The sequence below is a fragment of the Phytohabitans kaempferiae genome (assembly GCF_042433955.1).
GTDB classification, from domain to species: domain Bacteria; phylum Actinomycetota; class Actinomycetes; order Mycobacteriales; family Micromonosporaceae; genus Phytohabitans; species Phytohabitans kaempferiae.
The window spans coordinates 1-48,846 of sequence record NZ_JBHLUH010000040.1; the positions used below are offsets into that span (position 1 = coordinate 1).

Sequence of the window (48,846 nt, forward strand, 5' to 3'; positions counted from 1 at the left end):
ACCCCGAGACGACGATCACCTCAAACCATGACGCGGATCATGACCAAGCACTACTAGCTGAGAGTTACGGCACTCCCCGGGTTCGCCTCTGGCAGGTACGCTCCGGACCCAGTGGCCCGTCAGCGATCCAGCCGCCGGCTCGCCCGGGACGGACCCAGCTGCTGCCACCGACAGGGGGAGGATTCATGACCGACGTAGCCGCTCAGGTGCCCGCGCAGCGTCAGGAGAGCACCGCCGACGAGACCAGCGCCGAGGCGCCCGAGACCACTCCGGCTACGTCGGCGGTCGTGCTGGCGGCGACGCCCGTGCCGGCTCCGGCCAATGGCACGGTCGAGCAGATCAGCGAGCAGATCAGCGACGCCGTCGAGCGGGCTGGTGACGCGGTCGAGCGGGCCGCGGCGGCCTCTGGCCGGGTCGCCTCCCAGGTGGTCGAGCGGCTGCGCAACAACGCCGAGCTGGCCGCCGAGCGGGGCACCACCTCGATCGCCGACGAGGTGGTCGAGAAGATCGCCGGCATCGCGACCCGCGAGGTGCCTGGCGTCTACGACCTGGGCGGCGACGTGGCCCGCTTCTTCGCCAACGTCAAGGAGCGGATCGGCCTCGGCGACGCCGACGACGACGCCGACCGCGGCATGTCGGTGCGGCTCGAAGGGCGCACCGCGGTCATCAACATCACGCTCGTGATCGAGTACGGCTTCGTGGTGCACTCGGTGACCGAGAAGGTCCGCGCCAAGGTGATCAGCTCGGTGGAAAACCTGCTCGGGCTCGAGGTGACCGAGGTCAACATCCGGGTCGACGACGTGCACGTCGACGACGCCGGCCCGGTCGGTGGCGACGAGGCGCGGGCGGCCGGCTACCAGGCGTGAGTCGTGCGGTAACTTAGCGATCGTTCAGGATCGGTTCTAGACTCGGCGTCATGGACGCCGAGGAGATCGCGGCGGGCCGCGCCCGCTGGCAGGCCAGATACGACGCGGCCCGCAAGCGGGACGCCGACTTCACCACGCTCTCCGGGATGGCGGTCGACCCTGTCTACGGGCCGCCACCCGACGCGGACGTGCCCGGATTCGAGCGGATCGGCTGGCCGGGGGAGTTTCCGTACACGCGCGGGCTCTATCCCACCGGCTACCGGGGTCGCACGTGGACGATCCGCCAGTTCGCCGGCTTCGGCAACGCGCGGCAGACCAACGAGCGCTACAAGATGATCCTGGGCGCGGGCGGGGGCGGGCTCTCCGTGGCGTTCGACATGCCGACGCTGATGGGGCGTGACTCCGACGACCCGCAGTCGCTCGGCGAGGTGGGGCACTGCGGCGTCGCCGTCGACTCGGCCGCCGACATGGACGTGCTCTTCGACGGCATCGACCTGGCCGGCACCACCACGAGCATGACGATCTCCGGCCCGGCGGTGCCGGTCTTCTGCATGTACCTGGTCGCGGCCGAGCGCCAGGGCGCCGATCTGTCCACACTGGACGGCACGCTCCAGACGGACATCTTCAAGGAGTACATCGCGCAGAAGGAGTGGCTCTTCGCTCCCGAGCCGCACCTGCGCCTCATCGGCGACCTGATGGAGTACTGCGCGCACGAGATCCCCCGGTACAAGCCGCTCTCGGTCTCCGGCTACCACATCCGGGAGGCCGGCTCGACGGCCGCACAGGAGCTGGCGTACACGCTCGCCGACGGCTTCGGCTACGTGGAGCTGGGGCTCTCCCGAGGGCTGGACGTCAACGTCTTCGCGCCCGGGCTGAGCTTCTTCTTCGACGCGCACGTCGACTTCTTCGAGGAGATCGCGAAGTTTCGGGCGGCGCGGCGGATCTGGGCCCGGTGGCTGCGCGACGTCTACGGCGCCACCGACGAGCGGGCCCTCTGGCTGCGCTTCCACACGCAGACCGCCGGGGTGTCGCTGACCGCGCAGCAGCCGGTCAACAACGTCGTACGCACGGCGGTCGAGGCGCTGGCGGCGGTGCTCGGCGGCACCAACTCGCTGCACACCAACGCGCTGGACGAGACGCTGGCGCTCCCCACCGACGAGTCGGCCGAGATCGCGCTCCGTACGCAGCAGGTGCTGATGGACGAGACCGGCGTGACCAACGTGGCCGACCCGCTGGGCGGCTCGTGGTACGTGGAGGCGCTCACCGACCGCATCGAAGCCGAGGCCGAGGCGACCTTCGCGAAGATCAGGTCGATGGGCTCGGACGGCACGATCACCTCGGGCATCCTGCGCGGCATCGAGGACGGCTGGTTCACCGGGCAGATCGCCGAGGCGGCCTTCGCCTACCAGCAGGCACTGGAGAAGGGCGACAAGCACGTCGTCGGCGTCACCGGCCACACCGGCACGGTGAGCAGGCCGCTGGAGATCCTGCGCATCTCGCACGAGGTAGAGGTGGAACAGCGCGAGCTGCTGGCCGAACGCCGGGGCGGGCGGGACAGGGCGGCGGTGGACGCGGCGCTCTCCCGCATGGTCGACGTGGCCCGCACCGACGACAACATCGTGCCGGCCATGCTCGACGCCGTGCGGGTCGAGGCCACGCTCGGCGAGATCTGTGACGCGCTCCGCGCCGAGTGGGGCGTCTACCGGGAGCCCGCACGATTCTGAGTTTGCGGCTTTAATAGGGGCCGTGACGGGATTGGCCGTAGCCTGCCGCCGCGTGGTGCACATCTACCGCGCCGAGGGCGGTGACGTGGTGGCGCTCTCCGGCGTCGACCTGTCCATCAACCCGGGCGAGATGCTCGCGCTCGTCGGCCCCTCGGGCTCCGGCAAGTCCACACTTGTCGCGCTGCTCGGCGGCCTGATGCGCCCGTCGGCCGGGCGGGTGAGCGTGGGGACGTACGACCTGGGCAAGCTCACCGACGCGGAGATCTCCCGGCTGCGTGGCACCGAGATCGGCGTGGTGCTCCAGGGCGCGGCGCGCAACCTGTTGCCGTACGCGACGCTCCAGCGCAACGTCTGGCTCGCCCAGCGCCGCGCGGCCCGCGCCGCCGGCATCGAGCTCGACGACCCCGAGCGGATTCTCGACCTGGTGGGGCTGCGGGGCAAGGCGACCGCGAAGATCGGCGACCTCCCGCCCGGCGCCCGCCAGCGGGCCGCGCTCGCGGTGGGCATCGCCGCGTCGCCCGGGCTGCTGCTCGTCGACGAGCCGACCAGCCAGCTCGACACGCACGGCCGCGACGAGGTGCTGGCCGCGCTGGAGACGGTCAACGCCGAGCGGGGCACCACGATCGTGGTCGTCACACACGACGCCGAGGTGGGCGCGCGCCTCGGCCGGGCGGTGACCATCCGCGACGGCCGGGTCGGCGCCGAGGGGCGCGACGGGCAGGACTTCGCGGTGGTGGCCGGCGACGGCACCATCCAGCTGCCGCCCGAGGTGCTGGGCGAGTTCCCGCCCGGCACGCTCTTCACGGTCGACCACGTCGACGGCTCGGTGACACTCGTCGTAGGTGGCAGCCAGACCGATTCGTGACCGGGCCGGGCGGACACGGGATCGAAATTGGTCCCACCCGCAGTCTATGGTCATCGCATGCTTGCGGTGGTGCTGGGCGCGATCCGGGCGCGCCGGGCGCAGGCCGCCACGCTGTTCCTGCTCACCGCGCTCGCCGTGGCCGCCGCGACCGCCGCCCCGTGGTACGTGATTTCCGCGGCCCGGTCGGTCGCGGTCGCCGATGTCACCAGTGCCCCGGCCAACCAGCGGGTCGTGCTCGCGACCGCGCGGGTCGAGGGGAGTCCCGACGCGGCCGAGCGCGTGCGGGCCGAGGGCGCGCGACTCGTCGACATCCACGGCGGTGCCGGCACGGCGTCGGTGCGGGTCTCGGGGCGGCTGCTGCACGAGCGGGCGGAGCAGGCGTCGACGCTCGCGTTCCGCGACGAGATGTGCGAGCGGCTCACGATCGTCGGCGCCTGCCCGACCGCGCCCGGTGAGGCGCTGATCAGCGAGCGCACCGCGAGCCGGCTGGGGCTGTCCACCGGCGACCGGGCCAGCTTCACCGTGGTCGGAAAGGTGCCGCTCGCGCTGACCGTCGTCGGCACCTACCAGTTGCGCGACCCGCTTGGGCCGTACTGGGCGGGCAGCGTCCTGGGGCGGTCCAGCGGCACCGACACGGCCGCGGGCGCGGGCGAGCCGGTGTTCGCGACCGCGGAGACGGTCGGGGCGTCCGACGCGACCGAGCTCTTCGCCGAGTACCACGTGGTGGTGCCGGTCGAGGCATACCTGAGCATCGACGGCTACGACCTGGCCGAGGAGATCGACCGCCAGCAGGACCGGTCCGGCGCGCAGTGGCGCGTGGAGAGCCGGGCGCCGGCGCTGGTCAGCCGGGTCGAGCGGGAGCAGTGGCTGGTCAACCTCGGGGTGAGCGTGGCCGCGGTGCAGTTGCTGCTGCTGTGCTGGTTCGCGCTCTTCTTCGCCGTGCGCCACAGCGCCGAGCAGCGCCGCCCCGACATCGGCTGGCTCAAGCTTCGCGGCGGCGCGCGGTGGCGGGTCTGGGCGCTGGTCTTCCAGCAGAGCGTGTTGCCGATGGTGGCCGGCGCGGTCGCCGGCGCCGCGGCGGGCCTCGGCCTGGCCCGGCTGCTCGGTGACGTCGACGCCGACCGGGTCGGCGCCGCCGCCTCGCTCTCGGTGGCCGCCGGGGGCGCCGCGGTGCTCGGCGCGCTGGTGGCGGCGGTCGCCGCCGACCGGGGCGGGATGGGCGCCGGCGTCATCGACCTGCTCCGCCACGTGCCCGCCCGCCGCCGGGGCTGGCGGGCCGACGTGATCGACCTCGTGGTGGTGGTCGTCGCGGTCGCCGGCGTCTACCAGGCGTATGTCACCGACCGCGAGCCCGGCGAGTCCACCGGCCTCGTGCTGGTCGCGCCCGCGCTCGTCGCGCTCGCCGTGGCGCTGGTGGCCGCGCGCGCGATCGGACCACTGGCGGTGCGGGTCGGGCACCGGGCGCTGCGAGGCGGGCGGCTGCCGCTGGCGCTGGCCGCCACGCACCTGGCCCGGCGTCCCGGCACGCACCGGGTCTTCGCACTGCTCGCGGTCTCCGTCGCGCTGCTCGGGACGGCCGCCAGCGGATGGTCTGCGGCGGCCACCGCGCGCGAGGCGCGGGCGACCCACGACTTGGGCGCCGACCGCGTGCTCAGCGTCCAGGCGCGCAGCCGCGCGCACCTGCTGGCCGCCGTCCGGGCCGCCGACCCCGCCGGCACGCAGGCCGCCGCCGTCGTGCGCAACAGCGCGGGCGAGGCCGGGCAGGTGGTGCTCGCCGTCGACACCGAGCGGTTCGCGCGGGTCGCCCGCTGGCAGGAGGGGTACCGTGCGAGCCTCCCCGATCTGCTCCGGAGTCTGCGGCCCGAGGCGCCCCTGCCGGTGCGCCTCGACGACGGGCGGCTGGCGCTCGACGCCGAGGTGGTCGGCCCCGGTGAGCCGGTGCGCGTGGTGGTGCATCTGGCCACCGCGAGCGGCACCTCGTTGACCGTCCAGTCTGGAGTGTTGGGGGCCGGCCGCAAGTCGTACCAGATGGATCTTTCGGGTTGTGGCGGTGAGTGCCGGCTGGTCGCGATCGAGCTGGCCGCTGCGGAGGAGGCCGCCGAACCTCTCGCGGACCGCACGGTCCGCGTGCACGCCCTGACCGGATCGGCCGGGCCGCTGGAGGTGGCCGGCGCGAGCCGGTGGCGGGGGACGGTGCGGAGCGACGACCAGGGTCCCACTGTCGCGGTGGCCGGCGGCGCGCTCGAGCTGACCATGCCGCCGTCGGCGATGCCGGAGGGGGTCGCCCGCTCCGGGATGGTGTACGTGGTGGACACTCCCGTGCCCCTGCCGGTGGCGCACACGCGCTTCGCCTCGCCGAGCGGCGTGCCCGGCGACCCGCGCCTCGCCCTCTTCGGCGGCGACGAGCTGCCGGTGCGGTTCTCCGGAGCGGTGAGTGCGCTGCCGCGGGCGCCCGGTCGGGGGTTCCTGGTCGACCTGGAGTACGCGGACCGCCTCGCCGCCGAGGCCGGGCTGGGCGACGAGGCGCAGGTGTGGCTGGCGCCGGACGCGCCCGCCGCCATCACCGACCGGCTGCGCGAGCAGGGGCTGGTCGTGCTCGCCGACGACTCGATCGCGGCGGCCCAGGGGCGGTATTCCGAGCAGGGCCCGCCCTTCGCCCTCCGTTTCCAGCTGATCGCCGGCGTGCTGGGCGTGCTGCTCGCCGCACTGGCGCTGGCCGTGGCGGCGGCGGTGGAGCGCCCCGACCGCGCCGCCGAGCTGGCCGCGCTGCGCGCGCAGGGGCTCTCGCGGCGGGCGGTGCGGACGATCGGGCACGGCGGCTACGCGGTGCTCGTGGTCGCCGGCGTGGTGGTCGGGATCGCCGCGGCCGCGCTGGGCGGGTCGCTGGTGGAGGCGGCGGTGCCGGTGTTCGTCGACGACTGGGGCGTGCTGCCGGTCCCCACCGGCCCGCAGGCGCTGCCACTGCTGCTCGCCGGGCTGGGCGGGCTGCTCGTGCTCGGCGCGACCGGCGCGGTGGCCGCGGCGCAGCTGGTGCGGGCGAGCGGCCCGGCGCCGGCCACCGCGGCCCCGCGTGTCGTCCCGGCGCGGCCGGACGGCGGCGGCGCCCCGGGCGAGGAGCGCGCGCCGGCCGCCACGGCCGCGGGAGGTGGCCGCCCGTGATCGCGCTCGTGCTCGCCATGCTCGCCGCCCGCAAGGCGCAGGCCGTCGCGGTGCTGCTGCTCAGCCTCTTCGCCACGGGCGCGGCGGTGGCCGGCCCGGCGTACCTCCGCGCGGTCGACCGGTCGGTGGCGGAGACCGAGGTCGGTGCCTCCGACCGGGCGGAGCAGACGGTCAGCCTCTCCGCCTTCGTGGGCGAGGGGGAGGCGGTCAGCTCCGACGTCTTCGACTCGACCGTGCCGCGGGCGCTCGACGTCGAGGGGTTCGCGCCGGTCTACTCCACCACGTACGTGGTGCTCGGCATCGAGCCCGACCCGGGCGTCTCGTGGCTGACCTTCCGCACCGACGTCTGCCCCCACCTGCGGATGGTCGCCGGGCGGTGCGTGATGGCCACCGGCGAGACGGTGATCGGCGAGGCGACCGCCCGCCGGCTGGGCCTCGGCCCCGGCTCCACGGTCACCGTCCAGGGCGCCAGGTACGACGAGCAGGCGCGCCGCTTCGTACCCGCGGGCGTGCCGGCCCGCCTCGCCGTCGTCGGTGTCTACCAGCCGCTCGACATCACCGATGTCTACTGGGGACGCACGGCGTACTTCGCCTCCGGCCGCCCCGACAGCGACCGCGAGCCGGTCTTCGTCAACCGGCAGACCGCCGACAGCATCGACCATCCCCAGGACCTGCGCTCGGTCGAGGCCGTCCCCATGCCCGGCGCGCTCGACGCCGACCGCCTCGCCGAGGTCCGCGCCGATGTCGCCGAGATGCGCGCCGACCTGGTCGGCGGCACCAGCGCGGGCAGCGCCTTCTTCGCCCAGTTCGACAGCGATCTGGAAGGGCTGCTCGACCGCGTCGACCGGGCGCAGACACTGGCCCGCCGGGTCGTGCCGGTCGCCGCGGTGCCGCTGGTCGGGCTCTGCTGGTTCGTCATCTTCCTCGCGGTGGCGTACGGCACCGCCGGCCGCCGCCACGAGCTCGGCCTGGTCGCGCTCCGCGGTGTCCGCCGGCCGGTGCGCTGGTGGCTGGGCGCGGGGGAGAGCACGCTCGCGGTGCTGGCCGGCGCGCCGATCGGATACGTGGCCGGCACGCTCGCGGTGTGGCTGGTGGCACAGTCCCGGTTCGGCGGCGGCGAGCTGGCGATCACCGGTGACGCGCTGCCGTACGCGGCGCTCGCGGCCGGCGGTGCCCTGCTGGCCGCCCTCGTCGCCCAGCGGCAGCAGCTCGCCCGCCCGGTCGCCGAGCTGCTGCGCCGCGTGCCAGCCCGCACCGGCGCCTGGCGCTCCACCGCGATCGAGGCGATCGTCGTGGCGCTCGCCGTTGTGGCGGTCTTCCAGCTGCGCGGTTTCGAGGGCGAGTTGGTGGGGCTCTCGCTGCTCGTACCCTCCCTGGTCGCGGTCGCCATCGCGCTCGTCGCCGCCCGCCTGCTCATGCCGCTGGCGGGGCGTCTCGGCGCGCGGGCGCTGCGCCGCGGCCGGCTCGGCGTCGCGCTCGGTGCGCTGCACGTGGCCCGCCGCCCCGGCAGTCACCGCCTCTTCGTGCTGCTGGCGGTGGCGGCGTCGCTGCTCGGCTTCGCCGCGATGGCGGTCGACGTGGCGGCCCGTTCCCGCGCCGAGCGTGCCGTGGTGGAGACCGGCGCCGACCGTGTGCTCACGCTCATGCCGGTCGACGCGGGGCGGCTGCTCGCGGCCGTACGCGAGATCGACCCCGAGGGGCGGTACGCGATGGCCGCCACCGAGCTTCCCGGTGCCGGCCCCGCGGGCATACCCATGCTCGCCGTCGACACGACCCGGCTGGAGCGGGTCGGCGTGTGGCGGCCCGAGTTCGGGGCGAGTCCGGGCGAGGTGTCGGGGCTGCTGCGCCCGGTGACCCCCGAGCCGTACGTGCTGCGCGGTACGCGTCTGGACGTCACGCTCGACAACCCGGGCCAGAGCGAGGGGCAGCTGCGTGTGGCGGTGTCGCTGCGGCCACTCGACGGGAGCACCGCGATCCGGAGGACCTTCGGTGTGCTCGACGCGGGCGAGCGCACGTACAGCACGCTGATCGACGAGTGCGCCGCCGGCTGCCGCCTGCTCGGCTTCGACGCGATCTACGCCCGCAGCGGCTCCGAAACCACCTCCGTGGTGATCCGCGAGGTCGGTTCGCTCGTCTCCACCGCCGATCTGGCCGCCGGTGGCTGGAAGGGCCTCGCGCCGGGCGACGTCGAGCCGGTGCCGCGGGGGCTCACGGTCACCGCGGTGGCGACGGGGGCACGGCAGGAGACGTGGGCGCTCGCGCCAGACGTACCCAGCCCGCTGCCCGTGGTGGCCGTCGGCGACCTGCCCGAGCGGTTCACGGTCCCCGGCCTCGACGCCGACCAGCCGCCGTACGAGGTGGTCGGCCAGCTCACCGGGATGCCCCGGCTGGGCTCGCGCGGAGTGCTGACCGACCTCGACTACCTCGAGCGCCAGACGCTGAGCGGCACCAGCTTGCCCGAGCCGCAGGTGTGGCTCCACCCCGACGCGCCGGCCGACATCGCCGACCGCCTCGCCGAGGAGGGGCTGGTGGTCGAGGCCGACGGCACCGTCGACGAGGCGCGGGCGCTGCTCGACCGGCAGGCGCCGGCGCTGGCGATCTGGTTCCACCTCATGGCTGCCGGCTTCGCCGTACTCCTGGGGCTCGGCGGCTTGGCGCTCATGGCCGCGGTCGATCGCCGCCGCAGCACGGAAGACATGCGCGCGCTGCGCGTGCAGGGGCTGCCGGGCCGCGCGGTGGGGCGGGCGGCGCTCTGGAGCTACCTGCCGGTGGTCGTGGCGGCGTTGGTCACCGGTGCGGTGGCGGCCGTGGTGGCGTGGTGGCTGGCTGGCTCGTACCTGCCGGTGTTCGTGGACGACTCGCTCGTGCTGGCGCTCCCGCGCTGGCCCTCCCCAGCGGCGGCGGCACTGCCCGCCGGGCTCGCGGTTGTCGGCTTTGCGACCGCGGCGGTCGCGGTGGCCGTGGCGCTGCGCCGCTCGGCAGGCGTGGCCGCCGCGCCGGCCCGATCCGGTGGGGTGGCCGCCGCGCAGCGTAGGTCCGCAGTGGCGTCGCGCGTGCGAGACTAGGGAACCATGAGCGACCCACGGACCACTCCGTCGATTTTCACCCGCGGCGCGGTCGACCTCAGCGCGCTGCGCGCGCCCGCGCCCACTCCCAGCCGCACCGACGCGCCGCCCGAAGCGGGCGCGCCCGGTGGTCCTCCGGGGGGCAGCGTTGGGGCTGTGATCGACGTCACCGAGGCCACCTTCCAGGCCGAGGTGCTGGAGCGGTCGCTCACCACGCCCGTCGTCATCGACTTCTGGGCCGAGTGGTGCCAGCCCTGCAAGCAGCTCTCGCCGATCCTGGAAAAGCTCGCCGCCGAGGGCGGCGGCTCGTGGATCCTCGCCAAGATCGACGTCGACAGCAACCCGCGGCTCGCGCAGATGTTCCGGGTCCAGGGCATCCCGATGGTCTACGCGGTGGTGGGCGGCCAGCCGGTCGACGCCTTCTCCGGCGTGGTGCCGGAGCCGCAGCTGCGCCAGTGGATCGACGCCGTGCTCAAGGCGGGCGGGGTGCAGCCGCCGGCCGCGCCCGAGGACCCGCGCCTGGTCGAGGCCGACGACGCGCTCATGACCGGCGACCTCGACACGGCCGAGCAGGCATACAAGAAGATCCTCGCCGAGTCGCCGGCCGACAGCGCCGCCGAGGCGGGGCTCGCGCACGTGACCCTGGCCCGCCGCGTGGTGGGCGTCGACCCCAACGCCGCGCTCGCCGCCGCCGAGGCCAAGCCCGACGACGTGGCCGCTCAGTTGCTCGCCGCCGACGTCGAGGTGCTCAGCGGCTTCGCCGACCGGGCCTACAAGCGGCTGGTCGACCTGGTCCGCACCACCGCCGGAGACGAGCGAGAGGAGATCCGCAAGCACCTGCTGTCGCTGTTCACCATCGCCGGCCCCGATGATCCGGCGGTCTCCAGCGCACGGCGGGCCCTCGCGAGCGCGCTCTTCTAGCGGCCGCCCATGCGCCGCATCGCCGTACTCGACGCACCGTCCAATCTCGGTCTGCGCCCGCCGACCGAGACGTCGGTGCCGGGCTGTGCGAAGGCGCCTGGGGCGCTGCGCGACCACGACCTGGTCGCGCGGCTCGCCGCCCGCGACGCGGGCTGCCTGACCCCACCGCGATACGACCCGGGTGGCTGGCGCCCCGGCGACGGTGTGTGCCACGCCGAGCAGATCGCGGCATACTCGATCGCCCTGGCCGACCGGATCGGCAACATCATCGACGCTGGTGAGTTTCCGGTCGTCCTGGGCGGCGACTGTTCGATCCTGCTCGGCTCCGCGCTGGCCATGCACCGCCTGGGCGAGGTGGTGGGCGGGCGGATCGGGCTGGTGTTCGTCGACGGGCACTCCGACTTCCGGCATCCCGGCAACGCCTCGTACGTTGGCGCCGCCGCCGGCGAGGATCTGGCCCTGGCGACCGGCCGGGGCCAGGCCGACCTGGCCGGCATCGAGGGGCGCCGGCCGTACTTCCGGGACATCGACGTGGTGGTGCTCGGCATCCGCGCGCAGGATGAGTACCGTCTCGACCTCCAGGCCGCCGGTATCATCACCCGCCCGGTGCCCGCACTGCGGGTCGAGGGCGCGGCCCGCACGGCGCAGTGGGCCCGCGACCAGCTGAGCGAGTGCGCCGGCTACTGGGTACACGTCGATGTGGACGTACTCGACCCGGCCGTGATGCCGGCGGTCGACGCGCCTGACCCGGGCGGCATCGCCTTCGCCGAGCTGGAGCTGCTGCTCGCCGGCCTGGTCGACACGCCACACTGCCTGGGCGTCGAGATCACCGTCTTCGACCCCGACTACGACCCCGACGGCTCCTACGCCGCCGAGATCGTCGACGCGGTGGTGGCCGGCCTGACGCCGGTGCGCGTGGTCGAGCCGACGGCCGCGGCCGTTTCCGCGGTGACGGCCGCCTCGTCGCGCGCGGATGCACCTGCGGCCGTCTCGCCCGATGATGGGTCGTTGGCTGAGACCGCCTCCGCTACGCCGCAGTCCGCCCCGTCGTTCGATCCCGGATCCTCACCGGAGTCGGCGGTGCCGGCCGCGTCAACTGATGGTGATTCCTGGCCGGAGTCGGACCCGTCGGCGGGCGCTGATTCGTGGTCCGAGCCCGCGTCAGCGGCTGACTCCTGGTCGGCGCCGGTGCCGCCAGCGGCGGATGATTCGTGGTCGGAGCCCGCGTCAGCCTCGTCGCCTGACGGTGGCTCCTGGTCGGGGGCGGAGGCTGGCCCCTCGCCGGACCCGACCGGATCGCCGGATGGTGGATCTCTGGCGCCGTCCGCGAGCTTGCCAGACCCCGGTGCGGGAGAGGCCGCCGCGGAGCCGCTGGCCGGTGGGCCTTCGCGGGAGTCCGGGCCGGCGGCTGACCGGCTTTCGCCGGAGTCGGAGCCGGAGTCGGTGGCGTCCGGTGGTGGGCTTTCGCCGGCCTCGGAGGCCGCTGCGGGGTCGGTGCCGTTCGCTGATGGGCATTTGCCGGCGTCGGAGGCTGCCGCGGGGTCGGTGGCATTTGCCGATGGGCTTTCGCCGGAGTCGGAGCCGGATCCGGTGGCGTTTGCTGATGGACTTTCGTCGGCGCCGGAGGCTGCTGCGGGGTCGCTGGCGTTTGCTGATGGGCTTTCGTCGGCGTCGGAGCCCGCGGCCCCGACAGCCCCGGCTGCCCGCAAGCCGCTGGCCGCGGAGTCCGGCGTCGGCCTGTCGCAGGCCACGACCTCGGTCGGCCGGGTGGCGTCGACATCGGGGGGCGGCACGGCATCAGGCTCCGGCGCTGGCGGTTCCGTTTTGGACAGTGCGGTCTCGGGCGCGGACTCGGTCCCCGGGGCGAGGCCGGCGGAGAGCACGGCAGCAGACACCACGGACGCCGCCGCCAGGTCTTCAGCCGTCCCCAGACCACCGGCGGCCCGCAAGGCCCCGGACGACGAACCGCGAACGCCGGAATCCACTCCACACGCCACAGCCGCCCCCGCACCGAGGGCCGGAGCAGGTGACGACCGGCCGCGATCCGCGTCGCACGACGGGTCGGGCCAGGACAGGCCCGTGCCTGGGCCACGCGATGGAGCGGCTGGCGACAGGCCCGGTTCCGGCCCGCGTGATGGGCTGGGCCGCGACTGGCAAGGGTCTGGGCAACGCGACGGGGCGCGGGACGGAGCGGGATCGGCGCGGCCCGGCAAGGCGGATTCGGTGCTGCGCGACGAGCATGGGCGCTACAAGTCGCGTGATAGCGCGCGCGAGGCTGGTTCCACCGCGCGCGACGATGCGGGGTCGGCGGCACGCAGCGGCGCCGGTTCGGCGGCGAGCGGCAGGGCGGAGTCCGATCCGCGCGGCAACGCAGACTCCGATCCGCGTGGCAGGGCGGAGTCTGATCCGCGCGGGAAGACGGAGCCGACTCCAGCCGCATCGTCGGGCGACAGGACCGAGCCCGCGCAGCGCGACAGGCCGGACCCGGAGCCGAGCCTGCGTCGCAAGGCGGAGTCGGCCTGGATGGACGTCGCAGCCGACCTGGCGGCGCGGCGCGGCACACCGGCCGACCGCGCCTCGCGCGGCGCCGCCACCGGACCGGCCGGCCTTCGCGGAGACACCGACTCGGGCCCGGGGAGGCTGCGCCGGGGCGGCGAGGCGGAATCCTCCTGGAAGGACGACGAGGCCCGGCCATCCGCACGCGAAGGCGGTCTGGCCCGGCGCGCGAGTGACGATGCGGAGCCGCGTCCGCGTGAGGGCGGCTTGGCGCGGCGTCCGGCGGATGACGCGGGGGCTCCTGCGCGTGAGGGCGGCTTGGCGCGGCGGGCGAGTGACGATGCGGAGCCGCCTCTGCGTGAAGGCGGCTTGGCGCGGCGCACGGATGACGACGTGGAGCCGTCCGCGACTGGCGACGAGGCGGACGGGAGCGAGGACGGCGAGGGGGCGGACACGAAGACCGGTCCCGGGGGCGGTGTTATGCCGGTGCCGGCGTTCGAGCCGTTCGGGCCGCCCGCCAAGGCTGGTCCGGGGCGGCTGCGTCGCCCCAAGAGGTCGCCGCCTTCCGCCGAGAGCGCTTAGCTCGGCAGGCACCGACGTTCGCCGGTCGCCCGCGGAGTGCGAGGCGGCAAAGGTCGGCGACGGACCGGTACGCGGGCATCGGGTGAGGTTAGCGGCGGGCTTGCACTCCTTCCCCGTACGCGACGGTTCAGTTCGAAACCGATAGGCGAGCCGCCAGGCGGAGCGGGGGAAGTGCGCCGGAGCGGCGCCCCCAAACCGAGGGCGCCGCCGAAAGGCGCGAGCGCAAACCGAGCAGTGCGTCAGGCCAAGCCGCGCAGGAAGCGTTCGGCGATCGGGACCGAGCCGGTACCGCTGTCGCCGCCCTTCTCGACGAAGACGGCGAACGCGAGGTCGCCCTGCCAGCCGACCCACCAGGCGTGCGTGTTGGCCGGATTGTTGTCGAACTCGGCGGTGCCGGTCTTGCCGTACACCGGCTCGCCCGGAACGTCCTTGAGCGCGGACCCGGTGCCGCTGGTGACCACCTCGCGCATCATCGTGCGTACGGCCTCGGCGGAGCCGGCGTTGAGTTCGGGTCCGGGCGGGGCCTTCTCGCCGGCCGCGGGGTCGGTCAGCACGGTGGGCTGCTGCCACTGACCGCGTGCGACGGCGGCGGTGGCGGCGGCCATGGCGAGCGGGCTGACCACGGTGGTGCCCTGGCCGAACGACGCGGAGGCGCGTTCGGTGGCCGAGCCGCCGGTGGAGACCTTGCCGCTGAACGCCTCGACGCCCAGGTCCCACTTGCCCTCCAGCCCGAGCGAACGGCCGGCCGCGGCGAGGCCGTCGTCGCCGAGTTCGGGGGCGAGGGCGACGAAGGCGGTGTTGCACGAGCGGGCGAAGTCGACCCGGAAGGGGACGTCGGCGAGTGCCATGTCGTGCGAGTTCTTGTACGAGCGGCCGTCGACCGTGGCGGTCTTGGGACAGCCGACCTTGGCGTCCAGCGTCACCGCGCCCTTGTCGAGCAGGCCGAGCGCGGAGACCATCTTGAACGTCGAGCCGGGCGGCACCGAGGCGGTGAAGGCGAGGTTGTCGCCGCCGCCGTTGGGGCCGTTGGCGACCGCGGCCACCGTGCCGTCGTTGATGCGGACCGCGACCAGGGCGGAGACCTTGGGGTTGCCGCGGAGCGCGTTGTCGGCGGCCCGCTGCACCTTGGGGTCGAGCGTGGTCTTCACCGGCGTGCCGGGCGTCGGCTCGGCGCGGAACACCTCGGCGACCTCCTCGGTCGTCCGCGCGGTGCCCTCGCCGCTCTTGCGGACGATTTTTACGACCTGTCCGGTGAGGCCCCGCAGCCGGTCGTCGTACCGCTCCTGGAGACCACCGTGTCCGACCAGATCCGTCATGACGTACTTACCCGGATTGTTGTCCATATCCTCTTTCTGGACCGGGTCGACGGTGCCGAGCAGCGCGCGGGCGAACTCTCGCGTGGGCGCGAGGTAGCGCGTCTCCTCCCGGTACCGCGTGCCCGGCACAGCCTGGAGCCGCTGGCGGATCTTGAGGTATACCTCCTTGCGGAGCGTCACCACGTCGACGAAGTGATCCGGCTTGGCTGCCGCGGCGCGGGCCGGCAGGTCGCTGAGGTCGACCGCCACGTCCACCGACTTCAGCGCGGCGTCCAGGTCTTTGACCAGTTGCCCCATGCCGACCACGGCGTTGGGCTGGATGCCCACGAGCACGACCGGGCGGGCCTCGACCATCGGCTTGCCGGCGGCGTCGAGGATCGGCGCCCGCTCGGCGGTCTTCCGCTCGATGGCGAACTCGTCACCCGCCGTGAGCTTCTCCTGCACGATCTTGGGCTCCCAGATCACCCGCCACTCGTCGTCGCTGCTCTTGCTCAGCCGCACGGTGGTCGGATATGTCCAGTGCGTCCCGCCGGTCAGCGTCCAGTCGACGTTGACCGTGCTGGTCGCGATGTCCTTGGTGACCGATGCCTCCCCCGACCGGGTGAGTGCCGGCGGCGTGGCCGCCAACTCGCCGGAGAGTGCCTTGATCTGGGTCACCACGTCACCGGACGGGACCTTCTGGCCAGCCGGGTCGATGAAGCTCACCGCGTCGAGATTGCCCGAACGCCATCCGGACAGGAACGCGTCGACGCTCTTTTCCGGCCCGTCACCGCTCCCGCAGGCTGTCAGCATGCCCGCGGCCAGTACGATCGCCGCTACCCCGTAACTCACACGCATGTCGTGACGGTAGTACGCACGCGACGACCACTGGTTACCCGCATGGTGGCTATACCGCCTCAGTCCGGGTACTTGGCTAGGGCCTAGTCTGGACGGAGACAGCCCACAGCGTGGTGGGCGAGGGGGGAGTGTGCACCCATGGTCCGGCGTGCGGACATGACATCGGTCGATCGGATCGGGGCCGGCGCGAGTGTCGACACCATCTCGGATGGCACGCTTCCGGACCTGCCGAGCGTCGACGAGGTGGAAGACGCCGAGATCGACGAGCCCGTCCCCAGCACCGAGCGCCTGGTGGCACAGGCGGTGGGCCTGGCAGGCGACGACCACGACGCGGCAGCGCTGGTCGACCGGTTCTGGCGGTTCGCGCCCGACGAGGAGCTGATCGGTTACACGGCGGCCGAGATGCTGGCGGCCGCCCGCAGTCACCGCGAGCTGGCCGAGCAGCGCGTGCCGGGCGAGCTCAAGCTGCGGATCAGCGAGCCGGGCGCGACCGACGACCACACGGTCATCGAGATCGTGACCGACGACATGCCGTTCCTTGTCGACTCGGTGACCTCCCTGCTCACCGCTCACCACCTCGACGTACACCTGCTGGTGCACCCGCTGATCGTGGTGCGCCGCGAGCCGCTCGGGAAGCTCGCCGAGGTCGCCGCCGAGGTGGAGGCGGACGACGCGATCGACGGCGACATCGTCGAGAGCTGGATGCACATCGAGGTCGACCCGGTGCGCGACGCGGTCGCCCGCGACCAGCTCCGCCGCGAGCTGCAGCGGGTCCTCACCGACGTGCGCGAGGCGGTCGAAGACTGGCCGAAGATGCGCCGCCAGGCTGTCGCCATCGCCGAGGAGCTGGCCGGCGCGCGCCACACGCCAGACCGCCCGCCGGTGCCGGAAAAGGACATCACGGACTCAGTCGAGCTGTTGCGCTGGCTGGCCGACGACCATTTCACATTCCTGGGGTACCGGGAGTACCACCTTGTCGAGGGCGAGGGCGGCGAGAAGCTGCTGGAGGCGGTGCTCGGCACCGGCCTCGGCATCCTGCGCCAGGATCAGACCTCGCCCCGGGTGATCTCCTCGATGACGCCGGAGGCGTACGAGAAGGTGCTGGAGAAGCGCCTGCTCATCATCACCAAGGCAAACTCGCGGGCGACCGTGCACCGCTCGGCCTACCTCGACTACATCGGCATCAAGATGTTCGACGCGGCCGGTGAGGTGGTGGGCGAGCGGCGCTTCCTCGGCCTCTTCTCCACGGCGGCTTACCGCACCAGCGTGCGTGACCTGCCGGTGGTACGCCGCAAGGTCGCCGAGGTGCTCGATCGCTCGGGCCTCTCGCCGCGCAGCCACTCCGGCAAGGACCTGCTCCAGATCCTGGAGACCTACCCGCGCGACGAGCTTTTCCAGATCAAGACCGACGACCTCTACCAGGCGGTCATCGGGGTGCTGCGGATGGCGGGCCGCCGCCAGCTCCGCCTCTTCCTGCGCCGCGACGGATACGGCCGGTTCATCTCCTGCCTCATCTACCTGCCCCGTGACCGTTTCACCACGCAAAACCGGCTCAAGATGCAGGAGATCCTGCTGCGCGAGCTAAACGGGGTCGGGGTCGACTACACCACGCGGGTGACCGAGTCGACGCTGGCGCGGATCCACTTCATCGTGCGCACCGAGCCGGGCAACCCGCCCGGCGAGGTCGACCCGGACATACTCGCCGAGCAGCTCGCCGATGCCACGCGCCTGTGGGAGGACGACTTCCGGCTGGTGCTGGAGCGCAAGCTCGGCGACGAGCAGGCCAAACGCCTCTACCACCGGTACGCGGACGCCTTCCCCGAGGGGTACAAGGACGAGCACGCCCCCTTCGAGGCGGTCAAGGATCTCGCCAAGCTGGAGCTGCTCGACGAGCCGGGCCAGTTGGAGATGCACCTGTTCCGCAAGGACCGGGATCGCAACAACGTGCGGTTCAAGATCTACCGGTACGGCGAGCCGATGGTGCTCTCGGCCGTGCTGCCGGTGCTGCACTCGCTCGGCGTGCGCGCGGTCGACGAGCGGCCGTACGAGCTGCGCCGCCCCGACGCCGCCGTCTTCCTGTACGACTTCGGCCTCCAGTTGCCCGAGGTGCACCGCGACCTCGACGAGGTGCGCGCGCACGTGGAGAACGCGTTCGCCGCCGCGTGGCGGGGCGAGGCGGAGGTCGACGGCTTCAACGAGCTGGTGCTGCGTGCCGGCCTCACCTGGCGGCAGGTGGTGGTGCTGCGGGCGTACGCGAAGTACCTGCGCCAGGCCGGCACCGTTTTCTCCCAGCGGTACATGGAGACGACGTTCATCGAAAACCCGGGGATCGCGGCGCTGCTGGTGCGCCTTTTCGAGACCCGCTTCGCGCCCCGCCCGGCACTCGGCGACGAGGAGCGGGCGGAGCGGAGCGGCGAGCTGATCGACGAGATCGGCAAGCAGCTCGACGCGGTGGAGAGCCTCGACCAGGACCGGATCCTCCGCTCGTACCTCACGCTGATCCAGGCCACGCTCCGCACGTCGTTCTTCCAGCGCGGCGGGGATGCGCGGCCCAAGTCGTACATCGCCTTCAAGCTCGACCCCCAGGCGATCCCGGACCTGCCGGCACCGCGCCCCAAGTTCGAGATCTTCGTGTACTCGCCGCGCTTCGAGGGCGTGCACCTGCGCTACGGCCCGGTGGCGCGGGGCGGGCTGCGCTGGTCCGACCGGCGGGAAGACTTCCGCACCGAGGTGCTGGGGCTGGTCAAGGCGCAGACGGTGAAGAACGCGGTGATCGTGCCGGTGGGCGCCAAGGGCGGCTTTGTGCTGAAGACGCAGCCAGGCGGGAGCGCGAGGAGCGAGCTTGTCGGCCCCGCGGTCGCGAGCAGCGCAAACTCGGAGCGCGAGGAGGCGGTGGAGTGCTACAAGCTCTTCATCAACGCGCTGCTCGACGTCACCGACAACATCGTCGGTGGCAAGGTGACCCCGCCGCGTGACGTCGTGCGGCACGACCCCGACGACACCTACCTGGTGGTCGCCGCCGACAAGGGCACCGCCACCTTCTCCGACACCGCCAACGAGATCTCGGTGCGGCGGGGATTCTGGCTCGGCGACGCGTTCGCCTCCGGCGGCTCGGCCGGATACGACCACAAGAAGATGGGCATCACCGCCCGCGGCGCGTGGGAGTCGGTGAAGCGCCACTTCCGCGGTCTCGGCGTGGACACGCAGAGCCAGGCATTCACGGTGGCCGGCGTCGGCGACATGTCCGGCGACGTCTTCGGCAACGGGATGCTGCTGTCCCGCCACATCCGGCTCGTGGCCGCCTTCGACCACCGGCACATCTTCGTCGACCCGACGCCCGACGCCGAACGCTCCTATGTGGAGCGGCAGCGACTCTTCGACCTCCCGCGCTCCTCCTGGTCCGACTACGACACGGGACTGATATCGGAGGGGGGAGGTGTCTTTCCGCGTACCATGAAATCCATCCCGATCTCGCCGCAGATGCGCGACGCGCTCGGCCTCGACGAGGGCGTGGAGGCCCTTTCGCCGCTGGACCTGATGCGTTCGATCCTGCTGGCACCGGTGGATCTACTGTGGAACGGCGGGATCGGCACCTACGTCAAGGCCGCCAGCGAGTCCAATGTGGATGTCGGTGACAAGGCCAACGACGCGATCCGGGTCAACGGCGGCGAGCTGCGCGCCAAGGTGGTCGGCGAGGGCGGCAACCTCGGGATGACCCAGCGCGGGCGGGTCGAGTTCGCGCTCCGGGGCGGGCACATCTACACCGACTTCATCGACAACTCGGCCGGCGTCGACTGCTCCGACCACGAAGTCAACATCAAGATCCTGCTCGGCGGCGCCATCGTCGACGGCGAGATGACCACACCGGAACGGGACGCGCTGCTCGCCGAGATGACCGGCGAGGTCGCCGAGCTGGTGCTCCGCGACAACTACGACCAGGCGCGCGCGCTCGGCAACGCGCGGGCGCAGGCGGAGTCGCTGCTGCCCGTACACCGGCGGATGCTGACCGAGCTGGAGCGCTCCGGCGCGCTCGACCGGCAGATCGAGGCCCTCCCCGCCGACGAGGAGCTGGAGGCGCGCGACGGCGGGCTGACCGCGCCCGAGTTCGCGGTGCTGCTCGCCTACGTGAAGATCGTGCTGGAGAGGGAGCTGCTCGCCGACCCGATCGCCGACGAGGAGTGGGCGGCCGACGTGCTGGCCGAGTACTTCCCGACCCCGCTGCGCGAGCGCTGCTCGGGCCGCATGGGCGGGCATCCGCTGCGCCGCGAGATCGTGGTGACCCAGCTCGTCAACGAGGTGGTCAACCGTGGCGGCACCTCCTTCGTCTACAGGGCGGTCGAGGAGTCCGGGGCCTCGGCGGCCGACGTGATCCGGGCGTACGTGGTGGTCCGCGACGTCTTCGGCCTCCGCGACATCTGGGCCGCCGCGGAGGCGCTGGACAACCAGGTGCCCACCGCCGCGCAGACGATGCTCTACCTGGAGACCCGGCGCCTGCTCGACCGTGCGGTGCGATGGTTGGTCTCATCTCGACGGTCCCCATTGGACGTGACCGGCGAGATCGAGCGGCTCCGCCCCGGCATCGTCCACCTCATGCCCAAGCTGGACAGTCTTTTCCGAGGCACCGAGCGGGAGACGCTGCGCGCCAACGCGGGCGGACTCGCCTCCCAGGGGCTGCCCGAGCCGCTGGCCGAGCAGACGACCCGCCTGGTGTACGGCTTCGGCCTGCTCGACGTGGTGGAGGTGGCCAACGGCACCGGCCACGACCTCGACCAGGTGGCCGAGGTCTACTTCGTGCTGTCCGAGCTGTTCCGGGTCGACGAGCTGCTGTCGAAGATCTCGCTGCTGCCCCGCGAAGACCGGTGGCAGACGCTGGCCCGGATGGCGCTCCGCTACGACCTGTACGCCGCGCTGGCCGCCCTCACCGCGGAGGTGCTCAACTCCACGCCCACCGACCTGCCGGCGGCGCAACGGGTGCGTGCCTGGGAGGAAGCGAACGTGTCGTCGATCGCTCGTACACGCAACGCGATCGGCGAGTTCGGCGACTCGCGGGCCGACCTGGCCGCGCTGTCGGTGCTGCTGCGCCAGATCCGCACCCTCGTCCGCACCGCGTCGGCGGCGTGAGCCGCACCACAAGGCTCCGGGCGCGGGCGGCACTCGGAGAGGTATGGTCGTGGCGATGCTCGACAAGCGCCTATACCACCACCTCGTGACCTGGCTCGGCCAGTGGCCGGCCGGTCAGCCGATGGTTGTCGTCGGTTCCGAGCGACGCACGCAGCCGGGCTGGGATGGCGAGGTCTACCCGATGGTGGGCGTGGGCGCGCCGGCCGGCACGGTCATCTCGGTGGCGCCGCCCCGGGCGGCCGCCGCGCGGGTCCTCACCGACCAGCCCCTCGACGACCTGCTGGCCAAGCTGCCCGCCGCGCTCGGGCTCGACGGCGGGCGCCGGGCCTACCGGGGCGTGTTCCGCTACTCGCTCGCGCCCACCCCGCTGCCCGACGCCGGCGAGTGGCTGCCGCACGACGATCCCGTGGTGCCGCGATGGCTGCGGCCCTTCGGCGGCGAGGTGCTGATCGCCCGCGACCCGGAGACCGGGGCCTACCTCGCCGGCGTGGGCATCAAGCGCCACGACGCGCACGGCAACGAGCTCTCGGTGGGCACCGAGGAGGCGGCCCGCGGGCGGGGCCTGGCCCGGCGGCTCGTGGCCCAGGCCGCCCGGCGCGTGCTCGACGAGGGCGCGGTGCCGACCTACCTGCACGACCTCGACAACATCGGCTCGGCACGGGCGGCCGAGGCGGCCGGCTTTCGCGACCGGGGCTGGTCCGTCTACGGCGTCTGAGCCGGCCACTCCAGGCCGGACAGGCCGGGGAAGAAGTCGGCGTTGTGCGGGTGTGCCCAGGCGGCGGTGATGTGCGCGCCGGTGATCCAGTCGTGCGGCCCGCGCCACCGCCGCTTGCGGTTCGCGCGTCGCGGGCGGCGTCGAGGTGGTCGAGGACCGAGGCCTGCGCGGCACGCCAGGCGGGATCATCCACTTTGGTCGCGTCGAGCTGGGCCTCGATGAGCGCGGCGCGCGCGACGACGATCTCACGCCAGCCAGCCACCTACCTGCTCCGCGCGCCGGGCCCTCCGCACGCGAGTCTGCGATTCGCCCACGCCCTCCGGGATCCGAGAGTCACGGAGCGTTGTCAACCGCAGTGTCGTGAAGACGTCCCGCGGACGTTACACCGACGGAGAGATCAGGCGGTGGCGCATCGTGCCGAGCCCATCGATCGAGGTCTCCAGCAGGTCGCCCGTCGCCAGGTAGCGCGGCGGCTTGCGGCCCATGCCCACGCCCGGCGGCGTGCCGGTGAAGATGAGGTCGCCGGGCAGCAGCGTGCACACGCCGGAGAGGTATCCGATCAGCTCAGGGATCGAGAAGACCATCGAGCTGGTGTTGCCGTCCTGCATCACCTCGCCGTTGATCGAGCAGGTGAGTGCGAGGTTGGCCGGGTCGCCCGCCTCGTCGAGCGTGACGAGGTAGGGGCCCACCGGACCGAAGCCGGGGTAGGACTTGGCGAGGCTGAACTGCGCCGGCTGCCCGCGCCGCTGCACCTCGCGCTCGGAGATGTCCTGCCCGACGGTGAGGCCCGCCACGTGTTCCCAGGCGTCTTCGGGGCGCACCGCCGTGGCCGGCTTGCCGATCACGGCGACGAGCTCGACCTCCCAGTCCACATTGGCGCTCGGGAGCGCGATGTCGCCGTACGGCCCGGTGATCGAGGTCACGAACTTCGTGAAGACCATCGGGTATTCGGGCAGCGGATGGCCGGATTCGGCAGCGTGGTCGGCGTAGTTGAGCCCCACCGCGAAGATCTGTCGAGGGCGGGGCGTGACCGGGCCGAGGATCGCCTCCTCGAGCTTGCCGGTGGGGGCGTGCCCCTGGGCGGCCCACGCCGTGAATGCGGCCCACACGTCGTACGCCGACTGGGGGTCCGGACCGAACTGGCCCTCGCTCGCCGTAGCCACGTCAACAACCTCGTCGCCCGTCACGATGACGAGGCGCCCGCCCTGATTCGCCAGCCGCATGCGACGCACCCTACTCGACCAGGTTTTTTGATCGGATCTTGGTCAGGTGGCCGCGCACACTGTGGGACGTGCACCGCCCGAAGACACGAACCGCGGGCCCGGTCGGGGGGTGCCGGGCCCGCGGTTCGCTTTGTCTCCCCAGGTCAAAGTCTGTGCTGTGCCTGGAAACGCTACGTGTGAGTAAATAACCTTTCAAGAGGAGAAGGGCGGAAATAGTCCGTTCGGCCTAGTACCACGCCATTACGCAGAGTCATGCCAGTCCGAGGGCTTCCGCGGCGGCGCGCCCGTTGGCGTGGCTCGCCCCGTACGTGGTGACGAAGGCCCGCGCGCCCGCCGGCCGCCACCGCGACGGCCAGCCCATCTCCACGACGGTCACGGGGTGGCTGGCGGCGAGCGTCTCGACGAGCGTGCGCGCCTCGGCCGTGCGGTGGGTATGCCGCCCGACCACCACGATCGGCCGGCTGCCGGCACGGGTCAGCAGGTCGGCCGCGGTCGCCTCGGTGGCCGCGACGCGCACCTGCTCGGTGCCGTTGATGTGCGGCCCGAGCCCCCACGGCACCGGCCCCTCGGCGATCGTCGAGGAGGCGACGAGCTGCACGACCAGCGGCGCGCCCAGCCCGTCGAGGCTCCCCTCCACCTGTACGGCCCGCCGCGCGGCCGCGTACCCCAGATCGGCCAGCCGCGGCGCGGGGAACGCGGGGCCCACGCCGTCGTCATCGGAGCGGCGGTCGCCGGCCGCCCACGCGGCGAGTGCGGTGACCCGCTCGGCGGCCTCCTCGACGCGCGTGAGCGGGAGGCGCCCGTCCGAGATCGCGCGCACGATTTCCGCGGCCACCTCCTCGACCAGGTCCGCGTCCACGCGCGCGCCGATGCAGAGCAGGTCGGCGCCGGCGGCGAGGGCGGGCACGGCGGCCCGCGCGGTGCCGCCGGCCGCGAGCGCGGCGCCTTTCATCTCCAGCGCGTCGGTGATGACCACGCCGGTGAAGCCGAGTTCGCCGCGGAGCAGGTCGACCAGCGCGGCGCTGCTGAACGTGGCCGGGCCGTCGCCGGTGAGGTCGGGTACGCGGATGTGCGCGGTCATGATGGTCTTGGCGCCCGCCTCGACGACCGCGGCGAAGGGCGGCAGGTCACGGGCGCGCAGCAGGTCGAGCGGTGCGTCCACAGTGGGGAGTTCGAGGTGCGAGTCGGCGACGGTCGCGCCGTGCCCGGGGAAGTGCTTGGCGCAGGCGGCGACCCCCGCGTCCTGGAGTCCGCAGACCGCCGCGGCCGCGTGCGCGGCGACGTGCGCCGGGTCGGAGCCGAACGAGCGGGTACCGATGATGGGGTTTTCGTCCGCGGTGTTGACGTCGACGGTGGGCGCGAGGTTGAGGTTGAGGCCGAGCGCGGCCAGTTCGCTGCCGATCGCCTCGTACACGCGCTGGGTCAGCGAGGCGTCACCCACCGTGCCGAGCGCCGCGTTTCCCGGGTACGGGCTGCCGGTCGCGTGCGCCAGCCGTGTGACGTCGCCCCCTTCCTCATCGATGGCAATCAGCACGTCGCGGCGGGCGGAACGGAGGGCGGCGGTGACGGCGGCCACCTGCGTAGGCTCGGCGATGTTGTAACCGAACAGTGTGTAACCGGCCAGCCCTTCGCCGACCAGGTCGACCGCCCAACCCGGCGCGGTGGTGCCGGGGAAGGCAGCGAGCAGCGTACGCAGGGCAAGCCGGCGTAGCCCAGGATCGAGCGACATGGTGGGAACCCCTTCTGTCCAGCCGGCTGACCGCTGGAGCGGCCACTGCCGATTACGCTACGCCTACCCGGTTAAGTGAGTAAGGTTTAACTGTTAAGTCTCCTAAATGCTAGAGGACGGTAGATGGGGTCTCCACGCCTACCCGGCACGCCGCGGCTCCTGCGCGCGCTCAACGACCGCGCCGCGCTGGAGCTTCTGCTCTCCCGCGGGCCCCTGACGCGCGCCCAGCTCGGCGAGCTGACCGGGCTCAGCAAGGTGACCGCGTCCCAGCTGGTGGAACGGCTGGAGGAGCGCGGCCTCGTCACCCGCGTGGGGGAGCAGGCCGGCGGCCGGGGTCCAAACGCGCAGCTCTACGCCGTCACTCCGGGCAGTGCCTACGTCATCGGCGTCGTGGTCGACACCGACCGCGTCGTGGCCGCCTGCGCCGACATCACCGGCAACGTCATCGGCCGCGCCGAACTGTCCACCAAGGACACGGACGAACCGGTCAAGGTGGTGCACAGCGCCGTAGTGCAGGCCGCCGACAACGCCAAGGCCGACCTCTCGTCGGTGCGCCGTGTGGTGCTCGGCACGCCCGGTCTGGTCGACCCGAGCACGGGCGACATCACGTTCGCGTGGAACCTGCCCCGCTGGCACCGCGGCCTGCTCGCCGCCCTCCGCGAAGACCTCAACACAACGGTCGTCTTCGGCAACGACGTCAACCTCGCCGCGGTGGCCGAGGCGCACGAGGGCGCGGCGCGTGGCGTTGACGACTTCGTGCTGATCTGGGCCGGCGGCGGCATGGGCCTCGCGGTGATGCTCGGCGGGCGGCTGCACGAGGGGAGCACCGGCGCGGCCGGCGAGATCGGTTACCTCCCGGTGCCCGGCGCGCCCATCCCGCGCGACACGTACCGCCGCTCGAAGGGGGCGTTCCAGCAGGTGGCGGGGGCCGACGCGGTACGCGCGGTGGCGCGCGAGCACGGCTTCCGGGGCAGCAACGCGGCCGAGGCGGTCAAGGCCGCGATCGCCGCCGGCACGCGGGGCGGTCCGCTGCTCGACGAGCTCGCCCGGCGGCTGGCGCTCGGTGTGGCGAGCACCTGCGTGGTGCTCGACCCGCCGCTCGTGGTGCTCGCCGGCGAGGTGGGCCAGGCGGGCGGCACGGCCCTCGCTGAGCGCGTGCAGCACGAGGTCGCCGCGATCACGCTGGTCTCGCCGCGCGTGGTGGCGACCGAGGTGAGCGGTGACCCGGTGCTCACGGGCGCGCTCCGCACCGCGCTCGGCGCCGTACGCGACGAGGTCTTCGGCTCGACGGTGGGCTGACGCGGGCTCGCGGGCCGGGTCGCACGACGGCGGCGTGCCGGAGGCGGCGGCTCAGGCGAGGTCGCGGTGGCGGAAGGTGGCGAACGCGCCGCCGACCATCACCGCGAGCACGATCGCGAAGACGCCGCCGGCGTGCGCCCAGGTCAGCTCGTACCGCCCGTCGCAGACCGACATGATGCGGCTGCCGCACACGTACGGGTCGTAGAAGGAGATCTCGCCGGTCATCCACGCCCCGAGGTAGCTGGTCAGCATGTACCGGTCGGAGCGGCCCGCCTCCAGCACGCTGAAGACGATGCGGGCGCCGACCTCCCACACGATCGCGTACGTCGCGATCAGCCCCAGTGCCGCCGCCGTGTGCCGGCCCAGTGTGGCCGCGCCAAAGCCGACCGCCGCGGCGAAGAGCACCAGGGCAAGGCCGCGTACGACGGTCAGGGCGAGGTCGCCCCAGAACTCCGCGTCGACGTCGCCGGGCACGCCGCCCACCTCGGCGATGGCGTAGAACGCGCCGATGTAGAGGGCGGTGGCGACGACCGACACGGCGAGTACGGCCGCGAGCACCGTGGCCAGCTTGGTGCCGAGCACGACGGTGCGCCGCGGTCGCCACAGCAGCAGGTTGGTCATGCCGCCCGAGGTCAGCTCCGCCCCGATGAACGAGGCCGCGACCAGGAACGCGAAGAGCGCGAGGAACGCGATCATGAAGTAGGTGAGGTCGGTGATCTCGGCGGAGAAGACGAAGACGCCGTACAGGTAGTCTTCGATGCGCGGCTGCTGCTCCGAGTACGCGTCGCAGAAGCCCGGAGTGAGCGCCCGCTGCTCGCACTCCCGCCGGATCTCGTCGATCCGTGCCTCGGCGAACCGCACGTGATCCTCGGCCTGCTGCCACTCCGCCTCGGTGGGGCGGTGCGAGTTGGTGACCGTCGTCGCCACCGTGATGCCGAACGCGCCGATCAGCAGCACGGCCATCAACTGCATGAACCGCCGGGACACCAGCCGGCTCAGCTCCGCGAGGACCAGGTTCACCGCTGCTCTCCCAGGTCGATCTGGCCGGACTGGACCGCCTCGTCCACCTGCCTCGGCACGGCGGCTTCGGGGGCGGTGCCGGTGAGCTTCTCGGGCGCGGCGGCGGTGAGCTTGAGGAAGACACTCTCCAGGTCGGGCGTGAGCGGCGTCAGCTCGGCGACCCACATGCCCCGCTGCCCCAACTGCTCGCTGATCCAGGCGGGGTCGCCCACGTCGGCCACCACCAGGTGGTCTTCGTGCTTCGTCACCGGCAGGCCGGCAGTGGTGAGCACGCCGGCCGCGCGGTCGAGGTCGGCGACCCGTACCCGGAACTCGCCCTTGTCGAAGCCGGAGAGCACCGCCGCGACCGGACCGGTCGCGACCCGCCGCCCGCGCGAGATGATCGTGACGTGGTCGCAGATGAGCTGGATCTCGGCCAGGATGTGGCTGGAGACCAGCACGGTGATCCCGGCCGCGGCGAGCTCGCGCATGAGATCGCGCATCTCGCGGATGCCGGCCGGGTCGAGGCCGTTGGCCGGCTCGTCGAGTATCAGCAGCTCGGGCTGCTTGAGCAGCGCCGACGCGACCGCGAGGCGCTGCCTCATGCCGAGCGAGTAGCCCTTGACCCGCTCGTTGCCCCGGTCGCGGAGCCCCACCTGGGTCAGCACCGTCTCGACCCGCTCCGGCGGGACCCCGCCCGCCTTGGCGAGGAGCCGCAGCGTGCGGCGACCGGTGAAGTTGCCGAAGAACTGCGGGCTCTCCACGATCGCGCCGACCCGCCCGACCACCGCCGGCAGCGACTCCGGCGCGGGCTGCCCCAGGATCGACATGCGACCGTCGTCGGCGCGGACCAGCCCGAGCAACGTGCGCAGCGTGGTTGTCTTTCCGGATCCGTTGGGCCCCAGAAACCCGTGGATCTGGCCGGCCTCGACCGCCATGTCGAAGCCGTCGAGGGCCACGCGCGCGCCGCCCCGCAATCCGCGGAACGTCTTGCGCAGCCCTTCGATCTCGATGACGGCCGCCATGGGCCAGAACCATACGGCCCTTGTCACATCCGTGGGGGACCGCAGGTCGGACGTGGTTGGATGGTTGCGTGGCCTCGTCCGAAGATCTCGTCGTAGACCTCGACAGCGTCGGTGTCGTGCGCTCCGGCGCGCACCTCGTGCACGACCTCACCTGGAAGGTCGAGCTGGACGAGCGGTGGGTCGTCCTGGGGCCGAATGGTGCCGGCAAGACCACGCTGCTCAACATCGCCAGCGCCCGCCTCTACCCCAGCAGCGGCACCGCCCGCGTGCTCGGTGAGCAGCTCGGCCGCACCGACGTCAACGAGCTGCGTACCCGCATCGGCCTCTCCAGCGCCGCGCTCGCCGAGCGGATCCCGGGCGAGGAGCGGGTCGCCGACGTGGTGATCACCGCTTCGTGGGGCGTGGTGGGGCGGTGGCGCGAGCGGTACGAGGCGATGGACGAGGTGCGCGCGCGGGCGCTGCTGGAGCAGTTCGGCGTGGCCGGGCTGGCCGACCGGGCGTACGGCACGCTCTCCGAGGGCGAGCGTAAGCGCGTGCAGATCGCCCGCGCCCTCATGACCGACCCCGAGCTGCTGCTGCTCGACGAGCCGGCCGCCGGCCTCGACCTCGGCGCCCGGGAAGACCTGGTGAGCCGGCTGGCCGAGCTGGCGTACGACCCCGACGCGCCGGCGCTCGTGCTGGTGACCCACCACGTCGAGGAGATCCCGCCCGGCTTCACCCATGCCCTCCTGATCCGCGACGGCGCGGTGGTGGCGCAGGGGTTGATCGGCGAGACAGTGACCAGCGAAAACCTCTCCAAGACGTTCGATGTACCGCTGACGCTGGAGCGGGCCGGCGAGCGCTTCACGGCACGGGCCGCCTGACTCTAGACTCCCGGGCATGGGTGCGCCTCGGGTCGTCGTCGCTGGCAGCGCCAATATGGATCTCGTCGCCACCGCGCCGGTGCTGCCCCGACCGGGCGAGACGGTGCTCGGCCACGACTTCGCGATGGTGCCCGGCGGCAAGGGCGCCAACCAGGCCATCGCCGCCGCCCGCGCGGGCGCCTCGTGCGTGTTCCTCGGCGCGATCGGGTCGGACTCGTTCGGCGTCACGCTCAGGGCCCGCCTCGGCGCGTCCAAAGTAGACAGTACACAGGTGAGGGTGGTGTACGGCACCTCCGGCGTCGCGCTGATCGTCGTCGACGACGAGGGGGAAAACGCCATCGTCGCCACCCCGGGCGCCAACGCCGCGTTCACCACGCTCACCGAGGCCGAGCTTGACGTCGTCCGCACAGCCGACGTGCTGGTCGCCCAGCTCGAGATCCCGGTCGAGACGGTGACCGAGGCGGCGGTGGCGGCCAAGGCGGCGGGCGTGCGAGTCCTGCTCAACGCGGCGCCCGCCCGCGAGCTGCCGGCCGCGCTCCTCGACGCCGTCGACCTGCTCGTGGTCAACGAGGGCGAGGCGTTCGCCATCAGCGGGCGAGGGCGCGACGACCCGGCCGCGCTGCTCGCCGTGGTGCCCCGCGCGGTGGTCACTCTCGGCGGCGAGGGGGCCTGGTACTGCGACCGCAGCGGGGTCTCGGCGCTCGTGCCGGGGTTCAAAGTGGACACGGTCGACTCGACGGCGGCGGGCGACGCGTTCACCGGAGCGCTGGCGGTGGCGTGGGGCGAGGGGCGCGACATGGTGGAGGCCGTGCGCTGGGCCTGTGCCGCCGGAGCCGCCTGCGTCCGCCGGCTGGGCGCCTCGGTGTCACTGCCGCAGCGGGCCGAGATAGACGAGCTGTTCGACTCCGCGCCCTGATCCGTCGAGGCGGCCGGCGCGATTCCGTGGCGCCACTTTGGCCGGCCGGCGCGATTTCTTTGGCGGAGAGTTGATCGGCTGGCGCATCCTTGGTGACATGATCCGCCTCATCCTCAACCTGCTGTGGTTGATCTTCGGGAGCGGGATCGTGCTGGCCATCGGATACGGCTTGGCCGCGCTGATCTGCTTCGCCCTGATCGTGACAATCCCGTTCGGCGTCGCCTCGCTGCGCCTCGCGTACTACTCGCTGTGGCCCTTCGGCCGGACGCTGGTCACCAAGCCGAGCGCCGGCCTCGCCTCGGGCGTCGCCAACGTCGTGTGGGTCATCGTCGCCGGCTGGTGGCTGGCGCTGATGCACATCATGGCCGGCATCGCGCAGTGCGTCACGATCATCGGCATCCCGTTCGGCATCGCCAACTTCAAGCTCGTACCGGCCGCGTTCTGGCCGCTCGGCCGCGAGGTCGTCGAACTCGACTAGTGTCCTGCCCTGAGATTCGTCGACAAAGTCGGCCGAGGGATTCGAGGATCTCTTCCGCGGTCTTTGTCCGGATGAAGGGTTTCGGGTTTGTGTTCCAGTCGGCGATCCAGGCGCGGATGTCGGCTTCGAGGGCCTGCACATTCTTGTGCGTGCCGCGGCGGATCATGTCGTCTGTGAGGAAGCCGAACCATCGTTCGACCTGGTTGGTCCAGCTGGAGTAGGTCGGGGAGGCTCTCGGCTGATCCTTCGTTCACATCAAGACTCCGGCGGTCATGACCCGGGCGGCGCATCCTGCTGCGTTGCGATCTGCAGGGCAAGTCTGATCGCGTCGCGCACCCGATCGTCGTCTCCGCCCTCGTCGAGAACCGTGACCACGACGGAGCCGACGGCGAACGTCGCACCGCCGACGACGGAACCGACCAGAGCGCGTGCCTCCAGGCTGTCCAGGTCGGGGTAAGACCGCCGAAGCGCTTCGGCCAGCTCCTCCTGACCGGCGAGCAGCCGCTGCATGAGGCGGGCGCGAACCTGCTCCGATGCGAAAATGAGCCGCGCGCGTGCACCCAGCCATGAAGGCGCCTCCTCCGACGGTGCCGCGGCGATCATCGCCGAGGCCGCGCGAGCCAACGTCATCCGGGGCGAGTCTGCGGGGCCTCGCGCGTCGATGGCGGCGATCCCGGCGTCCGTGTTGAGGCGGGCGTCACCGAGCAGCACATCCTCCTTCGTGTCGAAGTGCAGAAAGAAGGTGCGGGATGAGACGTCCGCAGCCTCGGCGATCTCTGCCGCCGTCACCTTGTCGAAGCCCCGCTCGGCAAACAGGCGGTTCGCGGCACTGACCAGCGCCTCTCGAGTCTGCTTCTTCTTCCGTTCCCTGCGCCCCAGCTCACCCGTCATCCAGACATAGTATCCTGACTGAATGAGGACAGCTGATGTTATAATGCAGTAACTGCATTGAAGGAGGAGATGATGGGAAGTCTTGACGGGCGCATCGCCCTGGTGACTGGCGCGGGGCGCGGGATCGGTCGGGCCGAAGCGCTTTACCTTGCGCGCGAGGGTGCGAGAGTCGTGGTGAATGATCCCGGTGTCGCGCCGGATGGAAGCGGGGCTGATTCGAGCATCGCGGCCTCCGTCGTCGCCGAGATCCGCGACCAGGGGGGCGAAGCGATCGCAAGCACGCACAGCGTCGCCGAATGGCAGGGAGCTGAGGCACTGGTCGGCACAGCTGTCGAGCGCTGGGGAGATCTCCACATCGTGGTCAACAACGCCGCCGTCAGCCGGCCCGGCTCCCTGGTCAGGGCGACGGAGGACGACTTTGACGCGGTCGTGGCCGTGAAACTCAAGGGCTCATTCAACGTGAGTCGCTGGGCAGCAGAGTACTGGCGGGGCCGTCACGAGGCCGGCGATCATCAGGACCGCTCGCTCGTGAACACGACGTCGACAGCAGGGCTCGACTCGCCGCTGCCGCTCAACACGAGCTACGCCGCCGCGAACGCCGGGGTGGCGGCCATGACGATCGTGCACGCCCTCGAGCTGCGCCGATACGGTGTCCGGGTGAACGCGATCTCACCCGGGGCGCGCACGCGCCTCTCGCTCGAGCTGCCGGCAGGCGTCCCCTCGCTGACTCAGGCGACACCCGCCCCGGGGGCGTTCGACCCGTGGGATCCGATCCACCAGGCGGTGGTCGTGGCCTATCTCGGTCGTTCCGACACTCCTCTGACCGGGCAGGTGCTCACCGTCCGCGGCAGCACCGTGATCCCGACGAATACATGGTCGCTCGGAGCACCCGTGACGAAGGAAGACGCGGGGTGGACCGTCGACGAGCTCGCAGACGTCCTTGGAGAGGCACCCTTCACGGACCCCTTCGATCGACTGACGTTCCTGCGACGCGTCTACGATGTCTCCACGCACGATGAGATCCAGAGGCTGCTCGACTCGATTCTCGACGCCGACCTCGCGGAAGCCGGCGGGGTGTAGTCGCCATGTCACCCTCCTCGGTCGGGAACCCGATGCTGCTGCCCCTGGTAGCCGCACAGGGACTGTGGGTGCGCCATCGGACCGAGACGCTGCCAGAAGCCTCCGGCCCACGACCGGTGCCGTCGCCGGCGAGGGCGCCGGTCCGCCCGTACGGCTGCTCGCTCTGGGCGAGTCCACGGCCGCAGGGTGCGGCGCCCGAACGCACGAAGAAGCATTTGCCGGCGCCTTCGCTCGCGCACAATCCGAACGCCGCGGTCGGTCAGCTTGGTCGAGACTTGGGTCCGGACCACGACGGACGTCGCGGTAGCCCGTCTGAATGGTTGTCCAGCGCTTCAGTGCGCCTGCGGCCCCTTGATCCCGGGCATCAGCACGCTCAAGCAGGTCACGCAGCCTTCGAGCTTTTCGAACTCGCTCACGTCCACCACGATCGGCGTGAAGCCGAGGTCTTCGAGCAGCGACGCGGTCTTCGGCGCGGAGGCGCTGATCATGACCTTGTCGCCGCCAAGACAGACGACGTGGCAGCCGGCCTCTTCCTCGACCGAGCGGACGGCCGGGAAGATGCCGATGTCGACGAGTCCGGGCCAGGCGACCACCGTGCCGTCCGGCAGCGCGGTCACCGCCGACTTGAGGTGGAGCACGCGCCCCAGCGGTACGGCCACCACGCGGCGGTCGCCGAGCAGGCCGCGGAGCTGGCGGATCGCGGCGCCGTTGGTGCGGCCGCCCTGGCCGACGTACACCGTGTCGCCGATCTGGAGCACGTCGCCACCGTCCAGCGTGCCAGGCGCGGTGATCCTGTCGACCTCGAGCCCGACCGCGCGTACGGCCGACTCGGTGCCGGCCACCTCGGCGCGGCGCTGCGGCGCGCCGGGACGGGCGAGGATGGCCCGCGACCCGCTCACCACGACCGTGTCCTCGACGAAGACCGAATCGGGGCAGTGGTCGGCGGGCACCACGTCGAGCACGCTCCAGCCGGCGTCGGCGAGGGCGGCACAGTACGCGTCGTGCTGGCGCCGCGCGAGGTCGACGTCCACTGTCGACCGTTCGAGGTGAGTGACCAGCCCTTCGGCGAGGCGGCTGCTGGGCCGGCGCACGAGCGCGATGCCTCGGCTCATGGAATGTAAGACCTCCTCATGGATCATGGGGGTCCACATCATGCCACGCTCAAGGCGTGGAACTACTCACTCTGCTCCAAGGCGCGCTGTAACGCGCGGTAAATCTGGCCGAAACGTAGTGCGTCATTCGTGCGGAGGAGCAGCACGTCCATCCCCCGGCACTGCACCCAGATCTCGTGCACCGCCGAGCCGCGGTCGTATGACCGTTCGAGCGCCATGAGTGGAAACTCCGACAGCGGCGTGAGCGTGAAGAGCCCGACGAGGATCGCCGCGAGCGTGATCAGCCCGATGCCGACGCCGGTGCCCCCGCCGGTGAGGAGCCAGAGCCCGCCGAGCACGAACGGCGCGGCGAGCAGCGTGACCAGCGCCCACCGCCCGGCGATCCGGCCGCCGACCCGTAAGTCGGGTCGCATGCGGCGGTGCCACACATAGGAGAGGTCGGAGAGCGGGTAGGTGAGCCCGTACGCCTGCACCAACGACGACGTCACCCGCACGGTGTCGTCGCGATAGTAAACGGCCACTCGCCCAGTGTTACCTATCCGGGCTCCGGTGGAATCCCACCAAAATCATCTAGCGGGTCGGCGCGCCGTCCAGCGCCCGCTGGATGGCCCGGTAGATCTGGCCGAACCGCAGCGCGTCGCCGGTCTCCAGCAACAGCACCGGCTGACCCCGCCAGCTTGCCCAGATCTCCAGCGAGCGGGAGCCCCGCGAGTATGAACGGTCCATGTGCTCGAGCATCACGTCGGCGAGCGGGCCGACGGCGAGGCCGAGCAGGATGGAGACGCCGACGATCCCGATGGTCACGCTGAGCGAGGCGTCCACGGTGATCGCGATGACGATGCCGAGCGCCGCCGCCACCAGCGGGCCGATCATGACCATGCCGATCGCCCCGCGCCCCGCGATCGCGCGCCACGAGCGGGCGCCTTTGCTGTGCCACACGCGGGCCAGCTCGCCCAGCGGGTATCGGCGATCACCGATGTTGATGGCATCTGAGGTGATCCGCACAGACTTGTCGCTGTAGTAGGTGACCATGGCACAACTAGCCTACTGGTCATGGCAGATTTCGTGCGCGTGGAGATCAAGGACGGCATCGGCACCATCCGGCTCGACCGTCCACCCATGAACGCCCTCAATACCCAGGTGCAGGAGGAGTTGCGCGAGGCGGCGGCGGTGGCGTCCGCCGACCCCGAGGTTCGCGCCGTCATCGTGTACGGAGGGGAGAAGGTCTTCGCCGCCGGCGCGGACATCAAGGAAATGGCGGATATGTCGTACGTGGACATGTCCGCCCGCGCCGCCGACCTCTCCTCGGCGCTCGGTGCGTTCGCCCGGATCCCCAAGCCGGTGGTCGCCGCCATCAACGGGTACGCGCTGGGCGGCGGCTGCGAGCTCGCCCTCGCCTGCGACTGGCGCGTGGTCGCCGACGACGCCAAGCTCGGCCAGCCGGAGATCAAGCTCGGCATCATCCCGGGCGCCGGCGGCACTCAGCGGCTGGCCCGGCTGGTCGGCCCGGCCCGCGCCAAGGACCTGGTGCTCTCCGGCCGCATGGTCGACGCCGAGGAGGCGCTGCGGATCGGGCTCGCCGACCGGGTCGTGCCCGCCGCCGAGGTGTACGAGGCGGCGGTCGCGCTCGTCCGCCCGTACACGGAGGGTCCGGCACAGGCCCTGCGCGCCGGGAAGCTGGCCATCGACAGCGGCCTCGACATGGATCTCGCCTCCGGCCTGGCGTGGGAGAGCCAGCTCTTCGCGGCGCTCTTCGCGACCGAGGACAAGCGGGAGGGGATGGCCGCCTTCGTGGAGAAGCGCAAGCCGCGTTTCAGCGGACGGTGATGGATAGTGCCCTGCTCGTAGACTGATCGCCATGCCAGCGGACCGGACGCCGACCTCGGGGCATGCCCTCGGGATCGACTTCGGGACCTCGCACACGGTCGCGGTCGTTCGGTGGCCCGACGGGCGGGCCCGCCCGCTGCTGGTCGACGGTTCGCCGCTGCTCCCCTCCGCCGTCTACGCCGAGCCGGGCGGTGACCTGATCGTGGGGCGCGACGCGGTGCACAGCGCCCGCCTCGATCCGGCCCGCTTCGAGCCCAACCCCAAGCGCCGCATCGACGACGGCACGCTGCTGCTCGGCGACCGCGAGGTGCCGGTGGGCGACCTGGTCACGGCCGTGATCGCGCGGGTGGCGGAGGAGTGGGATCGCACCGTCGGTCGCGTGCGGCCGGAGATCACGCTGACCTGCCCAGCCACGTGGGGCGCCACTCGCCGCCGGCTGCTGGCCGACGCCGCCGCCCGGGCCGGCTTCGATGGGGTACGGCTGGTGGCCGAGCCCGTCGCGGCCGCCACCTACTTCGCCAAGGTGCTCGGGCGCGAGGTGCCGATCGGCTCGGTCGTGGTGGTGCACGACTTCGGGGCCGGCACCTTCGACGCGAGCGTGGTGGCGCGCAAGGCGACCGGCTTCGAGGTGCTGGCGGTCGACGGGCGCGACGACATCGGCGGCCTCGACGTCGACGCGGCGATCGTCGCCCACCTGGAGAAGACGTACGCGGAGCGCGACCGGGCCGCCTGGGAGCGGCTGGCCAATCCGTCCACGGTGGAGGAGCGGCGGGCCAAGCGGCAGCTCTGGGACGACGTACGCGTGGCGAAGGAGCGGCTCTCCCGCAGCCCTTCCGCCGACCTCATGCTGCCGCTGCTCGACATCGACGTGCACCTCACCCGGGTCGAATTGGAGCAGCTGGCCACGCCGATCCTCGACCAGACCGTACGGGTGACGCAGGGCGTGATGCGCTGGGCCAAGCTCCCCGAGGGGCAGGTGGCCGGGGTCTTCCTGGTCGGCGGCTCCAGCCGGATGCCGCTGATGGCCACGCTGCTGCACCGCGCGCTGGGCGAGGCCCCCGAGGTGATCGAGCAGCCCGAGCTGGTGGTCGCCGAGGGGAGCATCCTGGCCGGCGCGGCACTGCTGGCGAGCGCGCCGCCGGCACCGGGCCCGGCGACGGCTCTGATGCGGCCGGTCTCCCCGGCCCCCGGACCGGCGCGCGTCCTCCCGCCCGGCGAGCTGCCCTCCACCACACCGGCCGGCGGCGTCGTCCCCAGCTCGCCGGCACCGGTCGGCGCCCCGCCGGCCGCCCTCGCCCCAGGGACCGCCGCGTCGGGCGCCGCCGTTCCGGGGCCGGCCGGTCTGGCGGCCGCCCCTGGTGGTTCCCTGCCGGGGCAGGGCGCCGCTGTTCCCGGGGCGGGCGGTCTCGTGGCCGGGCCTGGTGGTTCCGTGCCGGGGCAGGGCGCCGCTGTTCCCGGGCCTGGCGGATCCGCGCCGGAGCAGGGCACGGGCGGGAGCCCGCCGCCGCGGACCGTCGGGCGGGTGATCGTCCCCGGGGCGCAGCCGCCGGCCGGGCGGGCGCGCACGCCGGCAGCGCCGCCCTCGGCGACCAAGCCGCTCCCGCGCTACGAGGAGCCGACCTCACCGCCGGCCGCGGGCGCCACCTATCCGCCGCCGGCGGCGACCTACCCACCGCCGAGCGCGCCTTCCTCACCGAGCCCGCCCTTCTCGCCGGCCGCGCGGCCCCACTCGCCGGCCGGGCCGCCGCACATGCCGGCTACACCGCCTCACGCGTCCGCCGCGCAGCCTCACTCGCCCGCAGCGCCGCGGTATCCGGCCGCCAGCGCGCCGCGTTACCCGCAGGCGCCGCCGTCCAGGCCACCGCAGGTGGCGCCGCACGTGCCCCAGGCACCGCCGGCCGCGCCGCGCACGCAGCCCGAGCCGGCGCGGGGCAAGACCCGCCGGCGGCCCGGCTTCATCGTCCGCGCGATCCGGGCACTCGTGATCACCACGCTGCTCGTCGTCGTGCCGGTCGCGGCCGGCATCTTCGCCTTCGCGGCGGCCCGGGACGAGGACCCGAGCCAGGTCGTGCGGAGCATCGTCGACTGGATCCAGTCCCGGGTGGAGTCGGAGTGACTGGGCGGTAACCTTCCCCCCATGACTTCACCCGAGCGGATCGAGGGACACGGCGGCGAGCTGGCGCTGGCGGCGTTGCGGGCATTCGGCGTCAAGGAGATGTTCACCCTCTCCGGCGGGCATGTCTTCCCGCTCTACGACGCGGCGCACAAGACCGGCTTCCCGCTCTACGACGTGCGGCACGAGCAGTCGGCGGTCTTCGCGGCCGAGGCGGTCGCCAAGCTCCAGCGCCGGCCGGGGCTCGCCGTGCTCACCGCCGGACCCGGCGTCACCAACGGCGTCTCCGGGCTCACCAGCGCGTACTTCAACGGGTCGCCGGTGCTGGTGATCGGCGGCCGGGCGCCCGCGTTCCGGTGGGGCTCGGGGAGTCTCCAGGAGATCGACCACCTGCCACTGGTCGCGCCGGTCACCAAGTACGCCGCGACGGTCGGTTCCGGCGAGGAGATCCCGGGAGCGGTCGCCACCGCGCTGACCGCCGCGCTCACCGCGCACCGTGGGCCCGCCTTCCTCGACCTCCCGCTCGAGGTCATCTTCTCGGCCACCGACGCGGACACGCCCGGCTCCCCGGACGTACCGGTGGTGCAGCCGGACCCCGAGGATGTCGCGCGCGCGGCGCAGCTCATCGCCTCCGCCGAGCGCCCGGTCATCATCGCCGGCTCCGACGTGTACGCGGGGGACGCGGTCGCCGCCCTGCGCGAGGCAGCCGAGGCCCTGCACGTGCCCGTCTTCACCAACGGCATGGGGCGCGGCGCGCTGCCGCCGGAGCACCAGCTCGCGTTCGCCAAGTCGCGCCGTACCGCCATCACGGGCGCCGACGTGATCGTGGTGATCGGCACGCCGCTCGACTTTCGGCTCAGCTTCGGCGACTTCGGCGGGGCCCAGGTCGTCCACATCGTCGACGCCCCCACACAGCGGGCCTCCCACGTGACCCCCGCCGTCTCGCCCGCCGGCGACCTGCGGCTGATCCTCTCGGCGCTCGCCGACTACGAGGGCGTACGCGGAGACCACACGGAGTGGGTCGCCAACCTGCGGCTCGCCGAAGACGCCGCCAAGGCGCGCGACGCCGAGGAGATGGCCGCCGAGACCGACCCGATCCGCCCCGCACGCGTGTACGGGGAGCTGCGCAAGGTGCTCGCCCGCGACGCGGTGACGATCGGCGACGGCGGCGACTTCGTCTCGTACGCCGGCAAGTACCTCGAACCCGCCGAGCCCGGCACCTGGCTCGACCCGGGGCCGTACGGCTGCCTCGGCACCGGCATGGGTTACGCGATGGGGGCGCGCGTGACGTACCCCGATCGTCAGGTCTGCGTGCTGATGGGCGACGGCGCCGCCGGTTTCTCGTTGATGGACGTGGAATCGCTGGCCCGCCAGGGCCTGCCGGTCGTGATCGTGGTGGGCAACAACGGCATCTGGGGCCTGGAGAAGCACCCGATGCGCGCGATGTACGGCTACGACGTGGCCGCCGACCTCCAGCCCGAGCTGCGCTACGACGGCGTGGTGAAGGCGCTCGGCGGCGCGGGCGAGACGGTCGTGAAGTCGAGCGAGCTGGGGCCGGCGCTGACCCGCGCGTTCGAGGCCGGCGTGCCCTACCTGGTCAACGTGCTCACCGACCCGGCCGACGCCTACCCGCGCTCGTCCAACCTGGCCTGACGGGCGCTCACTCGCTCTCGTCCAAGCTGGCCTGACGGGCGCTTACCCGCGCTCGTCCAAAGTGGCCTGTTCGAGCAGGTCGGCGGTGGCCGCGGCCAGGCGTGCGGCGGTCGCCGGGTCGAGCGTGGGCGTGTCCAGGGGCACCGAGCGGGCCCGGTCCATCGCGGTGAGCGGCGCGGCGGGCGGCGTGTCGATCCACTCCACGATCGGGCGCGCCGAGTCGGCGACCGGCCGGGCGACGACCGAGGCGACCCGCAGGGCGAGGCGCAGCGGCGGGGGCAGCGGGCTCGTGTCGCCGCTGCGCGTGAAGCCGGGGTGGTACAGCACGTAGCGGGCGCGCGCCCCATGGCTGGCGAAGTCGACGCCGAGCAGGTCGTTGGCGCGCCCGGCCTGGAGTTGCGCGCCCACCATCCGGTACCGGCGGGCGAGCTGCAGATCATCCCAGTGGATCCTGCCCTTGCGGACCCCGACGCCGGCGACGTTGACGATGAGCGGGGCGGGCGCGCGGTCGAGGTGGTCGCGGAGCCCGTGGCTGAGCAGGTAGCGGCTCAGGTAGTAGAGAGCGAACGTCTGCTCCAGCCCTTCCGCGGTGAGGCGGCGCGCCGGTGCGACCCGGTTGGCGAAGAGGGCGAGCGCGTCGACCGCCGGATGCCGCTCGCGGATCGTGGCGATCGCGGCACGGGTCGCGGCGATCGAGCTCAGGTCGGCCGGGAGGAAGTCGATTCGGCCACGGCCGGCGTCGACCAGGGCCCGCCCCTTGACCGGGTCGCTGCCGATCGCGACCACGCGGTCGCCCCGCTCCGCGCGGGCGACGGCACGGCCCATACCCGCCGTGCCACCACTCACGACCACGACCTTCGTTCGTTCTGCCATGCTTCGATCATGGGAAGGACCGGGGCGAACCGAAAGAAGGCACTTTGATGTCCGGTACGGACACGAATGTGCCCCACCTGCTCAGCCATCCGCTGCCCGCGCCCGTGCCGGTGGGCGAGTTGGCGGCGTGCCCGGTCGCCGACGTGCTGCACCGCGTGGGGGACAAGTGGTCGGTGCTGGTGCTGGTACTGCTGGGGCGCCGCCCGTACCGGTACAACGAGCTGCACCGGGGCATCGAGGGGATCAGCCAGCGGATGCTCACCCGTACGCTCCGCGGGCTTGAGACGGACGGGCTCGTGGCGCGCACGGTGCATCCGAGCGTGCCGCCGAGCGTCGAGTACGACCTGACCCCGCTCGGCCGCAGCCTGCTGGGCCCGCTCTCCGCGCTCGCCGAGTGGGCGGTCCGGCACGGCGACGAGATCGCGGCCGCCCGGGAAATACAATTACGTACTTGAGTTTGTCGATACGTCAAACTATTGTTAACGCGACCGCTGCGGGAGCCGCAACGTAGCCGGCGTGGTGAGCGAGGGCAACTCGCCGCGTCTCGGTTCACTGTCTACCGTGGAGGTCCAATGTCGACAGTCAGGCACGCGCGTCGCACCGCGACGGTCGTGTTTGCCGCACTGATCATGCTTGCCACCGCGCTGGTGAGCACAACGGGCACGGCGTCCGCTCACGGTTCCGCGATCGGACCCGAGTCTCGCAACTACGGTTGTTGGAAGCGCTGGGGCAGCGACTTCCAGAACCCGGCCATGGCCACGCAGGACCCGATGTGCTGGCAGGCATGGCAGGCGGACTCCACCGCGATGTGGAACTGGAACTCGCTCTACCGGGACGATGTCGGAGGCAACCACCAGGGCCAGGTGCCGGACGGCCAGTTGTGCAGCGGCGGGCGGACCGGCGGCATGCGGTACGCCGCGCTGGACAACCCCGGCAACTGGCGGGCCACCAACCTGAGCACCTCGTTCACCTGGCGGATGCACGACCAGGCGCTGCACGGTGCCGACTACATCCGCATCTACGTGACGCGCCAGGGCTACAACCCGCTCACTCAGGCGCTGCGCTGGTCCGATCTCGAACTGCGCCACGACACCGGCCGCATCCTGCCGGGCGTCGGTACGCGGGAGAGCGACCCGGTGCTCAACGGCGTCACCATCTCCGCCAACGTCACCGCCCCCGGGCGGAGCGGGCGGCACATCGTGTACGCGATCTGGAAGGCGAGCCACGCCGACCAGAACTACTACTTCTGCAGCGACGTGAACTTCGGCGGGCAGCCGGACCCGACCACGCCGCCGCCCACCACCGCGCCGCCCACCACCGCGCCGCCCACGACGCCCCCGCCCACCACGCGGCCGCCGACCACCCCGCCCCCCACGACCCCGGGTACGGGTACCGGTAGCTGCTCGGTGTCGTACGCGGTCGTCGGCCAGTGGAACGGTGGGTTCCAGGCGGACGTGCGGGTCACCGCCGGCTCCTCGGCGATCCGCGGCTGGACGGTCCGGTGGACGTACGCCAACGGTCAACAGGTGGCCCAGTCGTGGGGCGCCACGATCACATCCAGCGGATCGAGTGTGACCGCCACGAACGTCGCCTACAACGGCAGCCTCGGCGCCGGTGCGAGCACGACGTTCGGCCTGATCGGGTCGTGGACCGGCAGCAACGCCGTACCCACGCCCACCTGCACCGCGACCACCTAGTCTCACCTCCCGCGGGGGCGCTGTCAGCGGTATGTCAGCGCCCCCGCGCCACCGTCAGCCGGCCGTCAGCGCCGTGCGGGACGGTGGTGGCATGAACGACACGACGACTCACGCGATCGTCGCCGAAGGGCTGGTCAAGCGTTTCGGCGACACCACCGCGCTGGGCGGGGTGGACCTGGCCGTACGCCGTGGCACGGTGCTCGGCCTGCTCGGCCCGAACGGCGCCGGCAAGACCACCGCGGTGCGCATCCTCGCCACGCTGCTGCGGCCGGACGCCGGGCGGGCCACCATCGGCGGGTACGACGTCGTCCGCGACGCTCACCAGGTGCGGCGGCTGATCGGCCTCACCGGGCAGTACGCCTCGGTCGACGAGACGCTGACCGGGCTGGAGAACCTCATCCTCATCGGCCGGCTGCTCGGCCTCTCCCGCGCCGAGGCGCGTGGGCGGGGGCACGAGCTGCTCGCCGACTTCCGCCTCGAAGACGCGGCCAACAAGGCGGCCAAGGCGTACTCCGGGGGTATGCGCCGGCGGCTCGACCTGGCCGCGAGCCTGGTCGGCCGCCCGCAGGTGCTCTACCTGGACGAGCCGACCACCGGGCTCGACCCGCGCAGCCGCAACGAGATGTGGGACATCGTCCGCGACCTGGTCTCGGACGGCGTCACGGTGCTGCTCACCACGCAGTACCTGGAAGAGGCCGACCTGCTCGCCGAGGAGATCGTGGTGATCGACCACGGGCGGGTGATCGCCACCGGCACGCCGGACGAGCTGAAGGGGCGGGTCGGCGCGCAGACGCTCGCGGTACGCCCCAAGCACGCCGTCGACATCCCGATCGTGCAGTCGATCGTGGCGCAGGTGGCCGGCCGGACGCCCGAGACGCAGGGCGGGCTGCTGACCGTGCCGGTGACCGACTCGGCGGTGCTGCCGGCCGTCGTCCGCCGGCTGGACGAGGCGGAGGTGCCGATCGGCGAACTCGCGCTCCGCGGCTCCAGCCTCGACGAGGTCTTCCTCTCCCTGACCGGCCACCGCGCCGAAGAGAACGAGCTTGAAGGGATCACCGCATGACCACCGCCGCCGCGGCGCTGCCCCGCCGGGTGAACCCGCTCGAGGGGCTGCGGCACACGTTCACCCTCGCCTGGCGCAGCCTGGTGCAGCTCAAGCACAACCCGCTGGAACTGCTCGACCTCAGTATCCAGCCGATCATGTTCGTGGTGCTCTTCACGTACGTCTTCGGCGGGGCGATCGCCGGCAACACCGGCGACTACCTGACGTTCGCGCTGCCCGGCATCATCGTGCAGAACGCGCTCTTCGCCTCGGTCACCACCGGCGTGGGGCTCAACTCCGACCTGACCAAGGGCGTGTTCGACCGGCTGCGGTCGCTGCCGATCGCGCGTTCCGCCCCGCTGGCCGGGCGGATCCTCGCGGACACCGTCAAGCAGGCGTGGTCGATCGCGCTGATCCTCGGCCTCGGTGTGGTCCTCGGCTTCCGGGTCCAGGGCGGGGTGGAGGGCCTGCTCGCCGCGTTCGGGCTGCTGCTGGTCTTCAGCCTCGCCGCGTCCTGGATCGCCGTGCTCGTGGGGCTGCTCGCCAGCGAGCCGGAGAAGGTGCAGATCTTCGCCTTCGTGGTGGTCTTCCCGCTCACCTTCACCAGCAACGCGTTCGTGCCCACCAACACGATGCCCGGCTGGCTCCAGGCGTGGGTCGAGATCAACCCGGTGACGATCCTCGCCGACGCGGTACGCGGGCTGCTCTCCGGCGGCGCGGCGGCCACCTACGTGGGCCAGTCGCTGCTGTGGGCCGTGGCGATCGCCGCCGTCTTCGCCCCGCTCGCGGTGCGCACGTTCAAGCGCCGAGTGTGAGCGCGACGCTCTCCCGCACGGTGGCGGCGGTCGTCTCCGCCCTACCCACCTCGAACGCCTCGGCGAAGCGCTCTTCGCCGAGGCGTTCCCGCGCGATGTTCTCCACGCGCCGGGAGTCCACAGTGGAACGGTCGGGGCCGCCCCGGATGGCGTACGCGCCGCCGATCAGCCGGGCGGCCCGTTCCGGCTCGCCACTGTGCAGGGCGAGGTCGGCGTACGCCATCAGCACCTGACCCAGCACCGGCATGTCGTGCGAGGTGAACGCCAGATCCATCGCCGCGTCGAGGCGGGCGCGGGCGCCGGCGAGATCGCCCTCGGCGGCGTCGATCTGCCCGAGCGCGACCATGACGATGGAGACCCACTGCGGCGCCGAGTTGGAGCCCGACGCGACCGACTCGGCCTCGACCAGCTCCGCGCGGGCCCGCTGGTACTCACCCATCGCCCGGAGGATCTCGCCGTGGTGGTACGACACCGCGGCCCGGCCCTCGTCGTTGCCGACCAGCTCGGCGGAGCGCCGCGCCTCCTCGAGCGTCGCGAAGGCCCGCTCCGGCTCGCCCATCATCCACAGCTCGTACGCGTATCGCGCCTGCATCTCCGGGATGTCCTCGGCGGCGCCCAGCGGTGCGAGGTCGGCCAGCGACTGCTCGAAGTACAGCGCCGCCCGCGCGTGGTCACCGTCCGCCGAGGTCATGTGGGCGAGGCCGGCGAGCGTGGTGGCGCTGCCCCAGCGGTCGCCCAGCGCGCGGAACTCCGCCAGCGCCATCGCGAAGTGCTCCTCCGAGTCGCGGTCTTCATAGCCGAGGTTGACCTGCGCGTGGCCGTACATCAGCCGGGCGACTCCGCGCACCCACGGGTCGGTGTGGGCGAAGCGGCCGGTCAGCCCCGCCATCGCCGGCTCGTTGGACGGTGGGCTGGAGAAGAGCTCGGACATCGGGCCGATGAGGCTGAGGATCGGATGCCGGTCTTCGTAGCCGCGGGTCAGCTCGGCGGCGTCGCGGAGCAGCGCCTGACCTCGTTCGAGCTGGAAGAGGCCGGCCACGACGTTGAGCGCGGCCATCGCGGAGGCCGCCGCCACGACCGGGCGCGGCACCGAGCCGGGCAGCGCCAGTGCCTCCAGGGCCAGCTCGGCGCCCTCGGCTCGGCGGCCGCTCATCCACCAGTACCAGCCGAGCGACGCGGCGAACCGCACCGCGAGCCGGGCGTCACCAACGCTGATCGCCCACCGCACCGCCGTGTGCACGTTGTCGTGGTCGGCGTCGAGGCGGGCCAGCCACTCCAACTGGTCGCGGGCACGCAGCTCCCGGTCGGCGCGGCGGGCCAGGCGGAGAAAGTACCTGGCGTGCGCCCGCCGGACCTCGGCGGTGGCACCGGACTCGGCGAGCCGCTCCAGGCCGTACGCCTTGATGGTCTCCAGCAACCGGTAGCGCCCATCCGGGTCGGCGACCACCAGCGACTTGTCGACGAGCGTGGCGAGCCGGTCGAGCGCGTCGGGGGCCGCGCCGGTCAGGCACACCTCCTCGATGGCCTCCAGCGTCGCGGCACCGGCGAAGACCGCGAGCCGCCTCCACAGGTCGCGCTCGGCCTCGTCGAGCAGCTCCCAGCTCCAGTCGATCACCCCGCGGAGCGTCTGGTGGCGGGGGAGCGCGGTGCGGCTGCCCGCGTTGAGCAGCCGGAAGCGGTCGGTGAGGCGGCTGGCCACCTGCTCGGGCGTGAGCGCGCGCAGGCGGGCGGCGGCCAGCTCGATGGCGAGCGGCATCCCGTCGAGCGCGCGGCAGATGCGGACGACGGCATCGGTGACCGCGAAGCCGGGGCGCACCGCGGCGGCCCGGTCGGCGAAGAGGCGTACGGCGGGGTAGGCGAGCGCGTCGGCGGCGTCGATCCCGTCGGGCGGCAGCGCGAGCGGCTCGACCGGGAAGAGCGCCTCGCCGGTGATGCCGAGCGGCTCCCGGCTGGTGGCGAGTACGCGCAGGTGGGGGCAGCGTACGAGCAGGCTCTCCGCCAGCGCGGCGGCCGCGGCGACCAGGTGCTCGCAGTTGTCCAGGATGAGCAGCGCTCGCCGGCTGGCCAGCGCGCCGTGCAGCCGGGTCAGCGGGTCGGCGGGCTCCGGCGGTACGCGGCCGCGCCCCGGCACCAGCGGATTTTCGCGCAGGCCGAGCGTGGCGAGCACGACCGAGGCGAGCTCGGTGGCGTCGGCGACCGGGGCGAACTCGACCAGCCACACCCCGTCGGGCGCCTGGTCGAGCATCGCCCGGCCGGACTCCATGGCGAGCCGGGTCTTGCCCGCGCCGCCCGGCCCGATCAGCGTGGTGAGGCGGGACTCCGCGATCACCTTGGTGATCTTGGTCACGTCGTCGTCGCGCCCGACGAAGCTGGTCAGCGTGGCCGGCAGGTTGGTGGCGGGCAACGGCGTGGCCGGCGGCTGGCGCGGGCCGGCGTCGCGCAGCAGCGACAGGTGCAGGGCGGCCAGCTCGGGCGAGGGGTCGGCGCCGAGGGAGTCGGCGAGCGCGGCACGCAGCCGGTCGTACGCCATCAGCGCCTCCGCCGGCCGTCCGGCGCCGCGCAGCGCCCGGATCAGCTGCCCGGTGAGGCGCTCGCGCAGGGGATGGGCCAGGGCGAGCGACTCCAGCTCGGCCACCAGCCCGGCGCCCTCGCCGAGCGCGAGTACGGCGTCGACCCGGTCTTCGGTCGCGGCGATCCGCATCTCGTCGAGGCGGGCGGCGGGCGCCCGGGCGAAGTCGGCGCCGGCCACGTCGGCGAGCGCCGGGCCGCGCCACAGGGCCAGCGCGTCGGCGAGCAGTCGCGCGGCGCGGGCTGGATCGGTGGCCAGGCAGCTCCGCGCGGCGGTCACCTCCCGCTCGAAGCGGCACGTGTCGATCGCCTCGGGCGGCACCTTCAGCCGGTAGCCCGCCGGAGTCGACTCGATCACGCCCTCGGGCAGCGCCCGGCGCAGCCGGGAGACCAGCGCCTGGAGCGCGTTGGCGGCGCCGGCCGGCGGCTCGTCGTGCCACAGCGCGTCGATCAGGGCGTTGGTGGTGACCGTGCGGCCGGCGTCGAGCGCCAGCCGGATCAGGAGAGTGCGCAGGCGCGCGCCGCCCACCTCGACGGGCGCGCCGGAGTCGGCGCGCACCTCGAGCGGGCCCAGCAGCGCGATCTGCACGACGATGATTCTCCCCCGTGGCGCCTCTCAGCTCAGGGGGTACTCTCGTCGCCGCTCTCCCGGCGGCGCATCTCGTCCTCCCGGCGCTTGAGGTCTTCCTCCCACTTCTCGAAGAGCTCGCGGTCCTTCTTCGACTGGTTGGCGTCGAGCGACTTGAGGAACTCCGGGTCGTCGTCCGGCGCCACCGGCCGCGGCCGCCTGTGCTCGGGGAAGCCGCCACCGACTCGCCAGCCGCCGCTTTGGGAGGCATCCGCGCGCACCGGGCGGCCGATGAAGTACCAGGCGATCGACCCGACCAGCGGGAAGAACAGGATCACCAGCACCCAGACGATCCGGGGTAGTGCCCTGATCTCGTCTTCCTCGGCTGAGAGACAGCTGATCAGCGCGAGCACGGCGAGGACGATCTGCACCAGGAAGAGGAGCACGTACAGGCGGGCCATCCCGCAATGATGGCCCCTGACAGCCACCCTGCCTAACGGATCAGCACCAGCAGCGTGCCGAGTGCCGCGTAGCCGACCGTGAACAGCGCGAACAGGGGGAGGGCGCGGCCCGGTCCGGCGCGTCGGGACCGGTGTCGGCGGTAGGCGACCACGAAGAGCGCGGTCCAGCCACCGAGCGCGAGCGCGACGAGCAGCGGATCGCCGTGCTCGGCGGCCATCCGTGCGGCGAGTACGGCCACCGCGGCGGCGACGAGGAGCGTGCGCCACCAGGCCAGCCAGGTGCGCTCGGGGGCAAGTCCGGGATCAGTCATGGAACGCCTGGACCAGCACGATCACCACGAGTGACGCCGCGCCTACGCCCACCGCGATCGCGAGCAGGGCGGGGAAGCGGGACGCCGGCAGGTCGCGGCCGAGGCGCATCGCCCGCTCGGTGCGCGCCCAGCGGTCCACCGCGCGTACGGCCACTGCCCCGCCGAGCAGCAGCAGCGCGACCGCGATCACCTCGCGGAGGTGGGCGATCGGCAGCGGCGGCAGGAACTGGGCCGTCGCCAGCCCGCCCGCCACCAGCGCGAGGCCGGTGCGGATCCAGGCGAGGAAGGTGCGTTCGTTGGCCAGGGAGAAGCGGTAGTCGGGAGTCGTACCGACCCGACGTGCCTCCTCCGGGTCGAACCATCGCCTGATCACGCCCAGCACGCCTGCCATTATTCAGGCCGGTACCACCCGTAACCTGTGACCGTGACCGAGTTGACCGCCGAGGAAAAGTCCACGCTCAAGACGGCCGCGTTCGGCGCGGTGTTTCTGGTCTCCGACGCCGACCCCGGGTTCTTCACGATGCTCAAGGAGAGCTTCGCCGCCTCGGACGCGCTGGCCGGCGCGACCGGGCTGGTCCGGGAGGTGCTGACCGGCGGGCCGCTGCCGAAGCTCCCGCGCGGCTCGACGGCCGAGGTCGAGGCCGTGGTACTGCCGGCGCTGGAGCGGTCGGTGGCCATCCTGCGCGAGAAGGCGCCGTCCGAGGTGGACAACTACCGGGCGGCGGTGGTCGCCGCGGCCGAGCAGGCGGCCAGCGCGGCGCACGGTGTCGACGCTCGTGAAGCAGACGCGCTCGCCAAGGTCAAGAGCGCGGTGGGCGTCGTGTCAGATCCCACTCCTACTGGCGAGTAACCTAGACGGTGGGTAACTTCAGTTAACGTGCGTTAACTAAGCAGGAGGTCCTGGAAGCGCGATGAACATCGTCGTACTCGTCAAGCAGGTGCCCGACTCCAGTGCGGAGCGTTCGCTGCGTTCTGACGACAACACGGTCGACCGAGGGTCGGCGAGCAATGTCATCAATGAGATGGATGAGTACGCCATTGAGGAGGCGTTGCGGGTCCAGGAGGCGCACGGTGGTGAGGTCACCATCCTGACGATGGGTCCGGAGGGCGCGTCGGAGTCGATTCGTAAGGCGTTGTCGATGGGCCCGGATCGTGCGGTGCATGTTTTGGATGATGCGTTGCACGGTTCGTGCGCGTTGGCCACCTCCAAGGTGTTGGCTGCGGCGTTGGGCACGCTCGATCCGGACTTGGTGTTGTGTGGCGCGGAGTCGACGGATGGGCGTGTGCAGGTGATGGCGCACATGTTGGCCGAGCGGTTGGGTGTCGCCGCGTTGACTGGTGCCCGGAAGTTGACCGTTGAGGGTGGTTCGTTGACGATCGAGCGGCAGACCGAGGAGGGGTTCGAGGTGGTTGCCGCCTCGACGCCGGCGGTGGTGTCGGTGTGGGACACGATCAACGAGCCGCGGTATCCGTCGTTCAAGGGGATCATGGCGGCGAAGAAGAAGCCGGTGCGGACTCTCAGCCTGGCCGATTTGGGTGTCGCGGCTGGTGAGGTCGGCGCTGCTGGTGCTTCGTCGGTGGTGGTGGAGCACAGTAAGCGGCCGCCGCGTTCTGGTGGGGTGAAGGTCACCGATGA

36 protein-coding genes and 1 pseudogene are annotated in these 48,846 nt (G+C 72.5%); 23 read left to right on the forward strand and 14 right to left on the reverse strand.

Annotation, left to right across the window (positions count from 1 at the left end; all coding sequences use genetic code 11):
* Positions 1 to 185 precede the first annotated feature (185 nt).
* The 7 genes and pseudogenes from ACFFIA_RS20440 to ACFFIA_RS20470 all read left to right on the forward strand — a co-directional run.
* Positions 186 to 866 carry an Asp23/Gls24 family envelope stress response protein gene (locus ACFFIA_RS20440; protein WP_377253126.1) on the forward strand — a complete coding sequence of 227 codons (681 nt, stop codon included), beginning with the start codon at positions 186 to 188 and terminating at the stop codon, positions 864 to 866.
* A 50-nt stretch (positions 867 to 916) separates the two neighbouring features.
* Positions 917 to 2,590, forward strand: coding sequence for a coenzyme B12-dependent isobutyryl-CoA mutase large subunit (gene icmA / locus ACFFIA_RS20445; RefSeq protein ID WP_377253128.1), 1,674 nt, complete (start codon positions 917 to 919; stop codon positions 2,588 to 2,590).
* Between the two features lie 22 nt (positions 2,591 to 2,612).
* A complete protein-coding gene (locus tag ACFFIA_RS20450) occupies positions 2,613 to 3,455 on the forward strand; it encodes an ABC transporter ATP-binding protein (protein WP_377253129.1) in 843 nt (280 codons plus the stop codon).
* A 57-nt stretch (positions 3,456 to 3,512) separates the two neighbouring features.
* Positions 3,513 to 6,614 (forward strand): FtsX-like permease family protein, encoded by a 3,102-nt coding sequence (locus ACFFIA_RS20455; protein WP_377253130.1) that lies wholly within the window; start codon positions 3,513 to 3,515, stop codon positions 6,612 to 6,614.
* Complete coding sequence (locus ACFFIA_RS20460; protein WP_377253131.1) at positions 6,611 to 9,679, forward strand: hypothetical protein; 3,069 nt, start codon at positions 6,611 to 6,613, stop codon at positions 9,677 to 9,679. Before ACFFIA_RS20455 ends, ACFFIA_RS20460 begins: the two co-directional genes overlap by 4 nt.
* A 6-nt stretch (positions 9,680 to 9,685) precedes the next feature.
* A complete protein-coding gene (locus ACFFIA_RS20465) occupies positions 9,686 to 10,600 on the forward strand; it encodes a tetratricopeptide repeat protein (protein WP_377253133.1) in 915 nt (304 codons plus the stop codon).
* A 9-nt stretch (positions 10,601 to 10,609) separates the two neighbouring features.
* A pseudogene (locus ACFFIA_RS20470) lies at positions 10,610 to 11,518 on the forward strand (arginase family protein); the annotation flags it as partial.
* A 2,399-nt stretch (positions 11,519 to 13,917) separates the two neighbouring features.
* Here the strand turns inward: ACFFIA_RS20470 and ACFFIA_RS20475 are convergent.
* The gene (locus ACFFIA_RS20475) at positions 13,918 to 15,831 is read right to left on the reverse strand and encodes a penicillin-binding transpeptidase domain-containing protein (protein WP_377253134.1); all 1,914 of its coding nucleotides are present in this window, start codon (positions 15,829 to 15,831) and stop codon (positions 13,918 to 13,920) included.
* Between the two features lie 156 nt (positions 15,832 to 15,987).
* Here ACFFIA_RS20475 and ACFFIA_RS20480 point away from each other — a divergent pair, with 156 nt between their 5' ends.
* Positions 15,988 to 20,952: an NAD-glutamate dehydrogenase gene (locus ACFFIA_RS20480; protein WP_377253136.1), complete on the forward strand. Its 4,965-nt coding sequence runs from the start codon at positions 15,988 to 15,990 to the stop codon at positions 20,950 to 20,952.
* A gap of 55 nt (positions 20,953 to 21,007) precedes the next feature.
* The gene (locus ACFFIA_RS20485) at positions 21,008 to 21,667 is read left to right on the forward strand and encodes a GNAT family N-acetyltransferase (protein WP_377253137.1); all 660 of its coding nucleotides are present in this window, start codon (positions 21,008 to 21,010) and stop codon (positions 21,665 to 21,667) included.
* 380 nt (positions 21,668 to 22,047) lie between these two features.
* Here ACFFIA_RS20485 and ACFFIA_RS20490 read toward each other — a convergent pair whose 3' ends face one another.
* Together ACFFIA_RS20490 and ACFFIA_RS20495 are read right to left on the reverse strand one after the other, a co-directional pair.
* Entirely contained in the window at positions 22,048 to 22,890 is an 843-nt protein-coding gene (locus tag ACFFIA_RS20490; RefSeq protein ID WP_377253138.1) for a fumarylacetoacetate hydrolase family protein, read from the reverse strand.
* Between the two features lie 250 nt (positions 22,891 to 23,140).
* Positions 23,141 to 24,619, reverse strand: coding sequence for a glycoside hydrolase family 3 N-terminal domain-containing protein (locus ACFFIA_RS20495; protein WP_377253139.1), 1,479 nt, complete (start codon positions 24,617 to 24,619; stop codon positions 23,141 to 23,143).
* A 123-nt stretch (positions 24,620 to 24,742) separates the two neighbouring features.
* Here ACFFIA_RS20495 and ACFFIA_RS20500 point away from each other — a divergent pair, with 123 nt between their 5' ends.
* Positions 24,743 to 25,918 carry an ROK family transcriptional regulator gene (locus tag ACFFIA_RS20500; protein WP_377253141.1) on the forward strand — a complete coding sequence of 392 codons (1,176 nt, stop codon included), beginning with the start codon at positions 24,743 to 24,745 and terminating at the stop codon, positions 25,916 to 25,918.
* 51 nt (positions 25,919 to 25,969) lie between these two features.
* Here ACFFIA_RS20500 and ACFFIA_RS20505 read toward each other — a convergent pair whose 3' ends face one another.
* Both ACFFIA_RS20505 and ACFFIA_RS20510 read right to left on the reverse strand, forming a co-directional pair.
* The gene (locus ACFFIA_RS20505; protein ID WP_377253142.1) at positions 25,970 to 26,938 is read right to left on the reverse strand and encodes an ABC transporter permease subunit; all 969 of its coding nucleotides are present in this window, start codon (positions 26,936 to 26,938) and stop codon (positions 25,970 to 25,972) included.
* Entirely contained in the window at positions 26,935 to 27,942 is a 1,008-nt protein-coding gene (locus ACFFIA_RS20510; protein ID WP_377253143.1) for an ABC transporter ATP-binding protein, read from the reverse strand. The genes ACFFIA_RS20505 and ACFFIA_RS20510 overlap by 4 nt, the downstream gene beginning before the upstream one ends.
* A 68-nt stretch (positions 27,943 to 28,010) precedes the next feature.
* Here ACFFIA_RS20510 and ACFFIA_RS20515 point away from each other — a divergent pair, with 68 nt between their 5' ends.
* The 3 genes from ACFFIA_RS20515 (at position 28,011) to ACFFIA_RS20525 (ending at position 30,199) form a co-directional block, all read left to right on the forward strand.
* Complete coding sequence (locus ACFFIA_RS20515; RefSeq protein WP_377253145.1) at positions 28,011 to 28,805, forward strand: ABC transporter ATP-binding protein; 795 nt, start codon at positions 28,011 to 28,013, stop codon at positions 28,803 to 28,805.
* Between the two features lie 16 nt (positions 28,806 to 28,821).
* Positions 28,822 to 29,721 (forward strand): ribokinase, encoded by a 900-nt coding sequence (locus ACFFIA_RS20520; protein WP_377253147.1) that lies wholly within the window; start codon positions 28,822 to 28,824, stop codon positions 29,719 to 29,721.
* Between the two features lie 97 nt (positions 29,722 to 29,818).
* Entirely contained in the window at positions 29,819 to 30,199 is a 381-nt protein-coding gene (locus tag ACFFIA_RS20525; protein ID WP_377253148.1) for a YccF domain-containing protein, read from the forward strand.
* Positions 30,200 to 30,469: 270 nt separating this feature from the next.
* On the opposite strand, the gene ACFFIA_RS20530 is transcribed toward ACFFIA_RS20525, so the two are convergent.
* A complete protein-coding gene (locus tag ACFFIA_RS20530; protein WP_377253149.1) occupies positions 30,470 to 31,090 on the reverse strand; it encodes a TetR/AcrR family transcriptional regulator in 621 nt (206 codons plus the stop codon).
* A gap of 57 nt (positions 31,091 to 31,147) precedes the next feature.
* Here ACFFIA_RS20530 and ACFFIA_RS20535 point away from each other — a divergent pair, with 57 nt between their 5' ends.
* Positions 31,148 to 32,170 carry an SDR family NAD(P)-dependent oxidoreductase gene (locus tag ACFFIA_RS20535; RefSeq protein ID WP_377253150.1) on the forward strand — a complete coding sequence of 341 codons (1,023 nt, stop codon included), beginning with the start codon at positions 31,148 to 31,150 and terminating at the stop codon, positions 32,168 to 32,170.
* A 332-nt stretch (positions 32,171 to 32,502) separates the two neighbouring features.
* Here the strand turns inward: ACFFIA_RS20535 and ddaH are convergent, their stop codons facing one another.
* The 3 genes from ddaH to ACFFIA_RS20550 form a co-directional block, all read right to left on the reverse strand.
* Positions 32,503 to 33,282 carry a dimethylargininase gene (ddaH, locus tag ACFFIA_RS20540; RefSeq protein ID WP_377253151.1) on the reverse strand — a complete coding sequence of 260 codons (780 nt, stop codon included), beginning with the start codon at positions 33,280 to 33,282 and terminating at the stop codon, positions 32,503 to 32,505.
* 62 nt (positions 33,283 to 33,344) lie between these two features.
* Entirely contained in the window at positions 33,345 to 33,803 is a 459-nt protein-coding gene (locus ACFFIA_RS20545) for a DUF6232 family protein (RefSeq protein WP_377253152.1), read from the reverse strand.
* A gap of 49 nt (positions 33,804 to 33,852) precedes the next feature.
* On the reverse strand, positions 33,853 to 34,314 hold the full coding sequence (locus ACFFIA_RS20550) for a DUF6232 family protein (protein WP_377253154.1): 462 nt from the start codon (positions 34,312 to 34,314) through the stop codon (positions 33,853 to 33,855).
* A 21-nt stretch (positions 34,315 to 34,335) separates the two neighbouring features.
* Between ACFFIA_RS20550 and ACFFIA_RS20555 the strand changes: the two genes are divergently transcribed.
* The 3 genes from ACFFIA_RS20555 to ACFFIA_RS20565 are packed head-to-tail and all read left to right on the forward strand — an operon-like array spanning position 34,336 to position 38,875.
* A complete protein-coding gene (locus ACFFIA_RS20555) occupies positions 34,336 to 35,109 on the forward strand; it encodes an enoyl-CoA hydratase/isomerase family protein (RefSeq protein ID WP_377253155.1) in 774 nt (257 codons plus the stop codon).
* A 31-nt stretch (positions 35,110 to 35,140) separates the two neighbouring features.
* Positions 35,141 to 37,225: an Hsp70 family protein gene (locus ACFFIA_RS20560; RefSeq protein WP_377253156.1), complete on the forward strand. Its 2,085-nt coding sequence runs from the start codon at positions 35,141 to 35,143 to the stop codon at positions 37,223 to 37,225.
* A 21-nt stretch (positions 37,226 to 37,246) separates the two neighbouring features.
* Positions 37,247 to 38,875, forward strand: coding sequence for an acetolactate synthase (locus tag ACFFIA_RS20565; protein WP_377253157.1), 1,629 nt, complete (start codon positions 37,247 to 37,249; stop codon positions 38,873 to 38,875).
* A 42-nt stretch (positions 38,876 to 38,917) separates the two neighbouring features.
* On the opposite strand, the gene ACFFIA_RS20570 is transcribed toward ACFFIA_RS20565, so the two are convergent.
* Positions 38,918 to 39,748 (reverse strand): SDR family NAD(P)-dependent oxidoreductase, encoded by an 831-nt coding sequence (locus ACFFIA_RS20570; protein ID WP_377253158.1) that lies wholly within the window; start codon positions 39,746 to 39,748, stop codon positions 38,918 to 38,920.
* A 47-nt stretch (positions 39,749 to 39,795) separates the two neighbouring features.
* Between ACFFIA_RS20570 and ACFFIA_RS20575 the strand changes: the two genes are divergently transcribed.
* The 4 genes from ACFFIA_RS20575 to ACFFIA_RS20590 all read left to right on the forward strand — a co-directional run bounded on the left by ACFFIA_RS20575 (position 39,796) and on the right by ACFFIA_RS20590 (position 43,302).
* On the forward strand, positions 39,796 to 40,203 hold the full coding sequence (locus tag ACFFIA_RS20575; protein WP_377253160.1) for a winged helix-turn-helix transcriptional regulator: 408 nt from the start codon (positions 39,796 to 39,798) through the stop codon (positions 40,201 to 40,203).
* A 117-nt stretch (positions 40,204 to 40,320) separates the two neighbouring features.
* The gene (locus tag ACFFIA_RS20580; protein ID WP_377253161.1) at positions 40,321 to 41,445 is read left to right on the forward strand and encodes a lytic polysaccharide monooxygenase auxiliary activity family 9 protein; all 1,125 of its coding nucleotides are present in this window, start codon (positions 40,321 to 40,323) and stop codon (positions 41,443 to 41,445) included.
* Positions 41,446 to 41,536: 91 nt separating this feature from the next.
* On the forward strand, positions 41,537 to 42,508 hold the full coding sequence (locus ACFFIA_RS20585) for an ATP-binding cassette domain-containing protein (RefSeq protein WP_377253162.1): 972 nt from the start codon (positions 41,537 to 41,539) through the stop codon (positions 42,506 to 42,508).
* Entirely contained in the window at positions 42,505 to 43,302 is a 798-nt protein-coding gene (locus ACFFIA_RS20590) for an ABC transporter permease (protein WP_377253163.1), read from the forward strand. Before ACFFIA_RS20585 ends, ACFFIA_RS20590 begins: the two co-directional genes overlap by 4 nt.
* On the opposite strand, the gene ACFFIA_RS20595 is transcribed toward ACFFIA_RS20590, so the two are convergent.
* The 4 genes from ACFFIA_RS20595 to ACFFIA_RS20610 are packed head-to-tail and all read right to left on the reverse strand — an operon-like array spanning position 43,286 to position 47,592.
* Positions 43,286 to 46,459 carry an AfsR/SARP family transcriptional regulator gene (locus tag ACFFIA_RS20595; RefSeq protein WP_377253165.1) on the reverse strand — a complete coding sequence of 1,058 codons (3,174 nt, stop codon included), beginning with the start codon at positions 46,457 to 46,459 and terminating at the stop codon, positions 43,286 to 43,288. The two genes, ACFFIA_RS20590 and ACFFIA_RS20595, sit on opposite strands and share 17 nt — an antisense overlap.
* 32 nt (positions 46,460 to 46,491) lie before the next feature.
* On the reverse strand, positions 46,492 to 46,899 hold the full coding sequence (locus tag ACFFIA_RS20600; protein ID WP_377253166.1) for a PLD nuclease N-terminal domain-containing protein: 408 nt from the start codon (positions 46,897 to 46,899) through the stop codon (positions 46,492 to 46,494).
* Positions 46,900 to 46,931: 32 nt separating this feature from the next.
* Complete coding sequence (locus ACFFIA_RS20605) at positions 46,932 to 47,210, reverse strand: DUF202 domain-containing protein (RefSeq protein ID WP_377253167.1); 279 nt, start codon at positions 47,208 to 47,210, stop codon at positions 46,932 to 46,934.
* A complete protein-coding gene (locus tag ACFFIA_RS20610; RefSeq protein ID WP_377253168.1) occupies positions 47,203 to 47,592 on the reverse strand; it encodes a YidH family protein in 390 nt (129 codons plus the stop codon). Before ACFFIA_RS20610 ends, ACFFIA_RS20605 begins: the two co-directional genes overlap by 8 nt.
* 42 nt (positions 47,593 to 47,634) lie before the next feature.
* Here ACFFIA_RS20610 and ACFFIA_RS20615 point away from each other — a divergent pair, with 42 nt between their 5' ends.
* Positions 47,635 to 48,060 carry a hypothetical protein gene (locus ACFFIA_RS20615; protein WP_377253169.1) on the forward strand — a complete coding sequence of 142 codons (426 nt, stop codon included), beginning with the start codon at positions 47,635 to 47,637 and terminating at the stop codon, positions 48,058 to 48,060.
* Between the two features lie 61 nt (positions 48,061 to 48,121).
* Positions 48,122 to 48,846 (forward strand): electron transfer flavoprotein subunit beta/FixA family protein (locus ACFFIA_RS20620; RefSeq protein WP_377253170.1); only part of this gene is annotated, 725 nt, incomplete at its 3' end.

Coding starts and splice junctions, on each gene's coding strand:
- ACFFIA_RS20440 (WP_377253126.1), top strand. CDS start 186: ATGACCGACGTAGCCGCTCAGGTGCCCGCGCAGCGTCAGGAGAGCACC.
- icmA (WP_377253128.1), top strand. CDS start 917: ATGGACGCCGAGGAGATCGCGGCGGGCCGCGCCCGCTGGCAGGCCAGA.
- ACFFIA_RS20455 (WP_377253130.1), top strand. CDS start 3,513: ATGCTTGCGGTGGTGCTGGGCGCGATCCGGGCGCGCCGGGCGCAGGCC.
- ACFFIA_RS20465 (WP_377253133.1), top strand. CDS start 9,686: ATGAGCGACCCACGGACCACTCCGTCGATTTTCACCCGCGGCGCGGTC.
- ACFFIA_RS20475 (WP_377253134.1), bottom strand. CDS start 15,831: ATGCGTGTGAGTTACGGGGTAGCGGCGATCGTACTGGCCGCGGGCATG.
- ACFFIA_RS20480 (WP_377253136.1), top strand. CDS start 15,988: ATGACATCGGTCGATCGGATCGGGGCCGGCGCGAGTGTCGACACCATC.
- ACFFIA_RS20485 (WP_377253137.1), top strand. CDS start 21,008: ATGCTCGACAAGCGCCTATACCACCACCTCGTGACCTGGCTCGGCCAG.
- ACFFIA_RS20490 (WP_377253138.1), bottom strand. CDS start 22,890: ATGCGGCTGGCGAATCAGGGCGGGCGCCTCGTCATCGTGACGGGCGAC.
- ACFFIA_RS20495 (WP_377253139.1), bottom strand. CDS start 24,619: ATGTCGCTCGATCCTGGGCTACGCCGGCTTGCCCTGCGTACGCTGCTC.
- ACFFIA_RS20500 (WP_377253141.1), top strand. CDS start 24,743: ATGGGGTCTCCACGCCTACCCGGCACGCCGCGGCTCCTGCGCGCGCTC.
- ACFFIA_RS20510 (WP_377253143.1), bottom strand. CDS start 27,942: ATGGCGGCCGTCATCGAGATCGAAGGGCTGCGCAAGACGTTCCGCGGA.
- ACFFIA_RS20520 (WP_377253147.1), top strand. CDS start 28,822: ATGGGTGCGCCTCGGGTCGTCGTCGCTGGCAGCGCCAATATGGATCTC.
- ACFFIA_RS20525 (WP_377253148.1), top strand. CDS start 29,819: ATGATCCGCCTCATCCTCAACCTGCTGTGGTTGATCTTCGGGAGCGGG.
- ACFFIA_RS20530 (WP_377253149.1), bottom strand. CDS start 31,090: ATGACGGGTGAGCTGGGGCGCAGGGAACGGAAGAAGAAGCAGACTCGA.
- ddaH (WP_377253151.1), bottom strand. CDS start 33,282: ATGAGCCGAGGCATCGCGCTCGTGCGCCGGCCCAGCAGCCGCCTCGCC.
- ACFFIA_RS20550 (WP_377253154.1), bottom strand. CDS start 34,314: ATGGTCACCTACTACAGCGACAAGTCTGTGCGGATCACCTCAGATGCC.
- ACFFIA_RS20555 (WP_377253155.1), top strand. CDS start 34,336: ATGGCAGATTTCGTGCGCGTGGAGATCAAGGACGGCATCGGCACCATC.
- ACFFIA_RS20560 (WP_377253156.1), top strand. CDS start 35,141: ATGCCAGCGGACCGGACGCCGACCTCGGGGCATGCCCTCGGGATCGAC.
- ACFFIA_RS20565 (WP_377253157.1), top strand. CDS start 37,247: ATGACTTCACCCGAGCGGATCGAGGGACACGGCGGCGAGCTGGCGCTG.
- ACFFIA_RS20570 (WP_377253158.1), bottom strand. CDS start 39,748: ATGGCAGAACGAACGAAGGTCGTGGTCGTGAGTGGTGGCACGGCGGGT.
- ACFFIA_RS20575 (WP_377253160.1), top strand. CDS start 39,796: ATGTCCGGTACGGACACGAATGTGCCCCACCTGCTCAGCCATCCGCTG.
- ACFFIA_RS20580 (WP_377253161.1), top strand. CDS start 40,321: ATGTCGACAGTCAGGCACGCGCGTCGCACCGCGACGGTCGTGTTTGCC.
- ACFFIA_RS20585 (WP_377253162.1), top strand. CDS start 41,537: ATGAACGACACGACGACTCACGCGATCGTCGCCGAAGGGCTGGTCAAG.
- ACFFIA_RS20590 (WP_377253163.1), top strand. CDS start 42,505: ATGACCACCGCCGCCGCGGCGCTGCCCCGCCGGGTGAACCCGCTCGAG.
- ACFFIA_RS20600 (WP_377253166.1), bottom strand. CDS start 46,899: ATGGCCCGCCTGTACGTGCTCCTCTTCCTGGTGCAGATCGTCCTCGCC.
- ACFFIA_RS20605 (WP_377253167.1), bottom strand. CDS start 47,210: ATGACTGATCCCGGACTTGCCCCCGAGCGCACCTGGCTGGCCTGGTGG.